This is a genomic window from Serratia sp. AS12, from assembly GCF_000214195.1.
Lineage (GTDB): Bacteria > Pseudomonadota > Gammaproteobacteria > Enterobacterales > Enterobacteriaceae > Serratia > Serratia plymuthica.
Genome location: NC_015566.1, coordinates 4283988 through 4341504, shown reverse-complemented (window position 1 = coordinate 4341504; position 57517 = coordinate 4283988). Strand labels below are relative to the sequence as shown.

The window sequence follows — 57517 nt, the reverse complement described above, 5'->3', positions numbered from 1 at the left end:
CGACAAAGCGGTTTTCCAGCCGCATTTCTACCTTCAGGTTTGGATGTTGCGCACAGAACTCCGCCACGCTTTCGCTGAGCAACAGTTCCCCGGAAATGGTTGGCACCGACATACGGACAGTGCCGGTCAGCTCTTCACTTTTTTCACTGACGGCGTATAGCGCATCCTGAACTTTCATGCCGATGTCTTTGGCCTGCTGGTAGAGCGCCAGGCCGCTTTCCGTGAGCGTCAGACTTCGGGTAGTACGGTACAGCAAGCGCGCGCCGAGGGACTTTTCCAAACGACCGATGCGTTTGCTGACCACTGAGCTGGTCACGCCGGCGGTTTCGGCGGCTTTGCTGAATGAGCCGCAGTCAACAATCAGGGTAAATAGAATCAGGTCATTGGCGTATTCGTGTGTGGCTAGCATTGGCATCCTGTCATCGCAGAGACCGATTTGATACACCAGTGTAAATCCGGCTCGTCAGGAAGCAATCTTTTCATCGCCGCTTACCGGCTCTATCATCTGGTCAGACCTGATTATTTCTTATTTAAATGGTTTTTTATTTGAGAATTATCCTTTCCGTTACCTTCCCATTTTTACTGGGATTTCTTTATTTTCTTATTTTTTATGTCATTTTTAATAGAGTTATCTTATCAATAATACTTAGCGGGTAAAGTAACGCTATGGCTGAATGTAAATAATTGTATTGATCTACCAGTTTGAGAAGGCTATTATTTTTGCGACTTGGTTTCATAGTTAGTCAATTGTCCCTGCAATAGTTTTTCAGAATTGTTTTTTGCCTGAAGTGAAAAGCAATAACGTAGTGTATTTCTAATTTTAATATAAATAAGGATATTGTAATGAAAAAGATCAATCTGTCTGAAGCGGAAAAAATCGTTGGTGGTACTTTCGTTTGCACCAAAAATTTCGAGTGGGTGGGAAGCGGCAATAACCGGACCTGCAACCTGGTAACAACCTGCGCAGATAAATTCGGCGGAGTGAAAAAAACCTACCGTCCGGCGCCTTCGGCCAGCTGTGGTACCAGCGTACCTAATTAATCCAAATGGGCTGAACGCCTGCATTTAGGTTAAGGGTTATCAAGCGGGGTGGTTTCTGTGCCACCCCGCCTTGGTCCTGCCGGCGTTTTATCGATAGCATAATATTACCGTTCCTCAGGGTGTTGAATTTCCATAATAAATGTTCACCTGGCAGGTTTGAATATTGGTTCGTTCGCAGGATGCGCCCCATGTATAAACGTCCGTTGTTATTTGTTAGCTATACATTTTTTATTATTGCCATCACAGCCATTATGACTTCGGCATATTTCCACGTTTACGTTATCAATCAACCCGAAGGTGAGGGCGTGAGGGCTATTGCGCCGGAGAAGGTGAATGGCAGCCCAATATCAGAGGTTAATGCTATTGTCGAAGTGTTTTCTTACGCCTGCCATTATTGCGAGATAAATGAAAGCAATATCGCCGAGTTGGAAAGAAATCTGCCCGCAGGGACCCGTTTGATACGGCTGCACCTCAATGACGACGATCAAAGCGGTATGGCGGCGTTTGCGCCACTGTTTGCCACGCTGACGGTCATGGGGATCGAAGCGCGGCATCGTCCGGCCGCCTATCAGGCAATCATAAAAGAAAAGATTAATTTGGCGGATAGGCAGCACCTTATCGGTTGGCTGAAGGCTAACGGCATTGATGAAGCGGCATACGATAGGGCCAGTGCTTCTGCACCGGTGAAAGAACTGCTGGCGTATATGTCGTCGGTAAGCCGCTATTACCAGGTCAATGCTACCCCGAGCTTTATCGTCAACAGGAAATGGCTGGTGGTGCAGGACCGCGACTTCCCAGCCTTCAGCGAGCAGTTACTGTCTCTCTTGCAGCATGATAAGCCGCTGGAGCCCTGATGCGTTTCTTTTCCGTATGGGTCTATCTGGCATGGAAAAATGGCCTCGACGGCATAGTTCGCTATACCACAAAGCTCGTCGGTCTCAGGGATCTGCTGGTGTGCGCCATGCTGCGGCGTATGGATTACCGCCTTTATTTGGGGCTCCGGCATCGGCTGCATTGCCGGTCACTGTTGCCGTCTGGGCAGCGCAACCGGAGCGCGGTGGCCATGGCGAATTATCGCAGTTTACTGGGGCGCATGGGTGAACTGGATTTTTCATGGCTGATGCAGCGGCGGCGGTTGTTGGATTTTGCCGCGGTTTACGCACATAACGCCGAGCTTTTGGGCCAATTAGCACAGTGTTCCGCCCAGCTTAACCGGGTGGTGGAACCTTTGCACCGGTCTGGAGTTCCGGTGATCCTGGCGCCGATGCATACGGTTTCCGACGTGTTGGCCACGCTGGTGGGGGCTGGGGTGTATCCGGGGCTGGCCACGGTGATTGTCTCGGGCGAGGCGCAGGAGTCTCTGCGACAGGCTCCAAAGTGGCAACAGAATGTTGACCTTTGTTCCATACACGACGATCAACGGCGGATTGCCGGCAAGTTGGCGCAGGCGATGCTGGAAGCCGCAGAACATCGCCGCAATATTATTTTGTTCCCGGATATCACACCGGATTACACGCTGAACAGCAATAAGGATCTCTCGGCCAAGCAGGCCTGCCGTTTGTTCAATCGCCCGGCGCATTTGCACAGCGGCATTGCCCGGTTGTCGCGCGCGTTACAGGCTCAGGTGGTGTTTTACTCACTCTCTTACGACGGAGGGATCCGCATTCATATCGATGAACCGGTTGCTGCAGAAAATATCGGTCATGTCCTGCCAGGGATAGTGGAAAGGACAATGGTTCGGCATGCGGATGAGTGGCTGTTATGGCATTCGCATTCATTGTTTTTTATTAATGAATAAGTCAGGGATGTAAAAAAGCATGGAACACATTATTCCAACGCCGGTCTTTCAAAGCGAAATCAATGAATGCGGATTGGCCTGTATCGCCATGCTGGCGGAAACTCAAGGGATCGACACGTCTTTGGCGGAGCTGCGGGATCGTTATCCGGCGTCGCAGCACGGCACTTCGCTGGCGACGCTGTGCGCCATACTGTCAGAATTGGCGCTGCCGGCTTATCCGGTGGCGTTTGAACATCAAGATCTCGCCGCTCTGCCTTTGCCGGCGATTTTGCACTACGGCGCGGGCCATTATGTTCTGTTGGCCTATCGTAAAGGGAACTACGTCTGTGTAATGAACCCGGCGTTCGGCCAACAGCTGTTGCCGTTTGGCGCGTTGAAAGCAGAAATTAGCGGCTATGCGTTGGTGTTGGATCGCGAAGGTTCCTCTACATCCCCTATGCCCGCAGGAAAGAAGCGCAACGGGCGTTGGCGCGCGTTCGCCAGCCTGAGCATGAAAGATACCGCCGCCCTTGCCGGTATTTATCGCCTGGCGGCCATGACATTTTTTATCTCGTTGACGTTATTCATTATGCCGGTGATGGTGGGCAGCGCGATTAACCAGGTATTCTCGACTGCGGGGGAGGCGGGTTTTCCTTACTTCTATTACCTGTTGGCATTTGTAGTCTCGACCGCCCTGGCGTTGGCCGTTCGCATGATTACCGAACGTTTTATCAAGAACTTTGTTTTGCTGCACAGTGCAGCCGGCTTTTCCCGTTTGCTTGATAATTCGCTGAATTTCTTCAATAAACGTGCGCCGGGTGAGATCTTCAGCCGTTTCACCAGTTGGCAAATGGCCGCCGGGCAAAAGATAGAGTTGGATAACAGCCTGCGCACCGACTGGATTATCGGTGCGATCGCGTTGGTGGCGATGTGTTATCTGAGCCCGATGCTGGCCCTGGTGCCGGTGAGCGGCATGCTCCTGATGGGGGCAGTCAGCGTATGGGCCATTTATCAGGACCGCTACTATACCCAGCAGTTGCAGGCGAAAGGCGCTGCGCAAAATGACTTTATTCTGGAGACCATCCAAGGGTTTTCAACCATCAAATCTGCCGGCCTTACCGGCCAGCGGCAGCAGGGCTTCGCCGCCCACGCTCTCTCATTGTTTAACTGCCTGCAACAACAAAAAATCTATGAGCAGGTGAAGGGCAGCGTTTACCAGTTGATCGCCAGCCTGGAGATGGTGTTTTTCATGCTGCTGGCGTTGCCATTATTGAAGAGCGGTGAGCTCAGTCTGGGCGCATTCTTCGCCTACAGTTTTATCCGTGAAATTTTCACTTCTTATACCAGCAAGATCTTTTTCTCCGTCCTGCATAAAAACCAACTGCATGTCATTGACGAACGCGCGCGGGACCTGTTCCCCGCGTTGTCTTCTGCTAGCGGGCAACGCGGCGGTCGGGTGTCTGGCTTCAATGCTCGCTTGTGCTACCGCTCGGTGACGTTTGCTTACGATGCCGGCCAGCCGATTTTGCGGGATCTGTCGCTGTCCCTGATACGCGGGCAGTGCATCGCTATTACCGGCGGTTCCGGCGCCGGCAAGAGTACCCTGCTGAAGGTAATGGCCTGTCTGCTGGTGCCTCAACACGGTGTGCTGGAACTCGACGGTCAAACGATCGACGGCAGTGCGGCCCAGGGGGTGTTTTTCCTGCAAAGCCAGGAGGATATTTTGTTCAATGCCTCGGTATTACAGAATATCACGCTGTTTGCGTCGCCGATGCCGGGGCAACAGGCGAGGGTAGAAAAGGCGCTGCGTGGACTGGGCCTGGCCGACGCGGTGGCGAAGTTGCCGGGAGGGGTGAATGCGCTGGTACGGGAAAGTCACGCCGGCTTGTCGTTGGGGCAGCGCCAGCGCCTGTTGCTAGCGCGCGCCATGTACAGCGATTGCCCGGTACTGGTGCTGGATGAGCCGACGGCGAATCTGGATGAAGACACTGCGGGTAAGGTAATAGCGACGTTATTGGCCCACTGTCGGGAACACCGTAAGACACTGATAACCGTTACCCATAACCAGAGGCTGCTGCCGCTGTTTGATCGGGTTTTACACATGGCGGAAGGTCGGTTGGAAACCGCAGCTTTTCCTCACACAACGGTGAGACGTCATACGGCGGTTGAGTGACATGATAAGGAAAAAAGTGCTTTTCGGCCTGGTGGTGCTGTTTGCCATTGTGTTGTCGATCGCCGGAAGTTTGGCGCTGCTGAACCGTCCGGGCGCAATGGAGCCGTCGAATTCGGTGCGCATCGGCCGCGGCGACATCGAGAAAAACGTTTTGGCCACAGGCATTCTTAAACCGGCTCTGCAGGTCAATGTGGGCGCGCAGGTCAACGGGCAGTTGAAAAAGCTGTATGTCAAACAGGGCGATCGAGTGAGCCAGGGGCAACTGTTGGCTGAAATAGATCCGACCTTGCAGAAAAACGAACTGCGCAAATCACAGGCTGAGTTGCAAAGCGCGCAGGCGCAGAAACTGATGAATGAGGCGTTGTTGACGCAATACCAACTGGAACTCACACGCCAGAGGGTACTGCGACGAGATAGTGCCGGCGTGCTCAGCGATTTGGAGAAGGCTCGGGCGCAGCGGGATGCCCAACTGGCGCAACTGAAGGTGAATGAGGCGCAAATCGTTCAGGCGGAAATGGCGTTGGAAACCGCCAGAGCTAACCTGGCCTTTACCCGTATTGTTGCACCCATTGGCGGTGAAGTGTTGGGCATTGTTACTCAGGAAGGGCAAACCATTGTCTCTTCGCAGAGTGCGCCGACCCTGCTGGTACTGGCCAACGTGGATACCATGATGGTGCATACCCGGATATCAGAAAACGACATCCTGAAAGTGCAGGTGGGGCAACCGCTGTGGTTCTACGCTGCCGCCGATCCCAAATGGCGCTATGACGGCGTGATGGGGACGATACAGCAAGCGCCGTCCGAGGCACTGGAGGCCGATCCGATGAGCAGAAATCTGAGCCAGCAGTCGTCGGCGGTGTACTACAACGGCGTTTTTGCCGTCGCTAACGGCGAGCGCCGGTTGCGTACCTCGATGACGGCGCAGGTGTTCATTGTTACCGACCGGGCGACGGACGTGCTGCGGGTACCGATGGCTGCGCTCGGTGCACCGCAGGGCGTGGGCCAATATCAGGTACGGGTGCGCCAGGGGGAACAGATTGTGTCGCGCCAGGTGCGGACAGGCATTAGCGATCGCCGCTACGCCGAGGTTCTGGCAGGGCTGGAGGAAGGTGAGTGGGTGCTAATGGCACCGCAGAATGACACAGAGGAAGATCATGACCGCTAAGGCCACGCCAGTGATCGTTTTGGAAAATGTTTCCCGAGACTTCAACGCCGGCGAGCAAAGGGTAAGGATATTGAAACACATCTCGCTGTGCATTCAGCGTGGTGAAATGGTGGCTATTGTCGGTGCCTCCGGATCCGGAAAATCGACACTGATGAACATCATCGGCTGTCTCGATAAACCCTCTCAAGGCGTAGTCCGCATCAACGATGTGGCGATTCAGCAGGCGGACGGTGAGCGGTTGGCGCAACTGCGCAGCCGCCATGTCGGTTTTATTTTTCAACGCTATCACCTGATGCCGTACCTGACGGCCAGTGAAAATGTGGCGATCCCGGCGTTGTATACCGCTATGCCTGCTGCTGAGCGCCGCCTGCGAGCGCAGTGTCTGCTGGCGCGTCTAGGGTTGTCCCAGCATGGCCGGCACCGCCCGGCCCAGCTGTCAGGCGGGCAGCAGCAGCGGGTAAGTATTGCTCGCGCCCTGATGAACGGTGCGGAAATCATCCTGGCCGATGAGCCTACCGGTGCGTTGGACAGTGTCAGCGGCCAGGAGTTAATGGGCATTCTGCATGCGTTGCACGCTGCCGGGCATACCATCGTCATCGTCACGCACGATCGTCGGATTGCGGAGCAGGCGGAGCGGATCATTGAGATCGGCGACGGAGAGATCGTTACCGATCGCCATAATGACACGCGCCGGGTATCGGCTAACGGCCATTTTCCAGCGCTTTCCGCCCCGATTCGTCGGGCGCACCTCTGGCCGGCTTTCAGGGAGGCCGTCAGCATGGCCTGGCGCGCTTTGCTTGGGCACCGGGTTCGGGCGTTATTGTCGATGCTCGGCATCATCATCGGCATCGCTGCGGTTGTTTCCTCGATCGCCATCGGTGAGGGTACTCGGAAAAATATCCTGACTGAAATCAGTCAGCTGGGTACCAGTTCGCTGGAGATCCGCCCGGGGTTGGGATGGGAAAAGAAACGCCCGGATTTTGAACGCTCGCTGAGCTTGCAGGATGTCGCGCTGCTGTCGACATTGGCGTATATCGACAGCGTTTCCCCGGTAGCCAGTGCTCAGGTGCTGGCCGTTCGGGATGGCAAGCAGGTGCAGCTTCCCGTAATGGGCATCGGTAACGGTTATTTTCGGACGCAGGGCACTCGTTTGATCTCCGGAAGCACTTTTACTCAACAGGACTTATACCAACGCGAACCGGTGGTGATTATCGATACGCAGCTTAGGCAGGTGCTGTTCTCCTCCTTGCGGGATCCGATCGGGGAAGTGCTACCGCTGGCGGGCGTTCCTTATCGGGTCATTGGCGTGGCGGAACGCAAGGGCGCTAAATACGCCGGTGCTCAGCCACTTGCCTGGTTGCCTTACACCTCTCTGACTGGCCGCATATCAGGCGATATGCCGCTGGAGTCGATCGTGATGCGTGTGCGGGAAGGGTTTTCTCTGACCCAGGCCCGAGATGATGTGGAGCGGCGCTTGATTTTGGAACATGGTCGGCGGGATTTTTTCACGGTGACCGATGACCAGATGACGCAAACCCTACAGAAAGCCTCCGCCTCCATGAGCTGGCTGATTACAGCCATCGCAGGCATTTCGTTGTTGGTTGGCGGCGTGGGCGTGATGAACATCATGCTGGTGTCGGTAACGGAACGCACCCATGAGATAGGGATTCGCTTGGCGGTTGGCGCCAGAGAAAGAGACATTATGCGCCAGTTTTTGATTGAGGCGGTGGTCATCTGCAGTTTGGGCGGCGCCATGGGCATTGCCTGTTCCGCCCTGGTTTGCCTGGCGCTGGCCTGGTTGACGCCGCAGGTCACCATGGTATTTACCTGGCCGCCATTGCTGTTGGCCTGTGGTTTTTCGGCGCTGATCGGCGTGGGGTTTGGCTTTTTTCCGGCGCGCACCGCCGCCCGGCTACAGCCCGTAGAGGCATTGGCGCGCGAATGAGCAAATTTTTAACATTGGTTTTTGTTTTGATGATCGGTGGTTGCGGGGGGAGCCCTGCCGGCGGGGAGGCGCAGCGGCAGCTATTGCTGCCGTCACAATGGCGCATTGCCGACGAGGATGTTGGGGCGCTACGTAGCGGTGGCGCTTGGTGGGACAATTTTAACGATCCGCTGCTATCGGCTGTGATCGACGCCGTGCTGGCAAGCAATCAAGATCTGGCACTGGCCGGCTTGCAATGGCGCGAGGCCCTTTTAGACGCTGGGCTGGTGAACGGCAACCTGACCCCGGATATGGCCGCCAACCTGAGTGGCCGTAATATCAGAGCGCTGCAGGGTGCAGCGCGGCCTCAGGAGAGCTACCAGATGGCCTTCTCCCTGAGCTATGAATTGGATCTGTGGGGCAAGCTGGCGCGGACCCGTGAACAGGCTGCATGGCTGGCCGACGCCTCTGAATTGGACCGGAAAAATACGGCGCTGGTACTGATTGGCACCGCTGCTCGCTTATATTGGCAAATCGCCAATTTGAACCAGCAAAATCGGCAGCAGCAGGTTGCGGTGGCGATTGCGCGAAATACCGTGCGACAGGTGAAGACGCGCCATGCCGTCGGTGACGTCGGAAAGTTTGAAGTGTTGCAGGCCGAGCAAAAGTTGCTTGAACGGGAAAACCAGCAGCATGACCTGCGCCGGCAACGGGAGAACTCGCGTAATTCCCTGGCGCTGCTGTTTGGCCAGTCACCGTTCGCACGGCGTTGGGAGCGTCAATCGCTGGCTATCGAGAGTGTCCCCATTGTTCAACGCCAGCCGGTAGCCGTGATTGCTCAACGGCCTGATGTCCAGGCTGCGGAACGGCGGCTGCGAGCTGCTCTGGCGGGAGCCGAGTTGGCTCGTTTGAATTTTTTTCCGACGCTGAGCCTGGATGCCTCGCTGGAGGCGGGTAGCCGGGTCTTTCGGCAATGGTTCAGCGATCCGACGCGCGCGCTGGGGATGTCTCTGACGCTGCCGTTTATTGAATGGCGCAAGATGCGATTATCCAGCGAGAAAGCGCTGTTGCGGGCGCAGCAGGCGGAAATCCAGTTTCGTGATGCTGTCTATCGCGCCTTGGCGGACGTGGATAATGCTATGGAGCAACGTTTGGAAGCGCAACGGCAAATCGACAACCAACGGCAGCATCTGACGATGAGTCGGCAAGGCGTTATTTTGGCGCAGAACCAATATCAGGCCGGTGCGGTGTCATTGCAGACGTTGCTGGATGCTCAGGATGCGCTGTTGTCCAGTGAGAATGCGCTGTCGGAGCAGCAGTACCGTTATCTGAATGCCACCATGCAACTGTGGTTGGCGCTGGGGGGAACAGCATCTCAGAATCAAGGGAAAGGAATTAAACATGGATAAGGGAAGATTGCAGAGGCGGGTTGTGGTAACCGGCTATGGTGCTGTAACGGCATTAGGCACCAATGCGCAACAAAATTGGCAGGCTATTATGGCGTACCGATTAGCCTATCGGTATCACGACAAATCGGCTGCGGGGATCCGTTCACGTTTTTTTGCGTTGATGGATGAAGAGCCGCCGCTTGAAGGCATGTCGCGGGCGACCCTGCGTCGATTACCGCGTTTTGCTCGGCTGGCCTTGGCGGCGGCGACGGAAGCGATAGACATGGCATTCTCTTCAACCTCGACTGGGCCGGCACATTTTTATCCTTCGCTGGATTGCGGTGCCATTATCGGCAGCGGGTGGGGCGGGCAGGATGAGATCCTGGTCAATAACGTCGATTATCAGCATTCAGGCCTGGGCCGATTGTTCGGCGGTTTTCATGCGATGCCCAATATCGCGACGGCGATCTGCAGCCAGCGTTGGTTGCTCAGGGGATATCAGAGTTCACCCTCCGCTGCCTGTGCAACCGGGAGCATCGCTATTGGCGAGGCGTTTGAGATTATTCGCAGTGGCCGCGCAACCATGATGTTGGCCGGTGCTGCCGAGTCGCTGAGGAACAATGGCGCTATATGGAATATGGATGTACTGCGTGTGTTGAGCAATGAGCAGCAGGATATCACCAAAGCCAGCTGCCCATTTAGCCGGGCGCGCAACGGCTTTGTGTTGGCTGAAGGGGCGGCGGTGCTGTGCCTGGAGGAACGTGATGCTGCTCTGGCGCGCGGTGCAACGATATTGGGAGAAATCAAAGGATACGGCAATTATTCGGACGCCTTCGATCTTACTGCTCCAGCGGATGACAAGCAGGCCAGAGTGAAAACCATGCAACAGGCTCTTGCGCAGGCGGGTCTTGGCAGCCACGAAATCGACTACATCAACGCGCATGGCACTTCAACGCCGCTCAACGATCTAAATGAAACCGAAGCCATCAAACTGGCGCTGGGAGCGGATGCATACCGCATTCCGCTTTCCAGTACCAAATCTTATACCGGCCATCTGATCGCCGCCTCCGGCAGCTATGAGTCCATCCTCTGTTTGCAGGCTCTTCAGCAACAGGTAATACCGGGCACTTGCCATTTGAACGAGGCCGATCCGGCCTGTGATCTTGACTATGTTAGCGAAGGGCATCGCTCCGGGGATTTGAGGCACGTAATGAACCTCAGCTTTGGTTTTGGGGGCGCTAATGCGGCATTGGTGTTTGGCAAGGCTGACATTAATAATCGGCAGGAGTGATGATGGAAAAGTACCCAATCTTGTATGAAGCTATTTGCACCCTGCTATACGAGGCCAGGGAGTTGGATCGGGCATCCCTGTCGGCAGATATACCTTTGCGGCAGATAGGCTTGGATAGCCTGGATTATGTGGAGCTGATGCTGCTGGCCAAGCGGGAGTTCGGGATATCACTCAGTGCGGAAATGTTTATTGACCAGCCGGATCTGACATTATCAGAGCTCTGTCATTATATGTCCGCGCAATAACTGTCTATCCGTCGTCTTTCAAGCGCAGCGTTGTTGCCTGCACGCATTTACGTGGCCCGTCCATGGGCCACTCTCCTCCGGGCCGCAGCAAGCAGCGTTCAAATCTGCTCCGGGCAGATTTGTCACCCCAGCGACTTACCTGAGCAAGCTCCTTGAGATGAGGTAGCTGGGTGCCTGGCTGTGCTGTACAGGGATGTACGAATGCCGCGAGCGCATGGATGCGGCTTGAGCGGCCAACGTGAAACCCATAGAGGATAATAAGATGCCTCAGGTTTCACATCGAGGTATGGCCGTTCTTTCTTAATACTTCTCTTCCGTCCCCGATTATCATTCCTCGATATCGATAAATAAGACGATGAAATTATCAATATGCACTGTATGAGTATTCTTAGTTCCTTTTGTTACCTATGAAAACAGGGCTTGGAACAGCCGCGAAACATTGTTAGGAATATTCTTTATTTATAGCGACGACTCGCCGGTTATTGTGATGAAAATCGCTTTCCTTGGCGTTCTAAGTGGTTTTTTTTTAATGAAATAGAGGTTGTACATGTTGAAATCATTAACCTTACTCAGGATCACATGCTCGGCATGCGGTTCATTTTTAGTATAAATCATGTCGGTAATTTTCAACTTCAACCAGAGCTGTTCAGTCAGATCAAATCCGCTATACTCCGCGCAGGATGCAGGAACCTATCCGTAAACCGGAGTACGCTCCGCGTATCCATTGTGGTGATGTAAAAGGAAAATGACAGCCACATTTTTCTGATCAAAGTAATAGAGGTACCATGTCCAATCGTAAACATCTAATGCCTTCCGAAGTTGAAAGGTTGCTTGAGGTTACGCTGCAGGGGAAGAATCCAGAACGTGATTACTGCCTGATATATATGTGCTTTATACATGGTTGCCGCGCCAGTGAAATTGGCGGCTGGCGACTCTCGGATATCGATCTGGAGGGCGGTAATATCTATGTCCATCGGTTGAAGAATGGTTTTTCCACCGTGCACCCATTATACCTGCGTGAAAGGCAATGCCTGCGGCGCTGGCTGGAAAAACGCAAAGAGCACCGTGGGGCCGATGGAGAATGGTTATTCCTTTCCAACCGGGGAGGACGCCTGTCACGTCAACGAATTTATTCTCTGATTCGGCATTACAGCAGAGCGGCTAAATTGGAAGTAAACGCTCACCCTCATATGCTGCGTCACGGCTGTGGATTTGCGTTGGCCGATCGTGGGATCGATACCCGGTTAATTCAGGACTACCTGGGGCATAAGAATATCCAGAATACTGTCATTTATACCGCCAGCAACGCGCAAAGATTCAAGGAAATTTGGTAAGCAGGATTTAAGTTAATATATTTAAGGAGTCACTTTGAACTAAACTGAAACATACTGTAAGGACGTGTAAAACCAATGTCAACACTCGCATCAGCTCTTTCCTAAATATTCGATTTTTTTATTTAAAAACAAAAGGATGAGCGGTATTCATTTAAATTATAGCCAGCCATGATCTAAGTATAATCCTGCTTAATTTCCAACCTCTCTAAATATCCCACCCAACCATCTGGTGTTTTTAACTGTTTACTCTTATTTAACCTAATTAATGGTTTATAAAAAACCAAAATAAATAAAATAATCAGCATAAAAAACCAAAGGAGTCACTTTAGTTCAAAATGAACCGTTTGGATGAATAGGCTCTCGGCAATAAATCACCCCTGTCGGAGAGTACATCTTGGTTTGCGAACTAAATAAAAAGGAGTGACATAGGGTTATGTCGGAAATAAACCAATGCGTTTTTTGCATTAATTAAAAGGAAATTAGTAGGATGAAAAAGAATCTGCTGGCTTTAGCCGTTGTTAGTGCGTCCGTATTTACCACTTCGGCATTCGCTGCCGATGGCGTAGTCAACTTCAAGGGCTCGATTACCGATCAGTCCTGTACCGTAGATACCACATCAAAAAACAAGGAAGTTGTCTTGGGTAAGGTTTCCAAAGATGCATTCACCGCGGGCAAGACCGCAGGGGCCAAACAGTTCAGCCTGGTGCTGAAAAACTGCCCGAAAACAGTTTCTGGTGCCACGGTGCGTTTTGACGGTACCAAAGTCGTGGGGCAGGCCGGTTTACTGACGCTGACGGAGGCCACTGATGCAGCGACCGGTGTGGGGGTGCAGCTGCTGGATGATCAGAACAGCGTGATTAATCTGGGCGTAGATTCACGCATTTACACTCTGGTTTCCACAGGGGATAACACGCTGGACTTTATGGCCCGTTATTACGCCTATGCAGCTGTTGGTACTGGTAGCGCCAACGCGACGGCAAACTTTACCGTCGTCTACCAATAAGGGTTTAGCTGACTTTCGGCAGTTAGTTAAATGGGCCAGGGGAAGCTATCTCTGGCTCTTTACTCATGGATGACCAGGACGCAAAGAGAATGAAAGCAGGATATTTCACGTTGGTTGCAGCGTTGCTGATGATGTTTTGGGTGCCGGCCCAGGCTGGGGTGGTGGTGGGCGGGACCCGTCTGATTTATGACGGCGCCAAAAAAGAGTCTGCATTGAATATCAGCAATCCGGACGCCGAGCCTTACCTGATCCAATCGTGGGTTGATGCGCAAGAGGGTGACAGTGCCAAAGCACCTTTTATCATTACTCCTCCACTTTTCCGGCTGGACGGCGGGCAAAATAACCTTTTACGGGTAGTGCGGGCGGGCGGCAATCTGCCGTCAGACAGAGAGTCGCTGTATTGGCTGAACGTAAAAGCCATTCCGTCGGTAGAAAAGAAAGACAACACGTTGCAAATTGCGATCAAGACTCGCATCAAGCTGATTTATCGCCCGCAAGGCTTGTCCGGCAATCTGGAAGAGGCGGTCGGCAAGCTGACATGGCAGCGCAGTGGCAACGCTTTACGGGTGACCAACCCGTCTCCTTATTACCTCACCTTTTTCAATTTGAAGCTCAACGGCAGTGCCGTTGCCGGTAGCACTATGGTTGCGCCGCAGACCACCGCCAGTTTCCCGCTGTCTGCGGGGGGGAGCGCAGGTGGAAATCTCAGTTGGCAAATAATCAATGACTACGGAGGTACAGGAAAGACGTTCGCCAGTACGTTATAACGGATTATTTTACAACGCTTTTATCCCCAGACAGACGATGGGGGAAGGATGCGGCTTGCCTGATTTTAGCGGCGGTCGGAAGGATCGGGACAGGGAGTTAAAACGATGAATAACCCGAATTGTATTGGTTTGCGAAGATCCAAAGCAATCTTGGCATGTCTGTTTTCCTGCCAGGCGATATTGCTGAATTCACCGAGTGTGGCGCAAGCGCGTGATTATTTTAACCCTGCGTTGCTGGAAATTGATAACCCGGCGCTGCGCGGAGCGGATCTTTCAGTTTTCGAGGAAAATATCACTCAGGCACCGGGAAGTTACCGGGTCGATCTTTATCTTAATGGCCAGCAGGTGGATTCCCTGGATGTCGAGTTCAGGCTCCAACAGGATGCAGCAGGGAAAAAAATGCTGCAGCCCTGCCTTAGCGCTGAAAAACTGACCGAGTTAGGTGTCAGGTTGAGTTCACTTCCCGCGATCGCCGGCTCGGATGATTGCGTCAACCTGCCTCAGGCCATTCCACAAGCAAAGGCCACTTTTTTATTCAACCAGTTGCGGCTGAATTTGAGCATTCCCCAGGCCGCGCTGAAGTTGAACGCGCGTGATTACGTATCCCCTGACAAGTGGGATGCCGGCGTACCGGCTCTGTTGGTCAACTATAGCTTCTCGGGTGCTAACAGCCAGGTGAGTGAAAGCAAAGGGCAGGGCAATGACAACTATTATCTCAACCTGCGCTCGGGAATTAACTGGGGTGCCTGGCGGCTGCGCAACTATTCGGTGTGGAACCAGCACAGCGGTAGCGCCTCTTCATGGCGTTCGATCAATACCTATTTGCAGCGCGACATCATTGCATTGCAGAGCCGTTTGACCTTGGGCGATAGCACCACTTCTAGCGATGTCTTCGACAGCGTGCAGTTTCGTGGCGGTCAGTTGGCCTCGGAAGATGAAATTCTGCCGGATAGCATGAAAGGTTATTCACCGATAGTGCGTGGGATTGCGCGCAGCAATGCCCAGATTGTGATTCGGCAGAATGGCTATGTGATCTACCAAAGCTATGTGGCGCCTGGTGCGTTCGAGATTACCGATCTTTACCCCACCGGGGGTAGCGGCGATCTGAATGTGAGCGTGCGTGAAGCCAATGGCCAGGAGCAAAACTTTGTGGTGCCTTATGCCGTAGTGCCGGTATTGCAGCGTGAGGGGCGGTTCAAATACAGCCTCACCAGTGGGACATATCGTTCTTATGGCAGTGAGGTCGATGAACGGCCTTTCAGTCAGGCTACCGGCATTTATGGGCTGCCCTGGGGCGCGACTTTATACGGCGGCGTGCAGGCCGCGAGCAAGTATCAAGCCTTGGCTTTGGGCTGGGGGCAAAACCTGGGAACTGTCGGGGCCTTGTCCGCCGACGTAACCCAAGCCTGGACCAAACAGGAAACCCAGCCCAAGGACCAAGGGCAATCATGGCGTTTACGCTACGGTAAAAACGTTATCGAAACCGGCACCAACTTCAGCCTGGCCAGTTATCGCTATTCCACCCGTGGCTTCTATACCCTGCAAGAAGCGTTGGAAAGTTATGGCGGTAACAGTGCCAAATATAACGACCACAAGAAAAGCCGTGCCGAATTGATATTGAGCCAGAACCTGTGGAAGGGGGGCGGAACGCTGTCACTCAGCCTGTTCAACGAGGATTACTGGAATGATAGCCGTCGTTCGCAATCGGCCAGCGTTGGCTACAACAACAACTGGCAAAGCATTAGCTACGGTTTCAATTACACCTTCAGCCAGAACGGTTTTGACAGTAACGGCAAACGCAACAACGTTCGCGATCACATCCTGGCCTTTAACGTCAGCATCCCGCTGAACAAATGGCTGCCGGGCAGTTACGCCACCTACAACATGAACAGCAGCCGCAATGGCCCCACCAGCCATAACCTTGGGTTGAGTGGCAGCGCACTGGAAGGCAATAACCTGAACTACAGCCTTAGTCAGGGATATACCGGAAAAGGGGGAGGCGCCAATGGCAGCATTCAAGCCGACTATAAAGGCTCCTTGGCTGAGCTGAACCTGGGCTATGGCTACGATCGCTATCGTCAGCAGGTGAACTACGGGATCCAGGGCGGTGTTTTGGTGCATCAAAACGGCATCACGTTGTCGCAGCCATTGGGCGATACGGTAGCGCTGGTACAGGCGCCCGGCGCTGCGGGTGTCAACGTGCTGAATCAGACCGGTGTGAATACCGATTGGCGCGGTTATGCGGTAGTGCCCTATCTGACGCCGTACCGCCGCAATATCGTTGGATTGGACGGCGATTCTTTTGCCGATGATGTGGATATGACTCTCAGCAGCCAAACGGTGATCCCGACTCGCGGTGCCGTAGTGCGTGCCAGTTTTAGCCCCAATGTCGGTTTGCGCGTACTGATGACGTTGTTAACCAGGGCCGGAAGCCCGGTCCCGTTTGGCGCGACCGTCAGCGCTCTTAATGGGGCGAATGGCAATGCCAGTATTGTCGGTGACGGCGGACAAGTTTATCTGGCTGGGTTGGCTGACAGCGGTCGGCTACAGGTCAAGTGGGGAAATGGCGCTGCGCAACAGTGTCAGGTCAGCTATCAATTGGCTAACCAGCCTGAAAGCGGTGGGATTCGCTTGGTCAAGGGGCTGTGTTTATAAGGTGCGTGTGATGACAACAGTAAAATTAAATCAACGAATAACGCTTGTATATAGTGTTCTATTTGCCTCTATGCTCAGCGTTCAGCCGGCTCTGGCCGCTATAGGTCAATGTAAACCGTCGGGGGGGCCCCATCCCTTTTCGTTTACTTTTACACCTACGCTGACTAATCCGGCGCAGAACGTTGCCGGCCTGGTGATTGAAAACGCCGCGGGCAATAACTGGAACCTGAGCGGGACTTATGATGTGCAGTGCGAATGTAAAAGCCGTACTGCTTCCTATATCACTGCCAAGTCTAGCTTGCCAACGCAGATTCATAGCGACGGACGTTTATCTTATTACGCGTTGAACGAGTATCTGGCTGTTGCCAGCGAAGTCTATGTAGGCGGTTATAGGAATGAGTACATCCCGACCCCCTTCAGCAATGTATCAAATTTAAAAAACGAAATGGGCCAGGATGAGAGTTGCGCCAGTGCGCACTATTCCAGCGGTGCCAGAGGGCGAATTCATTTGTACTTTCGGCGCCCGTTTGTCGGTCAGACCATCATTCCCAGCACCCAACTGGTCGAAACCTATGTTTCGGTATCCAACGGGGTGAGCAGCGTGATTCCGGTATCTACCGTATCAATGAGCGGGGTGGTGACGGTACCGCAAAACTGCGAGATTAGCCCACAGACGGTAGTGGTGGATTTTGGCGATATCCTGTCTACCAGCTTTCGGACTAAAGGGATGATGCCGCCGGGTTTTACCCCGCACCAGAAAGAGTTGACCCTGGCCTGCCGCAATATTTCCTCAGGGGTCAAAGTCAGCCTGTCATTCAGAGGAGAGGTTGATAGCAATATGCCCGCGGCGCTGAGAACCAGCAACAATAGCATAGGGGTGATGATAGAGGACCGATTTGGCGGCCCCATTTCGCCACAAAGCGGCCGTCTGCCGGTTGATTTTCTCTATCCCAGTCAGAGTGGGAGCACCAGGTTCAGCGTGTATCCGATAAACACCACCGGGCAGGCACCTGCAGCTGGTGTATTCACCGCCACTGCGACCATCCAGGCAGAAATGGAATAACTGAAGTTTTATGGGTAGCGGGTCATTTGATTCTTAAAGAAAAGGAAATTGCTATGTTTAATGGCTTTAGCGGAATAAGCCGGATAATGATTCTTGTCGGCATTTTTCAGTGGGTAATTCCGGCGGTCGCAGTGGCGGCGAAACTCCAAATAACCGGCAATATTAAGGCGGCTCCCTGCATCGTAGATGGGGCAAACAGTAATATCCAGGTTAACCTCGGCGACACTATTTCCGCCGCCACTTTGGCTGGTTCCGGCTCTGCCAGCGAATGGATCGAGTTTCCCATAACGCTGAAAAATTGTCCGGCCACCACAACCTCGGCGACTGCGACCTTTACCGGTTCGGTGGCAGAGGAGAGCGGTGCCTTATATAAGAACAACGGGACCTCAAGCCGAGTGCAGATTGAGTTGCAAAATCAGAGAGGTGTAAATTTGGGCAATAATAAGAGCATGGTTCAATTGGTCAATCAATTCACGCATGAGGCCAAATTTGATCTCCGTGCCCGAGCATACAGCACTTATGGCGGTGCAACGCCCGGCAGCATAGATGGCGTACTGCAAATTTCTTTTATTTATGAATAGATATTTATCCGGCGAACTCACGGCATCGGATTTTTGAGCAAACGGCCATTTACGTTGAAGTTTTATCACGACAAAAAACGCTAAATTTGGTGACACTGACCGGACAAGTAACCGTAATAACAAATCGGAGGCAGTGATATGAATACCTATTGTCAACCCAGTATTTCGCTAGCTTCAAATGATGCATACGATAAAAAGAATGGTGATGCAGTCATTATGGAACCTTGCCCGGTCACCGCGCTTGGAATACGTAATAAATTAATTGAATCATGCGGCTATCGCCAGGATAGGATCCAGCACGTCAGGTGTCTTGCCGATCTGCCGCCCGTATTGCTCAAACACAGGCCCCGTTTATTGATTATGGAGCTGTGTGGCAAGTCAGAGTCAGTGCTGGATGGCTTACGCCTGATTGCTGAGGTGCAAGCGGGCTCGCCCCAAACCGCATTACTGGTTTGCACGGCGTTGGATGAGTCCAGAATATTGAGGCAGTTAATTGCCTCTGGTATTCGCGGATTGATGCTAAAACAAGAGCCCGCTATCGCCTTGACGCACTGTGTACAGCAGGTATTGGCAGGAAAATGCAGCTTTAGCCACCGGATCCGCCAACGTCAGTTGCATGAAGCCACGCCGGGTCGGCCTCTGACGACTCGTGAACTGGATGTATTGGCAGAGTTGTTCTCCGGTAAGAGCGTGTCCAGCGTGGCCTTGACGATGCGTCGCGATATCCGCACCGTCAGTACACATAAACGTAATGCCATGCTGAAGCTGGGTTTTCACAATGATGGGGAGTTATATCTTCAGGGAAAATGGATGGCCATGAATGGCCCGTCCTTTGTCCGTTAACGGCGCCTGACAGCGCATTAACGCGGCAGGAGAGATAAGACAGGAGCAGAATATGTATTCTTCGCGTCATCAACCTCTACACATCGCATTAATGGATCGTTGTCCCTTAATGCTTGATGGGCTGGCCAGTTTTATTGGCTCACTCTCGAAATCGGGAAAGATTGTGCTGCAGGAAACCAGTATGAGGGAGGCCGCAGATAGTGTGGTCTATCAGCAGGCTAACGTCCTGATTGCGGAGTTATCCGGTGTGGATGAGACTGCCGTACAGGGGCGGGAGATTCTGCTTAACCTGTGCATGCAATTGCCGACACTCAGAGTGGTGGTTTACACCCGTAGCCAAAGTGCCGAAGAGCTGGGCCCGTTATTGAGTCAGCCTAATATCAGCATTGTCGCTCGAGATGACGCATTGCCACTGGTGGCTGAATTCTTCAACCGGGTACTGAGCGGTGAGCGAGTACTGAGTCCGCAGATTGGTGCCTGTTTGGCTCGTTCTGCCTGCCGCGAGACTTCCGTCGTGCACGAGCTGACTCGTTGCGAAAGTGATGTTATGGCTTCTTTGTTTAACGGTATGAGCCTGCGGCAAATAGCCGATCTGCAGTGTCGCAGCATCAAAACGATCAGTGCGCATAAATGCAGTGCGATGCGTAAACTTCAAGTGACGAATGATAGCGAATTGTTTTCTCTGCACACCAGGATTACCCGGAAATTTTCCGGGGAGTAGCTAAAGCACTCTCGCTGTCGGGAATAACGCATGAAATAGGGTACGCCTGAAGACGCTTAATGCGTCTTCAGAAATAGTGAGCCCCTGAATGACTATGCCGGCGTTATATATTGATGATGCGGAAGCGCTCCACGTTGGTGGCGGTATAAATGACCGTATTCTGGATGTTCTTATGACCCAGATAATCCTGAATCAAACGGGTATCGACACCTCTGTCGGCCAGGGCATAACCGCAGGAGTGGCGCAACATATGAGGATGGACCTGAACGCTGATGCCGGCCATCTCTCCGTACATCCTCATCAATCGATACAGCTGTTGCCGTGAAATTTGCCCGCCGTGGCGCGATAAAAACAGCCACTGGCTGTCCGCCTCAAGGTAACTGGAACGTTGGTCAAGCCACTTCAACAGGGCATGACGTTCCCGGGGTTGTATGGGGTGTTGGACTGAAAAGCCATTTTTCAATCGGAATATATGCACCCGATTGGTGGTCAGATCAATATCTTGTAAGCGTAATGAACGTAGTTCACTGACCCGTAAACCATGAATAAAACACATCAATAACAAGCAGCGGTCCCGAATACTGTTTTTACCTTCATGAACGGCTGAGATAAGCTGCTCAATTTCAACCTGACTGAGAAATTTCCTTTTCTTCATCTTAATTACCTGGGGGTTGACTGTTGGCTGATTTTCACCTGTGATTTTTTATTAAAGCATTGAATGATAAGTAACGGCAAAGAAAATAAAGTGACCGCGCTTTTACATGGAGAGGTTATTTATATGTTTCATATTATTTTATGTTCGCGGTGAATGCTTTTATTTTATATTTTTGTTTATACCCCTAACAATGCTGCTGTTTGTTTTTTTTTGTTAATTTGCAGGCTCTTCTTATTTGAAATAATTTAATGCTGCCGATAAAGCTTTCTTCTCAGATATGCCAGACTCCACCTTCCGTTTATCGTTGCCTGTGCGGATTACATTTCTGCAGATGAAGGGCCAGGGATGAGAATTATTATTGATATCATTCTCTCGCCGCTTACAATGCTTGCCATCTCAAGATGGCAGGGTAAGGGTTTCTCATGGAGTTGCTTCGGGTGGTTTACCACCAGTATCGTTGGCCGTTTCTGGCGGTAATGGCGTTGACCATGGCCAGCGCGGCGCTGGGCATTGGCATCATTGCTTTTATAAATTTGCGGCTGATGACGGTGACCGGCAACCCACTGACCGTGCTGCCGGAATTCCTCGGGATTCTGGCGCTGTTGATGGCGGTGACGCTAGGATCTCAGTTGGCGCTGACCACGCTCGGTCATCATTTCGTGTTCCGGCTGCGCGGCCAACTGGTGAAGCGGATCCTGGATACCGATATCGAACGGATTGAACAATTGGGCAGTGCCTCTCTGCTGGCGAGCCTGGCCAGCGACATCCGCACGATCACCCTTGCCTTTGTCCGCCTGCCAGAATTGGTGCAGGGGGTGATACTGACGCTGGGGTCTGCGGCCTATCTGGGTTGGCTTTCACCGCGGATGCTGGCGGTGACCGCAGTCTGGGTGGCGGTGACGGTGATTGGCAGTGGATATCTGGTCTCGCGGGTGTATCGCCACCTGAGCAGCGTGCGTGAGGCGGAAGAGCATCTTTACCAACACTACCAGTCAGCCATTGACGGGCGTAAAGAGCTGGCGCTGAATCGCGACCGCGCGAAAGCGCTCTACCAGCAGGCCTATCAGCCGGATGCTGAAGACTACCGTTACCATATTATCCGTGCCGATACCTTCCATCTCAGCGCGGTGAACTGGTCGAATATCATGATGCTGGGGGCTATTGGTCTCGTGTTTTATATGGCCAACAGTCTGGGCTGGGCAAATACCGCCGTTGCGGCGACCTATTCACTGACACTGTTGTTTCTGCGCACGCCATTGCTGCAGGCTGTGGGGGCTTTCCCGACGCTGATCGGTGCCGAAGTGGCTTTCAATAAGATCAAAGCCCTGCATCTTGCCGATTATCAGCCTGCATTTCCTGCGGTTGAAGCCAAAACCTGGGAAACGCTGGAACTGCGCGACATCGTATTTCATTACGGCGCTACGGAGCAGAAAACCGGGTTTGCCGTCGGGCCACTCTCTCTGACATTGCGCCGCGGCGAATTGGTGTTTCTGATTGGCGGCAACGGCAGCGGAAAATCCACGTTGGCGATGCTGCTGACCGGGTTATATCAACCGGTCAGTGGGCAGATCCTGTTGGATGGCGTCGAGCAGAACCTGGCGAGCATGCCCGACTATCGCCGTTTGTTTTCCGCTATCTTTACCGATTTTCACCCGTTCCACCATTTGCAGGGACCCGATGGTCAACAGCCTGACGCCGAACTGGTGGAACGTTGGCTTAACCGGTTGAACATGAAAGGAAAACTGGAATTTAATGGCCTGCGAGTGACCAATCCGCAGCTGTCGCAAGGGCAGCGCAAACGCCTGGCGTTGCTGCTGGCGGTGGCGGAACAGCGAGATATTCTGCTACTGGACGAATGGGCGGCGGATCAGGACCCGCAATTTAGGCGCATCTTTTATCGAGAGTTGTTACCGCAGCTGCGCGAGTTGGGTAAAACGGTATTTGCCATCAGCCATGACGACCACTATTTCGAACATGCCGATCGGCTGCTGCAAATGCGCGACGGGCATCTCAGTGAATTGTCCGGCAGTGAACGTGAGCGCGCCAGTAAGGACTCTGTTACGCAGATTAGCTGATTTATCTCACTCTGTTCAGGCCGTCTACGCGGCCTGAATTATGGATTCAGTTCTTCAAACCGCAGCGGAAGCCCTCTCCTTTATTTGTCTTTACCCTCAAACCTCCCGCCAATTTCGGTTAAATCCAGCCATTAGTTTTAATAATAATTCATTTACCAATGGTTTGATTTTGATCGTTTGTATCGTGGCACACTGCCTGAATACTGATTATTGGGTTGTTATTAGCCTGCGCGAAGCGTGGAACTGTTTTTTCCTGTCACTCTGGTCGTTCAGAGTAGGTTGCTAGCATGTTTTATTTAAATTTCCATAGTGTAAGGCTACTTTATTGATTGTTTGAATGTATCAATAATGCAGTGTCAATCAATTTAATCTATTGGTGAGGCGCAGAGTGATAAGCAAGGATGGAGTGAGCATCAAACGTAAGGCTTGGCTGTGCGTGTTTATCGGCTGTGGGGTATTTTGGTTGGGTGTTGCCGCCGCGATTTATGGGTTGCTGATGATTTAGGAAACATGTCGATGGACAAAAAACGCGTTAAAAACGGCAAGAGCGCCAAAGAGCGCAGTCTGGCCAGGATACCGCCTCGCTGGCAGTTGAACGCTGCACAGCGAGATTTTATTGACGATCTCTGGCAGGCGGACGCCCCGGATCCTGCACCGACGCTATCCACTCGTCACGACGTTAGCGGATGATGCGATTACGCCCGGCGAGAACGCCAAACAGCATTTGCAGCAGGGTCAGGCCCAGCAGGATACTCAGCGGCAATTGCCAACCCTGGGTCAGGTCGTGTAACAGGCCGAACAACGTTGGGCCCAGCGCCGCCAGTAAATAGCCTACCGATTGCGCCATGCCCGACAACTGTGTGGCCTGGTGCTGATGTTCGCTGCGCAAGCCAAAGAATGACAGCGCCAGCACCAAAGAACTTCCCGCCCCCAATCCGGCAAAAATCAGCCATATCAGCGAGTTTTCTGGCAGCAACAGCAGGCCGGTGACGCCAATAAAAATCAGCGACGAACTGCACAACGCGATAGCACGCTGATCGCGTGCGCGCGGCAGAATAAATACCATGGCAAAGTTAGCGGCGATCGCCACCACCTGGTAGATAAACAGTTCGAAACCTGCCTGTTGCGGCGAAGTGCCGTGGCTGGCGGCAAAGGCGCTGAACCAACCGATAATGGTGTAGAAGGTGATGGACTGTAAGCCCATAAACAGCGCTACCTGCCACCCGAGCGCACTGCCCCATGGCGAGCGGAACGGCATCAATGGGGCCTGTCGCGCATCACTGGCCGTTACAGCCGGTGGGCGGCGCAACTGCGGCAACCAGACAAGCAGCGCCAACAGGGCCGGCAAGCTCCAGCAAAGCAAAGAGAAACGCCAGCCGAGGTTCTTCAGTTCCGCCAACGGTACTGCCAGGCCGGAGGCGGTAGCGGCAGCCAGAGACATCACCGCCGCATAGCCGGCAATCATGGCGGCGGCTCGGCTGGGGAAGTCGCGTTTGACCAGCGTTGGCAACACCACGTTGGCAAACGCGATGGCGGCGCCGATCACTATGCTGCCTATCCACAGCATGCCCGCTTGCGGCAGAGAGCGCAGAACGATGCCTGTCGCAAGCAGCAGCAGTGCCATGCCCAGCGTGCGTTCGATGCCCATTCGTTTGGCCAGGCCCGGCGTCATCGGCGAGAGCACGGCAAACAGTATCAACGGCAGTGAGTTAAGCAAGCCGGCGGAAGTGGCGGACAACATTAGCTGTCGTTGGATCTGTTCCAGTAACGGGCCAACGCTGGTCAGCGCGGCGCGCAGATTGGCGGCGATCAGCATGATGCCGGCCACCAGCAATAAGGGATGGCGTAAACGGCTGCGTTTTATGGCGGCAGATTTTGGGGATAAAGCAGGGTATGACATGAATTCCTCGCACCAGCATGCAGCCAATCAATCCTGCAAGACATGATGCGTTGATTGACGTTAACGCTTACGTACCGACAGGGGGCCGATATCTGTGCGCAAGTTTAGGGAAGAACTCGGGGTCTGACAAGGGGGGCGTCTAACTGACGCTGATGGGATCTGGCGTCTATAACCGGGACTGCACCTAAGCGACTCAATGGCCCGATGAACGATAAGCTTGTTTATCGGGCCACTGTCGCTCCGTTAGCCGGCGACGGGCAGCGGGCCAAGCGCCATGCGCGCCGGTTCGTTTTGTTCCGGGCGGCTAAAGCGCCAGCAACTCTGGTGGTATTTGGCCACGCTGTTGCGGTGCGCCACGCTCACCAGCGTTACCTGCGGCAGCTCATCGATCAGCAGGCAATACATCAGTTGCTCGGTTTCGTCGTCCAGCGCGCTGGTGGCCTCGTCGAGGAACAGAATATCCGGACGGGTCAAAATGGCCCGGGCAAACGCCAACCGCTGCTGCTCACCCGGCGACAGACGTTGGCTCCAGTTGGCACTGGTGTCCAGCCAGCGCTGCAAATGTTTCAGACGGCAATTTTCCAGCACTTTCAGCAGTTGCTCATCGCTGTATTCGGCGGCGAGGTGGGGGTAACTGAGGGCTTCTCGCAACGTGCCTATCGGAATGTAACTGCGTTGCGGCAGGAATAATGCGCGGCTGGCGGCATCGAGCCCAAGGGTGCCGGAGCCGTACGGCCAGATACCGGCGATGGCGCGCAATAGCGTTGACTTGCCGCAGCCCGACGGGCCGACGATCAGCACGCGTTCGCCGCGCTTCAGCGTCATGGAGCTTGCATCCAGCAAGCTCTGGCCGTCCGGCAGTTGCAGGCTGAGACTATCAAGAACCAACGGCTGGGTACTCTCCGGCCGCAGTTGAATGCCGCGTTGCTGATTGTGAACCTGATCCACTGCGGCATTAAAGCCAGCCAGACGGTTCACGCAGGCTTTCCAGGTAGCCAGATCGCTGAAGGCGTCGATAAACCACGACAGCGCCCCTTGCACCTCGCCAAAAGCGGAGGCGATCTGCATCATGCCGCCCATCTGGATGGCGCCGGAAAAATAGCGCGGCGCCGCCACCAGCAGCGGGAAAACAATGGCGAACTGGCTGTAAAAGTTGGAGGCAATGTTGAGCCGCCGGGTGATGCGCATGATCGACCACCAGTTGGCGCGAATAGTATCAAAACGGTCGCCCAACTGTTGCGCCTCGCGGGGTTCGCCGTGATACAGCGCGATGGCATCGTTGTTTTCGCGGATGCGGATCAGGCCAAAACGGAAGTTCGCCTCATAGCGCTCCTGGTTAAAACCGAGCTGAACCAGCGGCTTGCCGACCCACCAGACCAGCAGGGAACCCAGTCCGGCGTACAACAGAGCGAACCACACCATATAACCGGGAACGGTGAGGGTGTGTTGGCTAATCATAAAGGTCATTGGCCCGCTGACGTGCCACAGAATGGCGACAAAGGAAAATAGCGTCACCAGACTGGAGAGCAGCCCAAGCGAAAGCGATAGCGTGTACTGGGTCAGGACGTTGAGATCCTCGGCGATACGCTGGTCCGGGTTATCGACGATCTGCTGTTGCTCGGTATGGTAATAGGCCTGATGTGCCAGCCATTTACCCATGAATTTTTCCGTCATCCAGCGCCGCCAGCGCATTTGCAGGCCCTGCGTCAGGTAGATTTTATACACCGCCAGCACGATGAAGATCAGCGCCAGATAGGTGAAACGCCACAGCTGCGCCTTGAACACCGGGTAATTTTTATTTTGCAGCGCGTCGTAGAACACCTGGTTCCACTGGTTGATCTGCACGCTGATATACACCAGACCGAGCGACAGGGAGACGATGGCGATCAGCATCGACCAGGCTTGCCATTTTTCTTCCGAAACCCAAAAAGGTTTAATCAACTGCCAGACGGCGTGTTTTTGCGTAGGGGGGCTGTTCATAGGGTTCTCGGGTTTTTTACGTTCCGATCAGCATGAGCCGCCGCCTGGTAACAAACAAACCGTGACATGTAAGCAGTTTTAACGCGGCTAACCGTTTGAAATATTGTGAGTGAATCCTTAGAGGTGAAGCCTGGGGGCATGAGGGTTATACTGGCGCCGAATTACCGGTTACTCACTCTGGAAAGGATAAGGCATGAAGGCGTTGGTTCCCCTGCTGTTGACCTATGGTGCGCTCGCCAGCGGCCAGGTGATGGCACATATTGATGAGCCGGATATTGATGCTGATTGCCAGAAAGTGGCGGGCTACGCCGCACTGGGGAAAAGCGCTTATCAGCGGGGCGATTATGGCCGGGCGGCCGATGTTTTTCGTGATCAGGCCGCCTGGAGCGAGTTTTGCGGCCTGAACGATCAGGCGATCGCCACTGCCTATAACAACGTGGCGCTGGCGCTGATGCATGCCGGTGAACTGCTCAAGGCGCGCGCTTATCTGGAGCTGGCGCCGAAGGATGCGAAATCCCTGCATAATCTGAAGTTGCTGCAGCAACGTCTGGCGAAGCAACCGCCGGCGAGCGGGCCGGGTGGCATCTATTGGCAGTACGCCGGGCGCGGCGTATGGAGCGAGGTAGAGGTCAAGCCTCAGGGCGAGCGCTGGCTGATTAATTATTCCGGCTATTATATGCCGCAAATGGGGCTGTATTACGGGCCGAATATGGGCGAGTTCGCCGAGGTGTTGCCGATTGAACGGGGCAAGGCGGTATACCGTCAGCGGGAGCCGGGGGACGGGATGGCCTGTGATGTGATGATGCAGTTTACTGCGGATGCGGTGGACATGCGCACCAAGGGCGACTGCGGATTTGGTTTTAACGTGCAGGCGCAGGGCACTTTCGTCCGGGTCGAATAATCGGCTGCGGATCTCGCAGCCGAAGCCGGTATTAAGCCCAGTTCACCGCGCCGCTCAACAACGCTTTCCAGGCATCAACGTTGCCCAAATAGTTGCCAGCCGGGATCTGGCGTAGCTGGCCTTCGCTGTCTTGCAGCGCAAAAGTCGGGAACCCCTGGCCCTGGACTTTGGCAAGAAACGCGCGGCTTTCCGCAATGTGCTGTGCGGTCGGCGCGCCAGCGTTAAAGCGCATCTCGGCAATGAACGGAGCCGAGGGCAGGCCCAGCTCTTTCGCCAGGGCTTCCAGCACCGGGGTATCGGCGATGCGTCGGCCTTCTTGATAATGCGCTGTCTGAATGCGGTGCAGCATATCCACCCCGCGTCCCCCCAGCGCTTCCGCCGCCAGAATCGCAGTAATCGGCGGCTCGGAGTCCATCACTGCCGTGGTATCACGCAGCAGCCCATTGAAATAAGCTTCACCGAAGGTCTGGCCGGTCAGCTCCGCAATGCGCTTGTCATGCGGAATCACATAGTTACGCCATTCGTCCGTGATCTGGCGGCGATTATTGCCGGTCATCATGCCGCCGGCGTGCAGGGCGACAGTCAACCCTGGAATGCTCTTGGCCGCCTTTACCAATGGCGCTGCGCCATAGCACCAGCCGCACAGCGGATCGAAAACGTAATGCAGAGTTGTACCGGTCATCTTTATTCCTCGTGATGTTCTGCGGCTTAACGCCGCAGAACATTGAGCCTGTCAAAGGCAATGTAGTTTGATTGGCGACGCGCTTATTGCGGCCACTTCATCTCGCCTTTCAGCACCTTGGCGCTCAGTTCCAGGCTAGATTCATCTTTCAGGTTCGGGTAATGCTTTTTCATTGCCGCAATCAGTGCCGCAGAATCTTTGGCTTTCGGCAGTTCAGCTTCCAGCGTAGTCAGGTAGTTCTGGGTGAAGGTCACGGATTCCAGCGTCTGTAGTGCGCCCGGCAGGAAGTGGCCAGGGACGACGACTTTCGGTTTCAGCGCCTTGATGCCTTCCAGCGTTTGCTGCCAGTGAGCGCGGGATTCCACGGTCTGGTTATCGGCGATCCACGGGTGGATATTGTCACCGGCTACCGGGACGCCGCCCACTACCGCTTTCAGTTCAGGGATCCACACGTAGGTGCGTTCCGGCGTTGGGCCGGTCAGGCCTTTCACTTCCACTTTCTGGCCGTCGATAGTGAAGCTATCACCCTGCAATGCCTGCGGAACCACTACCGCTTTAGGCGCGTTGTCTTTCAGGATTGGGCCCCAGTAAGCCATTTTGCCGTCTTTGGTGGCGTTGATTTCTTTGATCGTGTCCGGTGACGCGATGATTTTTGCCTGAGGGAACGCCGCTTTGATCACGTCCAAACCAAAGTAGAAATCCGGATCGGAATGGCTGATGTAGACGGTGGTCAGCTTCTTGCCGGTCGCTTTGATCTTTTTCACCAGTTCTTCGGCGTCGTTGCGTTGGAACTGGGCGTCGATCAGCGCCACTTCGTGTTTACCGCTGATGATTTCCGAAGAAACCGGGAACACGCTTTTCTCGCCCGGGTTGTACACTTCCATGGTCAGGGAGTCAGCCGCAGTGGCGAAGGTGCTTGCAGTGGCGATGCCGGCGAAAGCCAGGGTCAATAATGATTTCTTAAACATGGGCAGAGGTCCTTTTGGGTATCGGTTGTTGTTGTACAGATGTTAGGTTGCATAAAGCGTTAGAAAAACCGGATAATGAGCAATTATTCATTGCGTAAATCGGACGAATCATGGATCGCATTACCGCAGCAGAGGTTTTTATCACTATCGTTGATCGCGGCAGCATGATTGCCGCTGCGGAAACGCTGGAAATGTCGCGAGCGATGGTGACGCGCTATCTGGCGCAGATGGAGCAATGGGCCGGCGCGCGTTTATTGCACCGCACTACCCGTAAGCTTAGTCTGACTGACGCCGGAGAGCGCACTCTCGAACGTTGCCGACAGATGCTGGCGCTGGCGGGGGAGATAGATTTGGTCGAAGGCGAGCAAAGCGATGAATTGCGCGGTCTGCTGCGCATCACCTGTTCACAGTCGCTGGGCCAGACCGCGCTGGTGGGAGCGGTGGCCCAATACCTCAAACGTCATCCGCAGGTGGCGGTAGATTTGCAAATGAATAATCGGGCGGTGAATCTGGTGGAGGAGCGCATCGATCTGGCGCTGCGCATCACCAATGAGCTGGATCCCAATCTGATCGCCCGACCACTTTCTTCCTGCGCGTCGGTGGTGTGCGCTTCCCCGGCTTATCTGGCAGCGCACGGCACGCCGCGCCATCCGCAGGATTTGGCGCTGCACAACTGCCTGACTTATTCCTACTTCGGTAAAAGCCTGTGGCATTTTGATGCTCAGGGCGTGAAGTCGGCGGTGGCGGTCAGCGGCAACCTCAGCGCCAACGAATCGGTGGTGCTGATGGCGGGGACGGTGCAGGGTGCCGGCATTTCCATGCAGCCTTATTATTCGGCGGCGCCCTTGCTGGTAAGCGGTGAACTGATAGAACTGATGCCGGATTATCGGCCGCAGTCGATGGGGATTTACGGCATTTATACCTCGCGTCGCCAAATGCCTGCCACCTTGCGAACCATGCTGGATTTTCTGGTGGAGTGGTTTGCCAATGATCCCGCCTGGCGGGCGACGCTGCGCTGATATCGTTAACAGGGTAGCAACATTTTTACACATTTTTCATCGTCAGCGCATTCAAGCGTTTAGCGGGCGGATCGGGGCGTTTTGTGCTCAAAGGTAGCTTTGTCACTGGTTTTCTCGTCGGTCACCGTGCTATTTCTGTAGCGTGAAAAGAGCGAATAAGACTTAATAATTATAGGGTTAAGAAAATAACCCACAGATTGAGCAACATCTCTGACCCTTTTTCGCGGGCAGCCTGTCAGGCTGTCCGGCAATTCCGTGAGTTTTTACCGGCCCCGTGCGCCTGATGCCGGGGCTTTGTCGACTGGGAGCGTTACACATGCCTGTTTCTCTGCTTGCACTGGCGTTAAGTGCATTTGCCATTGGCACCACCGAGTTTGTGATTATGGGGCTGCTGCCTGAGGTGGCGGGGGATCTTCAGGTCTCAATCCCTTCAGCCGGCTGGCTGATCAGCGGCTATGCCCTCGGCGTGGCGATAGGTGCGCCGATCATGGCGCTGCTGACGGCGAAGCTGCCGCGCAAGAATACGCTGCTGTTGCTGATGGTGATTTTTATCTTCGGCAATATCATGTGCGCGCTGGGTTACAGCTACGATTTCCTGATGCTGGCTCGCATTGTCACCGCGTTGTGCCACGGCGCGTTCTTCGGCATCGGCGCGGTGGTGGCCGCCAATCTGGTACCGCCGAATCGCCGTGCTTCTGCGGTGGCGCTGATGTTCACCGGCCTGACGTTGGCCAACGTACTGGGGGTGCCGCTCGGCACCGCTCTGGGGCAGGCATTGGGCTGGCGCTCCACTTTCTGGGCGGTGGCGGTCATCGGCGTGCTGTCCTTGTTGGCGTTGTACAGCAAGCTGCCGGCGGGGGAGGATGAGGTGCCAACCGATCTGAAAAAAGAGCTGGCGGCCCTGCGCGGCGGCGGCATCTGGCTTTCGTTGCTGATGACGGTAGCTTTTGCCGCGTCGATGTTTGCGCTGTTTACCTATATCGCGCCGTTACTGACCGAGGTGACCGGCATTTCGTCGCACGGGGTGAGCTGGACGCTGTTGCTGATGGGGGTCGGTCTGACGCTGGGTAACATCGTCGGCGGCCGTTTGGCAGACTGGCGTTTGCCGGTTACGCTGACCTGCACGTTTCTGGTGATTGCCTTCTTTGCCGCGCTGTTCAGTTGGACCAGCCATTCCATGGTGCCGGCGGAAATGACCCTGTTCCTGTGGGCGGCTGCGGCGTTTGCCGCCGTGCCGGCGCTGCAGATCAACGTCGTGACCTACGGTAAAAAAGCACCGAACCTGGTTTCCACGCTGAACATCGCCGCGTTTAACGTGGGCAATGCCATTGGTGCCTGGGTAGGCGGCGTGGTGATTGCACAGGGCCTGGGGCTGACCAGCGTGCCGCTGGCCGCCGCGGCGATTGCTCTGCTGGGGTTGGTGCTGTGTCTGGTGACTTTCAGCCGAGCCAAACGGCCGGCTAGCGCTTAATCACTGCGGCCAGGCGGGCGGGGAGATTCTCGGCCTGCTGCTGCAAATGCTGAATGAAGGCCGTGACCAGCGCCGAGGAAGGGCGGTGCAGCGGCCGGATCAGGCTGACGGTAAAAGGCACTTCAACGCTGAACGGCCGTACGTGCACGCCGCTGTTGGCGTAATCGAGCGCCGTCAGCGGATTGACTATCGACAACCCCACGCCTTCTTTCACCATGGCGCACACCGATGCTGCGCTGTGGGTTTCCATGACCAGACGGCGCTTAACGCCCTCCTCATTGAACAGCGAGTCGAGCAACTGACGGTAGCTGTCGGTGCTCGACAGGCTGATAAAGTTTTGTCCGTCGAAGTCTTGTGGTGTCAGCACTGTTTTCGCCAGCAGCGGATGCCCGGCCGGCAATACGCACACCTCGTTCAGCGTCATCAACGTCATCCGCTCGGTGCCTGCCGGGGTCAGGGTGTTTTCCGTCAGGCCCAAATCGTGGCGCTGCGCCGACAGCCACTCTTCCAACAACGGCGACTCCTGCGGTATCACGCTGAAACTGACTTCCGGGTAGCGATCGATAAAGGGCTTGCACACCACCGGCAGCAGCGACTGCGAGAATACCGGCAGGCAGGCAATGGAAAGCTGCGCCTGCTGGAACTGGCGGATACCTGCAGCGGCGTTGACGATGCGTTCCAGGCCGTAATAGGAGCGCTGCACCTCTTCGAACAGCCGCAGGCCCTGCACCGTCGGGTATAAACGTCCGCGCAGCCGATCGAACAGCTGTAGCTGGATCAGCTTCTCGAAGCGGGCAAGTTCGCGGCTGACGGTGGGCTGCGAGGTTTGCAACAGCGCTGCCGCCTCGGTCAGATTGCCGGTGGTCATCACCGCATGGAAAATTTCAATCTGGCGCAGGGTAATCGCGTGCATCGGCACACTCCATGAACGGGCAAGTCCATATCATAAATGAATAGACTTCGGCTAAATAGATATTTTCCACACAAGAGAGAGTGCGGCACTATTGATGACATTACTTCAGCCACATTTTTGATCCGGGAACATCACCATGCCACGCGCTTTGCACGACACGACTACTGCCCTCAATGCCGCTAACCTGCTGGCCTTGCCTCAGCGTTTTGGTTGCCCGGTATGGGCCTATGATGCCGCTATCATCAGCGAGCGCATCAGCCAGTTGCGCCATTTTGACGTGATCCGTTTTGCCCAAAAGGCCTGCTCGAATATTCATATTCTGCGCCTGATGCGCGAACAGGGCGTCAAGGTGGATTCTGTCTCGCTGGGCGAGATTGAGCGTGCGTTGCAGGCCGGTTTTCAGCCGGGCGGTGAGCCAAGCGACATCGTGTTTACCGCCGATGTGCTGGACCACGCGACGCTGGCGCGCGTCAGCGAATTGAAAATCCCGGTGAACGTCGGCTCGATCGATATGCTGGATCAACTGGGCCAGGTTTCCGTTGGTCATCCGGTGTGGTTGCGTATCAACCCGGGCTTTGGCCACGGCCATAGCCAGAAAACCAATACCGGCGGCGAGAACAGCAAGCACGGGATTTGGTATGCCGATTTGCCGCAGGCGGTGGTAAAAATTCAGCAATACGGCCTCAAGCTGATCGGTGTGCATATGCATATCGGTTCGGGCGTGGATTACCAGCATCTGGAGCGCGTGTGTGACGCTATGGTGCAGCAGGTGATCGATCTGGGTCATGATATCAGCGCGATTTCTGCCGGCGGCGGGCTGTCGATCCCCTATCAATACGGCGAAGAGGCGATTGATACCGAACACTATTTTGGCCTGTGGAACAGTGCACGCGAGCGCATTGCCGCCCATTTGGGCCACCCGGTGAGCCTGGAGATCGAGCCTGGTCGCTTCCTGATGGCGGAAGCCGGGGTGTTGGTCGCCGAAGTGCGTGCGGTGAAAGACATGGGCAGCCGCCACTTTGTGCTGGTGGACGCCGGTTTTAACGATTTAATGCGTCCGGCGATGTATGGCAGCTATCACCATATTTCTCTGCTGCCGGCCGATGGCCGCAATACCGAGCATCAGCCGTTGCGCGACACCGTGATTGCCGGGCCGCTGTGCGAATCCGGCGACGTGTTCACCCAACAGGCCGGTGGCGGCATTGAAACCCGCGAGTTGCCGCCGGTGCAGGTCGGCGACTATCTGGTTTTCCATGATACCGGCGCCTATGGCGCTTCGATGTCTTCAAACTACAACAGCCGTCCGCTGCTGCCGGAAGTGTTGTTCGAGAAGGGTGAGCCACGGCTGATCCGCCGGCGGCAGACCATTGAAGAGTTGATTGCGCTGGAACTCATCTGATACCGACGGGCGCAGCGCTGCGCCCATCTCAGAGTGTCATCCGCCGATGCTGGCCGTTGGGCAGCTCAACCTCTAACGAAAGCCTGCCGCCCATGGCTTCAATGTAGCGTTTCAGTGAAGAGAGTTTGATTTCGCTACCGCGCTTTTCCAGATTAGCGACCGATGGCTGGCTGATGCCAAGCCGTTTCGCCAGTTCTACCTGAGACACCGCAAGTTCTTCCCGCAGCATCGCCAGTCGCAATTCAAAAATTTCTTTCTCCGCCTTTTGCCGGGCTGCCGCAACGACGGTGGGATCGAGTTTATCTATCAAATTTGATAAAGGCTTGGCCATATGCGTTACCTCTGGGTTGCCAGATGCTGTGAACAGCGTTTTGCGCCCAAGAATCTCAACCGGCGTAGGGGCCTGGAGCCACGGAGTCACGCAGCCGAAGTTCGCCGGTGAACGGGGAAAGCGAGGGGAGGTTTTCGCCATTGATCAGGCGGAAAGCCTGGCTGATAGCCGCTTCGATCATCACGTCTATCGGCAGGTAAACGGTGGATAGCGCGGGTTGCAAATAGGCGGCGCTGGGTTCGTCGTCAAAACCGAATAGCGAGACGTCCTGCGGCAGGCGCTTGCCCGCTTCATGCAACGCTTTCATCGCACCGACGGCCATATCGTCGTTGCAGGCGAAGAGTGCACTGAAGCCGGTATCGCCGGCCAGCAGGTTGCGGCTGCCCTGATAGCCGCTTTGCACGCTGCTGTCGCCATAGGCCACGCGGGCATCGTCGAAGGCAATCTTGTGATGCTCAAGCGCTTGTTGATAACCCGCCAGCCGCGCCTGGGCAGTGGGGGTGGCGATAGGGCCGGTGATGCAGGCGATCTCGCGGTGCCCTTGCCGAATCAGATAATCCACCGCATGGAAGGCGGCCTGCTGCTGTTCGAAGAAAACACAGCGCGTACGCGCCTGCGGCAAATCGCGATTGATCACCATGATCGGTACCGGCAGGCTGTCCAGCAGGGCCATTAACGCCGATTCGGACATGAAACGGGTATAGAGAATGATCGCGTCGCAGCGGCGATCGGCCAACAACTGCACTGCCTGCAGTTCATCTTCCGGCGTATCGTGACCATCGGTGACTATCAGGTGCTTGCCGCTGGCCTCGATAAGCTTGGCGGCCTGGCGCAGCAAACGCCCGAAATAAGGGCCGTCGAAGTTGGATACCACCAGCCCAATGCTGTTGGAGCTTTTGTTCGCCAGCGACTGGGCGAGGAAGTTCGGGCGGTAACCCAGTTCGTCCATCGCTTTGAATACCGCGTCGCGGGTGCTTTTTTTCACCTGGCCGGTGCCATTTAACACGCGTGAAACCGTGGCTTTAGATACCCCAGCGCGAAGGGAAACATCCAACATGGTGATCATCAGTGGCTAACCCCTTTTCAACATCCGCTGCGGCAAATAACGCTCAGTTTAGCATAGGGTTAGCCCTTGGCCGCGGGGCTTTTTGCCATCGGGTTTACGCGGTGACGGAACGGCACTAGACTGCTCTCGGGCAACGAGAGGAAGCGGAATATGATTAACATTGTGCCTTTGGCGGATTACCCGCAGCATCTGCAACAGGTGGTCGACTGGCAATGGCGGGCGTTCGGCAACGAAAACAGCCGGGCATTTTTCGCCAGCGTGGTAGAAAGCGGCCTGCGGGGAGCGGATTTACCGATCACCTTTATCGCGTTGCAGGGGGAGAAGCTGGTGGGCACCGTCGGTCTGTGGCGCTGTGATCTGATCAGTCGCCAGGATCTGACCCCCTGGCTGGCGGCGCTGTACGTGGATGAAAGCCAGCGCGGCAGCGGTCTTGGCCTGAGGTTGCAACGACACGTGCAGGACTACAGCCGGCGCGCCGGCTTCAGTGAACTCTATCTGTACAGCGATTTCAACGGCTATTACGAACGCCACGGCTGGCATTATATTGGCGACGCGCTGGATTACCCTGACCGCCCGGTGCGATTGTACCACCGGGCACTGGTTTAATTCTGCTCGTAAACGTTATTGATGCTGGCGACCGAATGGCGCCGTACCAGCGTCGGGCTGAACATGTTGGTGATCTCCGGCAGAGGCTGGTTGTTGGCCAGCGCCAGCGCCAGTTCGGCAGCCTGGGTCGCCATGGCGACCACCGGATAGCGGATGGTCGTCAGGCGTGGCCGCAGGTAGCGTGAAATCAGCACGTCATCAAAACCGATCAATGACATTTGGGCCGGTACGTCCACACTGTTGTCGCTCAACACCGAGAGCGCGCCGGCGGCCATTGAGTCGTTATAACAGGTCACTGCGGTGAAGTGCTTGCCGCGCCCGAGCAACTCGGTCATCGCCTGTTCACCGCCAATTTCGTCCGGCTCACCGTAGGCTATCAGTTTTTCATCCACCGCAATGCCATGCTCCTGCAACGCGTCGAGATAGCCTTGCAACCGGTCCGCTGCGTCGGAAATCTGGTGGGTGGAGCAGACGATGGCAATGCGCTGATGCCCCTGCTGGATCAAATGGCGGGTGGCCAACCAGGCACCATAACGGTCGTCCAGCGCCACGCAGCGTGCCTCGAAGCCCGGCAGCGTGCGGTTTATCAGCACCATGCCCGGTATCTGCTGCATCCAGCCGCTCAGTTCGTTATCGGTCAGTTTTTTGGCGTGAACCACCAGCGCGGCACAGCGGTGCCGTACCAGCTGTTCAATCGCCTGACGCTCTTTTTCAGCCTCGTGGTAACCGTTGCCAATCAGCAGGAAGTTGTGGGTGGCGTAGGCCACCTGTTCCACTGCCTTGACCATGGCACCAAAGAAGGGGTCGGAAACGTCGGACACGATAAGCCCAAGCGTTTCGGTCGATTGCTGCGCCAGCGCGCGGGCGTTGGCGTTAGGGTGGTACTGCAGTTGTTCCATCGCCGCCAGCACCGCAGTGCGCGAAGTTCCGCTGGCTTTCGGGGAATTGTTTATCACGCGAGACACCGTGGCCACGGAAACACCCGCCAGCCTGGCAACATCCTTTATCGTAGCCATATCTGTAATACATCCTGGGTAATCGCTTACATTCCCCAGTTTTGCGGAAAAAGCCCGGGGCTGCAAGCGGTGGTGATCGCAACTTGTGGCGGCCGTTGCAGATATGAGCGATTTAATGTGCGCTTAGGGCCGCAGGGTACAGTGATAGAGCAATTTGTGCTTTGAAACCGCGCGTCGGCTGATGTTACTTTTGTGCATCTATTGATTGCCCGAGAACCTCATGTCCATTAAACGTTACCCGCAACTCGCACACTGGGGGGCGTATACCGCCGTGGTTGAAGACGGCAGGCTTATCCGCTGTGAGCCTTTCGCCGACGATCCGGATCCTTCCCCACTGCTCGATTCCATCGCGCCAATGGTCTATTCCGACAAGCGTATCCGCAAGCCGGCGGTGCGCCGTTCCTGGTTGCAGAAACGCGAAGGTAGCGACCGTACGCTGCGTGGCCGGGAAGATTTTGTGGAAGTGGACTGGGATCTCGCCCTTGATCTGGTTGCGGAAGAAAACCGCCGCGTGCGCGATCGTTACGGCCCTTCAGGCCTGTTTACCGGCTCTTATGGCTGGTCATCCGCCGGGCGCCTGCATCACGCGCGCTCGCTGGTGCGGCGTTTTTATTTCAGCGGCGGCGGTGGCGTTGACCAACTGGGCAATTACAGCTGGGGCGCGGCGCAGTTTTTCCTGCCGTACGTGATCGGCACCTTTACCCCGCTGACCGGGCGCGTGACCAGTTGGCCGAGCGTGGTCGAACACTGCGAACTGTTTGTCGCCTTCGGTGGGCTGGCGTTGAAAAATGCCCAGGTATCCTCCGGCGGCGCAGCGGAGCATACGCTCAAACCCTGGCTGCAGAAGCTGGCGCAGAAAGGCACCCCGGTGATCAACATCAGCCCGATGCGCGATGACTGCCCGGCGTTTGTGAATGCCGAATGGATCCCGATCCGCCCCAACACCGACGTGGCGTTGATGCTGGCGCTGGCGTATGAAATTCAGCGCCGGGGCGCGCAGGATGAGGCTTTCCTCTATAGCCATTGTGTGGGTTACGACCAGTTGGCGGATTATCTGCGCGGCACGGACGACGGCGTGGCGAAAACGCCGGAATGGGCCAGTGCTATCACCGGTATTCCGGCGGCGCGCATCAGCCTGCTGGCGCAGCAATTGATCGGCGTACGCAGCTTTATTACCTGTTCCTACTCGGTTCAGCGCGCCCATCGCGGCGAACAGCCGTATTGGATGATGATCGCCCTGTCGGCGATGCTCGGCCAGGTCGGCCTGCCGGGCGGCGGATTCTCGTTTGGGCACGGCTCAATGAACGGCGTCGGCAACCCGCGGGTGGATACGCCGGGGCCAATGATGCCGGTGGGTAACAATCCTTGCGGGCTGGCGATCCCGGTAGCGCGCATCTGCGACATGTTGCTGCAACCCGGCGAACCTTACTCGTTCCGTGGGGAAACGCTGCATTATCCGGATATTCATCTGGTTCACTGGGCTGGCGGCAACCCGTTCCATCACCATCAACAGCTGAACCGGTTGGTGGAAGGGTGGCAAAAACCGGATACGGTGATTGTGCAGGATATCTGGTGGACGCCGGCGGCGAAGATGGCGGACATCGTGCTGCCAGTCACTACCTCGCTGGAGCGCAACGATATCGGTGGCTCATCGCGCGATCGCTATGTGCTGGCGATGCATCAGGCGATAGCGCCGCAGCATCAGGCGCGCAATGACTTTGATATTTTCGCCGATCTGGCGGAGCGGCTCGGTTACCGTGAACAATTCACCGAAAACCGTGGCGAACGGGCATGGATCGAATCCATCTATCAGCAGTGCGGGCAGGCGCAGGCGGGTACTGGCGTCGAGTGGCCGGAGTTCGCGGATTTCTGGCGTAAAGGCCACGTAGAGCTGCCGGCACCGGCGAAGGAGTTTGTGTTCTTCGACGGTTTCCGTGCCGATCCGCAGGCCAATCCATTGCAAACCCCAAGCGGCAAAATTGAGTTGTTCAGCGAGAAAATCGCCGGTTACCGTTATGCGGATTTTGCTCCGCATCCGCAGTGGCAACCGCCGGTTGAATGGTTGGGCGCGCCGCAGGCCAAAGAGTGGCCGCTACACCTGATTTCCATCCAGCCGGGTGACCGTCTGCACAGCCAGATGGATCCGGCGCCGTTGGCGCAGGGCAATAAAACGGCGGGCCGAGAGACGCTGTATATGCACCCGGAGGATGCGGCAACGCGTGGTATTGCCGAGGGGGCCGAGGTGCAGGTCAGCAATGCGCGCGGCAGTTGCCTGGCGGGCGTTGCCATCACTGATGGCGTCACTCGCGGCGTGGTGCTGATGGCCACCGGAGCCTGGTTCGACCCAGGTTTTGGCGCGCAGCGCCTGGCGGTGGAGCAGTCCGGCAACCCGAACGTTTTAACGCTGGATATCGGCACCTCGCCGTTGACTCAGGGGCCGAATGCCATGAGCTGCCTGGTTGAGGTAAGCGCACGGTAAACATCTACGTCTTATGGATCCCGAATTGCCGCCAGGCGACGGGGCTGTTCATCTCCAGCCAGGGGAGGGCGCGCGGCATGCTGCGCCCACGTTAATCGGGCGCGTATATCTGCCCGTGACCCTAACAAGAGTGCAGCCAACAACGCTGAAGCTTGAAAGGCGATGGGTATACACCGCTGGTTACACTTTGCGCCCTAATGTTGCGATTGCCCGCTGGCTGGTTTTCGACGCAACGGGGTAAATTGAATGTCCCAGAGGTATTGATTGGTGAGTTTCAACAACTCGTGTGTTGAACCCATATTAATTGCACCAACCTACGCAGATGCGTAGGTTTTTTTTTGCCTGACGCCCTCCCAGCCCGCCTGCGCAGGATTCGATTTTGTCTCCTTCCTACCCCAGGATTATTTAAGTTTCATTGAGTTATTTCCATAAAATGCGGGAAATTTACAGCTGGTTGCATTTAGAGCAGAACTCTTGCGATTCGTCGGTAGTTTCTTGATCGGCATCTCTCTAGAGTAGGTGATCCCAGAGGTATTGATTGGTGAGAAATCAGCATACTCTGTATGTTGAAGCCATTTTCAATTGCACCAACCTACGCGGATGCGTAGGTTTTTTTTTGCCTGCCGTATAGTATTCTTTTCCCTACAACTGTTTACGCTCATTTTGGCTAAAGGGAGAAGGGCATGATCCTTTCCGTGCTGCGCACGCTGTTCCGCCTGCTGTATCGAATTCGCGTTGAGGGTGATGCCCGGCACTTCGAACAGACTAAGCTATTGATTACGCCCAATCATATCTCCTTCCTCGACGGCATTTTGCTGGCGCTGTTTTTACCGATTAAACCGGTGTTTGCGGTCTATGCCAGCATCGGCGATCGCTGGTTTATGCGTTGGTTGAAACCCTATATCGATCTGGTCTATCTCGACCCGACCAAACCGATGGCGATCAAACAGCTGGTGCGGATGGTCGAACAGGGCCGGCCGATCGTGGTGTTCCCTGAAGGGCGTATCACCGTTACCGGTTCGCTGATGAAAGTCTATGACGGCGCCGCGTTTATCGCCGCTAAATCGGGTGCGACCCTGGTGCCGGTGCGACTGGACGGCGCCGAGTTCAGCCCCTTTGGCCGCATGGCCGGCGTGTTCAAGATCCGCTGGTTCCCGCAGATCAGCATCCGTATTTTACCGCCGACGTCGCTGCCGATGCCGGAAGCGCCGCGCGCCCGCGATCGTCGTGCATTGGCCGGTGACCGGCTGATGCAGATTATGATGAAGGCGCGGATGGACACTCGCGAGCCGCAAACCCTGTTCCGCGCCCTGCTGGCGGCTCAGCACCGCTATGGTCGCAACAAACCCTGCATCGAAGACATCGCCTTCAAGGAAGACAGCTACCAGCAGCTTATCAAAAAAGCGCTGGGCGTCAGCCGTATCCTGCAGCGCTTTACTGCCGAGGGTGAACATGTCGGCATGTTGTTGCCGAACGCCACCATCACCGTGGCGGCGATTTTCGGCGCCTCTCTGCGTAATCGTATTCCGGCGATGCTCAACTACACCGCCGGTTCCAACGGTTTGAAAAGCGCGATGACCGCAGCGACCATCAAAACCATCGTCACTTCGCGCCAGTTCCTGGAAAAGGGCAAGCTGACCCACTTGCCGGAGCAGGTACCGGAGGCCAACTGGGTGTATCTGGAGGATCTGAAAGATACCCTGGCCCTGGCGGACAAGCTGTGGATCCTGCGTCACCTGTTCCAGCCGGCGCACGCCATGCTGCCGCAACAGCCGGATGATGCCGCGTTGATTCTGTTTACCTCGGGTTCGGAAGGTAACCCAAAAGGCGTGGTGCACTCCCACGCCAGCCTGTTGGCCAACGTTGAACAGATCCGCACCATCGCCGATTTCACCCCGTGTGACCGTTTTATGTCATCGCTGCCTCTGTTCCATTCGTTCGGCCTGACGGTTGGGCTGCTGACCCCGCTGATGACCGGCAGCCGCATTTTTCTTTATCCCAGCCCGTTGCATTACCGCGTGGTACCCGAACTGGTGTATGACCGCAACTGTACCGTGTTGTTTGGCACCGCCACCTTCCTCAATAACTACGCGCGCTTCGCCCATCCGTATGATTTTGCCCGCTTGCGTTACGTGGTGGCCGGCGCGGAAAAACTGGCGGACAGCACCAAACAGATTTATCAGGACAAATACGGCATCCGCATTCTGGAAGGCTATGGCGTAACCGAATGTGCGCCGGTGGTGTCGATCAACGTTCCGCTGGCGACGAAGGTCGGCACCGTGGGCCGCATTATGCCGAAGATGGAGGCGCGTCTGATGAAGGTGCCGGGCATTGATAACGGTGGCCGCCTGCAGTTGAGAGGCCCGAATATCATGAAAGGTTATCTGCGGGTGGAACGCCCGGGAGAACTGGAACCGCCGGCGGCGGAAGATGAAAATGGCAATCTGCAACCGGGTTGGTACGACACCGGCGATATCGTCACGTTGGACGAGCAGGGTTATTGCGTCATTCGCGGCCGGGTGAAACGCTTTGCCAAACTGGCCGGTGAAATGGTCTCGCTGGAGAGCGTGGAGCTGCTGGCGCAGCGCGTGGCACCGGAAGGGCAGCATGCCGCCACGGTGAAAAGCGACAGCAGCAAGGGGGAAGCGCTGGTGATGTTTACCACCGACGCCGGCATCACCCGCGAAGCCTTGCTGCGTGCTGCGCGTGAGTTGGGAAGCCCCGAACTGGCGGTGCCGCGTGATATTCGTCTGCTTAAAACCTTGCCGGTGCTCGGCAGTGGTAAACCGGACTTTGTAACCTTGCGTAAAATGGCCGAACAGCCGGAGAATGCCCGATGAACCCGTCGTTGAATACCGACTCACCTTTGCTCTCGCGCAGCATGATTGCCGTGATTTGCGCGCAGTTTTTGTCCGCCTTCGGCGACAATGCTTTGCTGTTTGCCACGCTGGCGCTGATCAAGCAGCAGCTATATCCCGACTGGAGCCAACCGATTTTGCAGATGGCGTTTGTCGCCACCTATATCATTCTGGCGCCCTTTGTCGGCCAGGTCGCCGACAGTTTCGCCAAGGGACGGGTGATGATGGTGGCGAATGGTCTGAAGCTGGCCGGTGCGCTGGTCATCTGTTTTGGGCTTAATCCCTTCCTCGGTTATACCTTGGTGGGCGTGGGTGCCGCCGCTTATTCCCCGGCCAAGTACGGCATTTTGGGTGAAATCACGCACGGCGAAAAGCTGGTCAAGGCCAATGGCCTGATGGAGGCCTCCACCATTGCCGCGATCCTGATTGGCTCGGTTGCCGGTGGCGTGCTGGCCGACTGGCACATTGTGGCGGCGTTGGCGGTCTGCGCGCTGGTATATGCGGCGGCGGTGGTCGCCAACCTGTACATTCCACGCCTGCCGGCGGCGCACCCGGCGGCTTCCTGGACGCCGCGCGCGATGACCCGCGCCTTCTTCAACGCATGTGTTGTGCTGTGGCGTGACGGTCAGACACGCTTTTCATTGATTGGCACCAGCCTGTTCTGGGGCGCCGGTGTGACGCTGCGTTTTCTGTTGGTGCTGTGGGTGCCGGTGGCGCTTGGCATCGCCGATAACGCCACGCCGACGCTGCTGAATGCCATGGTGGCGGTAGGGATTGTGATTGGTGCCGGGGCGGCTGCGCGCTTTGTTACGCTGGAAACGGTGAAACGTTGTATGCCGGCCGGGATCCTGATTGGTGTGGCGGTCGCAATCTTTGCGCTGCAAACCACCCTGTTTAATGCTTATGCGTTGCTGCTGACGATAGGCGTGCTGGGGGGCTTCTTTGTGGTGCCGTTGAACGCGTTGTTGCAGGAACGAGGAAAACGTTCGGTAGGTGCCGGCAATGCGATTGCGGTACAAAACCTGGGGGAGAATACCGCCATGTTGCTCATGCTGGGTCTGTACTCTCTGGCGGTGAAAGTGAGCGTGCCGGTGGTCGGTGTGGGGATTGGTTTTGGCGTGGTGTTTGCGCTGGCGATTACCGCGCTGTGGTTTTCACAGCGCGGCGCGAAATAACCGCAACGGACAGAGATCGGGGCGCAACAAACTGCGCCCCGAGTTATTCATGGCGCGGGAATGGTAAAGCGGGTATGGATCTCTTCCAACCCCTGCAACACGTCTTCATCCAACACCAGATCAAAGCTGTCGATGTTGGTTTTCAACTGTTCCAGCGTGGTGGCGCCCAGCAGGGTGCTGGCCACGAACGGCTGCTGCCGCACGAACGCCAATGCCATCTGCGAAGGATCCAGACCGTGTTTTTTGGCTAATGCTACATATTCGGCAATCGCCAGTTGCGTTTGCGGCGCAGAATAGCGATTAAAGCGGGTGAACAGCGTATTGCGCGCTCCGGCCGGCTTGGCGCCGTTAAGATACTTGCCGCTCAGGGTACCGAACGCCAGGCTGGAATAGGCCAGCAGTTCAACGCCCTCGTGCTGGCTGATCTCTGCCAGAGCGATCTCAAAGCTGCGGTTTAGCAGGCTGTAGGGGTTTTGAATCGAGACAATGCGCGGCAGTTCGTGTTTTTCGGCCAATTGCAGATAGCGCATTACGCCCCACGGCGTTTCATTGGATACCCCGATATAACGGATTTTACCGGCGCGTACCTGCTCGGTCAGCGCTTCCAGCGTTTCCAACAGGGTAACCGTGGCTTTATCGTCGGTGTATTGATAATTGAGTTTGCCGAAGTAGTTGGTTTGGCGCTGTGGCCAGTGCAACTGATAAAGATCGAGATAATCGGTATTCAGCCGTTTCAGGCTTGCGTCCAGCGCGGCGCGGATATTTTTTCGGTCCAGCGCCTGTTGCGGGCGGATACTGCTGTCGGTACCGCGTACCGGCCCGGCGATCTTGCTGGCCAGCACTATTTTCTCACGGTTGCCACGCGCCTTGATCCAACTGCCAATGTACTGTTCGGTCAGCCCCTGGTTTTCAGGGCGGGGCGGTACCGGATACATTTCTGCGGTATCGATCAGGTTGACGCCAGCGGCTAATGCATAGTCGAGTTGCGCATGGGCATCGGCTTCACTGTTCTGTTCGCCAAAGGTCATGGTGCCCAGTCCCAGCACGCTCACTTCTAAAGAACTGTGGGGAATACGGTGGTATTGCATTAACGGTCTTCCTTTCAAGTTAGCGCTTACGGGCTTTACACCCGATGAAACAGGAGTCTCATCACCTGCGAGACGGTGATATCGCCTTTCTCGACTATAACCAAGCCGTGAAGATGGGGGAAGTGGATTCCGTGCGGAGAAGGCTATCGCGCAAGAGAGGAGGCGATATACCCGTCGTCTTTCAAGCTACATCTAAATAGCTGAGCCTGATAGTGCTACAGGTGAGGAGCATGCAGAGCGCCGACAGGCCGTGAATCCATCCATGGAGGCTCGTATCGCGCGTCCATGCGCTCAACGGTCGGCTAAACTGCATGCTCCCCACCCGTCTCAGGCTTGGGGTGTAGCGGTATTAAACGCAGTTATTAGACGCCTGGCTGTAACTTGAAAGCCATAGGCTATTACAGCAGAGGGATTAACGTTCGATGACCTGTGAAACCTGATCGCCGTTGATTTGGCGGTTATTGCCTTTTTCATCTTTATAGCTGATCAGGCCGGTATCCTGGTCGATCTCGGGTTTGCCCTGAGTCAGGATCATATTGCCGTCTTTGGTCGCCATCACGTAATCGCTGGAGCAGCCCGTCAGCCCGGCGGCGATCACCAACGCAGAAACTGCCATTACCCACTTTTTCATCCTGCCGATCCTCAATTATGTATGCAGAAAAGAGCCTTCTTCCAAGATTAGCAAACTCTGGATACCTCGTGTTTCGGATAAGTCCTTATCTTGGTAAGAGAAAGTATGCGTAAGAGTTGAAGAAAGGATAAAAATACGAACGGGAGCGGCTTTCGCACGCTCCCGTAGAGGTTACTCTGGGGCCTGGTTTTTCTTGCCGCGCATCAGGTTGAGCGCTTCGACGGACATCGAGAAGAACATCGCAAAATAGATGTAACCTTTCGGAATATGTACCTGGAAGCTTTCCAGCATCAGGGTGAAGCCCACCAGGATCAGGAACGCCAGCGCCAGCATTTTCACCGAAGGATGGCGGTTAACGAACTCGCCGATCGGCCGGGCGGCAAACATCATGACCCCAACCGCAATCACCACCGCCGCCATCATAATAAACAGGTGATCGGACAGGCCTACCGCCGTAATCACCGAGTCCAGGCTGAAGATGATATCCAGTAACATAATCTGCACGATGGCGCCGAAGAAGCCGTTCACTTTGGTGTGGTGCTCTTCATCGGACCCTTCGATAGTTTCGTGGATCTCTTTACTGGCTTTCCAGATCAGGAACAGTCCGCCGAGCAGCAGGATCAGATCGCGCGCCGAGATGCTGTGGTCCATCACCGTAAACAGCGGGTGGGTCAGGCGAATCACCCAGGCGATAGACGCCAGTAGCCCCAGACGCATCAGCATAGCGCCGGCCAGACCGATACGGCGAGCCTTGTTCTGCTGCGCCTTCGGCAGTTTGGCCACCACCAGAGACAGGAAAATAATATTATCAATACCCAGAATGATCTCAAGAATGGTCAGCGTACCTAACGCTAACCAGGCATTGGGATCCATAATCCAATCGAACATTGCCAAGCCACACCTTAATAAAAAGCAAAGGCTGAATTATACGCGTTTATTGGTACGGCGACACTGTTAGCTAAACATGGCTTAAACAAAGAGGATCATATTAAGAAATGTCTTGCCAATAACGCGCCGGTGAAGCTTTTTTTCAGATAAAAACCGCGCGGCAGCGTGAGGATAGGCTGGCCCTGTTCGCCGATGGCCTCGGTCAGCGCCTTGCTGTTGGCCGCCTTGGGCCGCAGTTGCAGTACCTCTCCGTGACGAGCGGTGATCCGCTCCACGTGGCCGAGCACGATCAGGTCCATCAGTTCCTCCCAATCTCGGCGCAGCATCTCTTCTTCAGCGGCGCTCGGGCTCCACAGCAGCGGTGATCCTATGTGCCGCTGCGCCAGCGGGATTTGTCGCTCGCCTTCTACCGGTATCCACAATACCCGCGCCAGCTTATGGCGCACATGGCTGCTGGCCCAGGTAACGCCGCTGTTGCCGGTAAGCGGTGCTACGCAGACGAAGGTGGTCTCCAGCGGCTTGCCGGCAGCGTCAATCGGGATGGTTTTCAACTCAATGCCCAGTTCGGGAAAATCCTGCTCCGGTTTGCTGCCCGCCATGGCGCCGAGGTACAGCTCCAGCAGCATGCCCACCCAGCCTTTATCGCGTTTCAGATCCTTGGGGATCGGCAACTGCGCGCGCGCGGCCAGTTCACCCAGGGTAAAGCCGGCAAGCTGCTGTGCTCGTTCAAACAGCTGCTGTTCGTTTTCCGGCGGAAGGGGAAGAGGGGATAAAAACGCCATAATACAAGCCCGTCAGATTTGGTTGAAAAATGTACTGCATTTGTGCACAGCGAACATCGGCTGGGCAAGACGCGGGAATAGACTAATAGAAGCATGATTTTTCATGACTTTTTTTCTTCCGTCGCGCAGGAAACAAATTTCGTCCGGCGCTTGTGCACCTGAAGCCACCGACAATAAACAGGATCTTACACCTATTTATCCACAGATTTATGGGATAACCCAAATTTTTCCCGATCACTGGTTCGATTTACAGCCTTGACTCGGGCATTTTTTTGCGAAATTGTCCGTTTTGTGCGTAACTCATACGGATAATCTGTGGATAAAAACGACGTTGGTGGATCTTTCGCCAGGGTAAGATCCTAACCGTGCACAGATCACATTTCTGTCCTGTTTATACCTGTTGATAATAATTTATCATGTTGTTTTTATTGAATTAATATTGAACTGGTTTTAATGGTGTTTTTAGGCTCGTCAGAGTTGTACCAGCTTATCCCTTGAGTTCTTCACACACCTATCCACAGAAAAAGTGAATAAAACCGCCGTAAAATCGCCTCACATGTTTATAACTTTGCCATTATCTGTGAGTTATCCCAATGTTATCCGGTTTACGGCGCTGCAAAGCAGTGGTTTACCGCCTGTAGCTTGTGTGAAACAATCAGTACATCTATGCGAAATTAAGCTTATCGAGGTAGTCCGGTGATCGATGATGATGGCTACCGCCCGAATGTTGGTATCGTAATCTGTAATCGTCAGGGGCAGGTCCTTTGGGCTCGCCGTTACGGTCAACACTCCTGGCAGTTTCCCCAAGGTGGGATTAACCCTGGCGAAACCGCAGAACAGGCAATGTACCGTGAGCTGTTCGAAGAAGTGGGGCTGAGCAAAAAGGATGTGCGCATCCTGGCCTCAACCCGCAACTGGTTGCGCTATAAATTGCCAAAACGTTTGGTGCGTTGGGACACAAAGCCGGTATGTATCGGCCAAAAGCAGAAATGGTTTTTGTTGCAGCTAATGTGCAATGACGCGGATATCAATATGCAACGCAGCAGCACGCCGGAGTTTGACGGCTGGCGCTGGGTGAGTTTTTGGTATCCGGTACGCCAGGTGGTGTCGTTCAAACGCGACGTTTACCGCCGGGTGATGAAAGAATTCGCCGTCACCGTGATGCCGATGCAGGAGCAGGCAACACAGCGGCAGCCCCCCGCCTATCGCCGGAAGAGAGGTTAAGTTAAGCCGACTATGCTCACGCGCTTGCGAGAAATTGTTGAGAAGGTGGCCGCGGCGGCCAGTCTGACAGATGCGCTGGATCTTTTGGTCAATGAAACCTGTCTGGCGATGGATACGGAAGTCTGCTCCATATATTTGGCAGACAACGATCGCCGCTGCTACTACCTGATGGCGACGCGCGGGTTGAAAAAACCGCGCGGGCGCGCTATCGCGCTGGCATTTGATGAAGGCATCGTCGGGTTGGTCGGGCGCCGTGCAGAGCCGATAAACCTGGCTGACGCGCAGAGCCACCCCAGCTTCAAATACATACCTCAGGTGAAGGAGGATCGTTTCCGATCCTTCCTGGGCGTGCCGATTATTCATCGTCGCCAACTGCTGGGAGTGCTGGTGGTGCAGCAGCGTGAGCTGCGCCAGTTCGACGAAAGCGAAGAATCCTTCATGGTGACTCTGGCTACGCAAATGGCCGGGATCCTCTCGCAATCGCAGCTTAACGCCATTTTTGGCCAATATCGCCAGACCCGCATCCGAGCATTGGCGGCATCCCCCGGCGTAGCGGTGGCGGAAGGTTGGCAGGACAGCAGCCAGCCGTCGCTCGATCAGGTTTACAAGGCCTCGACACTCGATACCGTGAGCGAGCGGGAACGCCTGACGCAGGCGCTGGAAGAAGCCGGCGCGGAATTCCGCCGTTTCAGCAAGCGCTTTGCCGCCAGCTCGCAAAAAGAGAGCGCGGCGATTTTCGATCTGTACTCTCACCTGTTGAACGACGCCCGCCTCAAGCGCGAGCTATTTGCCGAAATTGACGCCGGTTCCGTAGCGGAATGGGCGGTGAAACAGGTGATCGAAGTCTTTGCCGCCCAATTCGCCAGCCTGCAAGACACCTATATGCGTGAGCGCGCCAGCGATTTGCGCGCGCTCGGCCAGCGCCTGCTATTCCACCTCGACGACACCACCCAGGGCGCGACTCAGTGGCCGGCGCGTTTCGTGCTGGTGGCGGACGAACTGACTGCCACCCTGTTGGCTGAAATGCCGCAGGACAGGCTGGTTGGCGTGGTCGTACGCGATGGCGCCGCCAACTCCCATGCGGCGATTCTGGTGCGGGCGATGGGCGTGCCGACGGTGATGGGCGCGGATATCCAGCCTGCGCTGCTCAGCCAGCGGCTGCTGATTGTCGACGGTTATCGCGGCGAGCTGCTGGTCGACCCTGAACCGGTGCTGGTGCAGGAATACCAGCGGCTGATCAGCGAAGAACTTGAGTTAAGCAAACTGGCGGAAGACGACGTCGAGCAGCCGGCCCAGCTCAAAAGCGGTGAGCGAGTTCAGGTGATGCTTAACGCCGGCCTCAGCCCGGAACACGAGCAGCTCTTGGGCGGGCGAGTCGATGGCGTCGGTTTGTACCGAACCGAAATCCCTTTCATGTTGCAAAGCGGCTTCCCTTCGGAAGAAGAGCAGGTTGCGCAGTATCAGGGCATGTTGCAGCTTTACCCGAACAAACCGGTCACGCTGCGGACGCTGGATATCGGCGCCGATAAGCAGCTGCCTTATATGCCGATCAGCGAGGAAAATCCCTGCCTGGGCTGGCGCGGTATCCGCATCACCCTTGATCAGCCGGAAATATTCCTTATTCAGGTGCGTGCGATGCTGCGCGCCAATGCCGGGACCGGCAATCTGGGCATCCTGCTGCCGATGATCACCAGCCTGGAAGAGATCGACGAGGCCCGGCGGTTGATCGATCGCGCAGGGCGCGAAGTGGAAGAGGTGCTCGGATATGAAATCCCGAAACCCAAGCTTGGCGTAATGCTGGAAGTGCCGTCGATGATTTTCCTGATCCCCCATCTGGCCGGGCGGGTTGAGTTCATTTCGGTTGGCACCAATGACCTGACCCAATACCTGCTGGCGGTAGACCGCAACAATACCCGCGTTGCGGCGCTGTACGACAGTTTGCATCCTTCAATGTTGCAGGTGCTTAAGCTGATCGTGGTTCAGGCCAACGCGGTTGGGCTGCAGGTGAGCCTGTGCGGTGAACTGGCCGGGGATCCGATGGGCGCGTTGCTGTTGGTGGGCATGGGTTATCGTAACTTAAGCATGAACGGGCGCAGTGTGGCGCGCATCAAATATCTGCTGCGGCATATTGAGCTGTCTGACGCCGAAGTGCTGGCGCAGCGGGTGCTGGGCGCCCAGATGACGACCGAAGTGCGCCACCAGGTCGCGGCGTTTATGGAACGGCGCGGCATGGGCGGATTGATCCGTGGCGGCAAGTAAAGGCTTGCTGCTGACTGATTTTTTTACAGAACTTTTCCCTGTTGGCCAGTCCGGAGGCGGTTAAGCTTATGCTATTATCCGCCTCCTCGACTGCGTTGAAAGCAACGAAAAAGAGTGTTTTAGCGCGTTTGGCACCTGCCGCCCCCGGTTGGGGAAGAATAATAGACATGTTGTGGTGATAGATGACCAATAGCTATCTGGCGTTTCCTAAATTTGATCCGGTGATTTTCTCTATCGGCCCGGTTTCTCTGCACTGGTATGGCCTGATGTACCTGGTTGGCTTTGTTTTTGCCATGTGGTTGGCGGTGCGCCGTGCCAACAAACCGGGCAGCGGCTGGACCAAGGATGAAGTGGAGAACCTGCTGTATGCTGGTTTCCTCGGTGTGTTCGTCGGTGGCCGCGTTGGTTATGTGCTGTTCTACAACCTGCCGCTGTTCCTGGATAATCCGCTCTACCTGTTTAAAGTCTGGGACGGTGGCATGTCGTTCCACGGCGGCTTGCTGGGGGTGATCCTGGTGATGTTCTGGTTCGCCCGCCGTACCAAGCGCACCTTCTTCCAGGTTTCCGATTTTATTGCTCCGCTGATCCCGTTTGGCCTGGGTGCCGGCCGTTTGGGTAACTTTATCAATGGTGAGTTGTGGGGCCGCGTGACCACTGATACGCCTTGGGCAATGCTGTTCCCCGGCTCGCGCGGCGAAGACGTCGCCATTGCCGCGGCCGATCCGCAGCTGTTGCCACTGCTGAACCAGTACGGCGTGCTGCCGCGGCACCCGTCCCAGCTGTATGAACTGCTGCTGGAAGGCGTAGTGCTGTTTATCATTCTGAACCTGTTTATCCGCAAACCGCGGCCGATGGGGGCCGTATCCGGCCTGTTCCTGATTGGCTACGGCGCATTCCGCATTATCGTCGAGGCCTTCCGTCAGCCGGATGCTCAGCTTGGCCTGTTCGACGGCGTTGTCAGCATGGGGCAGATCCTGTCCGTCCCGATGGTGGTGGCCGGTATTATTATGATGATTTGGGCGTATCGTCGTCGCCCGCAGCAACAACTATCGTGAGGAACAAATGAAACAGTATCTGGATTTGATGAACAAAGTGCTCGCCGAGGGCACCCCTAAAGCCGACCGTACCGGCACTGGCACGCTGTCGATTTTCGGCCACCAGATGCGTTTCAATTTGCAGGAAGGTTTCCCGTTGGTGACCACCAAGAAGTGCCACCTGCGTTCCATCATCCATGAGTTGTTGTGGTTCCTGAACGGCGACACCAACGTGGCTTATCTGCGTGAAAACAACGTCAGCATCTGGGACGAGTGGGCAGATGAGCATGGCGATCTTGGCCCGGTGTACGGCAAGCAGTGGCGCGCATGGGGCGCTGCGGACGGCCGTCAGATAGACCAGTTGAGCAACGTGCTGAAACAACTGAAACAGGATCCGGATTCACGCCGCATCATAGTTTCAGCCTGGAACGTGGGCGAGCTGGATCAGATGGCGCTGGCACCGTGCCATGCGTTCTTCCAGTTCTACGTGGCGGACGGCAAGCTCTCTTGCCAGCTGTATCAGCGCTCCTGCGACGTGTTCCTCGGCCTGCCGTTCAACATCGCCAGCTATGCGCTGCTGGTGCATATGATGGCGCAGCAATGCGATCTCGAGGTCGGTGATTTTGTCTGGACCGGTGGCGATACCCATTTGTACAGCAATCATATGGAGCAGACCCGGTTGCAGCTAACCCGCGAACCGCGTGCATTACCGAAACTGGTGATCAAGCGCAAACCGGCTTCGTTGTTCGATTATCGCTTTGAAGACTTTGAAATCGAAGGTTATGATCCGCATCCCGCCATCAAGGCGCCGGTTGCCATCTGAGTTTGGCCGCATAAGTTATCCCCAAGGGCGCACGGGTTGCGCCCTTACTTTTTTCTCCCTCTGTCTTGGCTCTGTTTGCGTTCCGCTTCGCATTTTATTTTGACTTGCTGCCCGTTACATCGAAAGGTTGCGCAGAGCGCTTCAGCCTGAGTAAACCGCGCTTCCCCGTTTTGCCGCCTTGATTACACTGACTGCCATGAACGACAACCTGATTTTCAATACCGAAGACCAGCGAGGCATGACGCTGATTGAACTGCTGGTGGTGATCACCCTGGCGGGCATGCTCACCGGCTGGGGCGTCAGCCATTGGCGCCATTATCAGCAGAGCCTGCGGCTGGAACATACCGCTCAGCAACTGCTGGCGTTTCTCACCCGGATGCAGGCGGACGCCAACTGGCGTAACCGCACGGCGCTGCTGTGGTTTAAAACCGGCGATCCCTGGTGCATCGGCAGTAATCAGCCACTTTCGGGGTGCGAGGGCCACGGCGATGACCTGTTCAGCCCGCATTACTGGGATGTAAGGCTGGCAGCGCACACCCAAAAGGAGATGGGATTTTATGGATTACGCAATAACGCGCAGGCTGGGCATATCGTGCTCAGCAACGGTGCCGGCAGCCTTCGATTGGTGCTGTCCGCCAAAGGGCGGCTACGCCTGTGCAGCGAGGACGTAAGCATCCGGGGGATTACGGCATGCCAGCCCTAGAGCGAGGTTTCACGCTGCCGGAGGTGATGCTGGCGCTGACGTTCGGCAGCCTGATTATGCTGGCAGCGGCTAAAACCTACCCGGTGTTACGGCAGCACAGTGTCGATGTCGGTCGGCACTATCGGCTGGAATCGGTACTCCGGCAGTTGGCGTTCGGCATTGAGAAAGATCTGCGCCGCGCCGGTTTCTGCGCCGGTAACTGCCGCGGGCGGGCATTACTGATTGGCCATGCGCCCGGGGAGGCGACGGGCAGTTGTGTGATCGTCGCTTACGACATCACCCGTAACGGCCGCTGGGAGACGCTTGGCGCAGATGTCGGGTATTTTGGTTACCGGTTGCGGCAGGGGGCGCTGGAAGGGCAACGTGGCATAACCCACTGTCACGGTGCGGGTTGGGAGCGGTTACTGGATAACGACGAAGTACGCATTGAAACTTTCAGCGTCAAATCGGTCGCGGGCAACAGTGGCAAAACATGGGTCATGCTGTCGCTGGCCGGGCGTTCGAAGGCGGATGACGCTATACGCCGCAGCCTGCACTGGGCGATTAACATGGCTTCGCTACCATGAGTGCGGCGGGGCAGCGTGGCGGCAGTACGCTGGCGGCAGTGATGCTGCTGTTGGTGATGGGGCTGATGTTATTGAATGCCCAGCACCGCCAACTGGATAGCGCTTTGCTGCTGGCTGCCGATCAACAGCGCTATCTGAAGGCATACAACCAGGCTGCTTCGGCGCTCAGCTGGGGCGTGGCGCAGTCCTGGCCCCGTAACCGGTTAGGTGCCAACGGCTGGTGGTGCCAGCAAACCGCAGAGCTGCGCGCCTGCGCCAAATTGTCCGCCCAGGCGGGGATTGTGCTGGTGCGGGGTGACGGGGTGATGAGTGAAGGGGATCCGTTGCGATTATATCAATTGACCAAACCGGATGGCACGGGCGGGACCTTCGAGCTAAGGGCGGAAATCGGCGGTTGGCTGGATTTTTGCCCCGAAAAACGGGAAACGGACTGTGCGGATTAACGCGCGGGTGGCTCCCGTAGCAGGGCTATGGCGTCAACAGGGGTTCAGCCTGCCGGAAGTGCTGATTGCCGCATTGCTGTTCGCGGTGTCGCTGCTGGGATTGTTACAGTATCATCAGGTGCTGTTGCACTCTTTTCAGCGCCAGTGGCAGTATCGGCAAGCCTGGTCGTTGGCGCATCAACAACTGGAAGTCTTTGCAGCCACCGGTCGCACGGATGCCGAACTGCTGCCCTTACCGCCCGGGTGGCAGCGCGAGATGCGGCAAAACTCCCCGCATGCCGCTTGCCAACGGCTGACGGTAAGAATACAAACGCCTCAGCGGCAGTGGGCTGAATTGAACCGCTGGTACTGCACCGCCGGTACTCCGGCAGATATTATGTTTTAAGGGAGCACCCATGTTTAGGGTTTATCATTCCAATCAGTTGGATTTGCTGAAAACGCTGACCAGCACGTTGATAGCCAGAGAGCCATTGGCCGATCCTTTTCAGCAGGAAGTGGTGCTGGTGCAAAGCCCCGGTATGGCGCAGTGGTTGCAGATGCAGCTCGCGGAACAGTTTGGCATTGCCGCCAATATCGCCTTCCCACTGCCCGCAACCTTCATCTGGGACATGTTCACCCGGGTTTTGCCCGGCATCCCGAAAGAGAGCGCCTTCAGTAAAGACGCCATGACCTGGAAACTGATGTGGCTCCTGCCGGATCTTCTCACGCGGCCGGAATTTGCCCCGCTGCAACATTACCTCACCGACGACGGCGACAAGCGTAAAATTCATCAGCTTGCCGGTCGGGTGGCAGACCTGTTTGACCAATATCTGGTATATCGCCCGCAATGGCTGGAAAGTTGGCAAAACGGCGAAAGCATTGATGGGCTGGCGGAGGCCCAGCAATGGCAGGCACCGCTGTGGGCGCGGCTGGTCGAATATACCCATGAGCTGGGGCAACAGGAATGGCATCGTGCAAACCTGTATCGTCGCTTTATCAGCGTGCTGGAAAAGGCGGAACGCTGCCCGGAAGGGTTACCGCCGCGGGTGTTTATCTGCGGTATCTCGGCGCTGCCGCCGGTGTATCTGGAGGCCTTGCAGGCGCTGGGTCGCCATATTGATATTCACCTGATGTTCACCAATCCGTGCCGCTACTATTGGGGGGATATTCAGAGCCAATCATTCCTGGCGAAATTGCAGAGCCGCAAGCGGCGCCATTATCAGGATAAAACGGAATATGCGTTATTCAGAGATCCCGATAACGCCGCCGCGCTGTTTAATGCGGAAGGCGAGCAAGACCTGCCCAATCCGCTGTTGGCCTCATGGGGCAAGTTGGGGCGTGACCACCACTTTTTGCTCTCGCAGATAGAATCCGCGCAGGAGATTTTTGCGTTTGTAGATATCCCTGCGGATAACTTATTGCACGCCATTCAGCACGATATGCTGGAGTTGAAAAATAGCGCCGTCATCGGCACCACGCTGGAAACGCTGGAGAGCAGCGCGACCAAACGCCGGCTCGATCCCGAGGATCGTTCTATCAGCCTGCACGCTTGCCACAGCCCGCAGCGTGAGGTGGAGGTTTTACACGACCAGCTGTTGACCATGCTGGCGGCAGATCCTGCGCTGACGCCGCGCGATATCATCGTGATGGTGGCAGATATCGACAGCTACACGCCTTATATTCAGGCGGTGTTCGGCAACGCTTCCCCGGAACGCTATCTGCCGTTTGCGATTTCTGACCGCAAGGCGAGTCAGGCGCACCCGGCGCTGCAGGCGTTTATCTCGCTGCTGGATCTGCCGCAGAGCCGTTTTACTTCTGAACAGGTGTTGGCGCTGCTGGAAGTGCCGGCGCTGGCGGCGCGTTTCTCGATCCAGGAGGAAGGGTTGCGCCTGTTACGCCACTGGGTTGGGGAGTCCGGCGTCCGCTGGGGGCTGGATGACGACAACGTACGTGAACTGGATCTGCCGGCCACCGGCCAGCATACCTGGCAGTTCGGCATTACCCGAATGCTGTTGGGCTACGCCATGGACAGCAATGCCGGCGATTGGCAGGGCGTGTTGCCTTATGACGAATCGAGCGGGCTGGTCGCGGAGCTGGCCGGGCAGTTGGCCGAACTGTTGGCCTCCCTCAGCCGCTGGCGGCAACGATTGACCGAGGCGCGCGCTCTGCCGGAGTGGCTGCCGCTTTGCCGCCAACTGCTTGATACCTTCTTTGAGCCGGACGGCGAAACCGAGGCGGCACTGGCGCTGATTGAGCAACAGTGGAGCAAAGTGTTTGAACACGGGCTGGCGGCGCGTTACCCCGATGAGGTGCCGTTGACTATTCTGCGTGACGAACTGGCTGCGCGTCTTGATCAGGAACGTATCAGTCAACGCTTCCTCGCCGGGCAAATCAACTTCTGCACGCTGATGCCGATGCGTTCCATTCCGTTCAAAGTGGTTTGCCTGCTGGGCATGAACGATGGGGTTTATCCGCGCACTTTGCCGCCTCTGGGCTTTGATCTGATGGCACAGCAGGTAAAACGCGGCGATCGCAGCCGCCGCGACGACGATCGCTATCTGTTCCTGGAGGCGATTCTGTCGGCACAGCAGCGGCTGTATATCAGTTTTATTGGCCGTTCCATTCAGGATAACAGCCTGCGTTACCCTTCGGTGCTGGTAACCGAACTGCTGGAGTATTTGGAGCAAAGTTATTGCCTGCCGGGTGATGAGGCACTGGATGCCGATGCCAGCGCACAGAAGGTCGGTAAACACTTGCTTAGCTGGCACGCGCGCATGCCGTTCGCCGCCGAGAATTTTTTGCCCGGCGCGGAAGCGCAAAGCTATGCCGCCGAATGGCTGCCCGCAGCTGATAAACGCGGTGCGGCGCATCCACCGTTTAACCAACCGCTATTGCCTGATGAGCAGACCCAGATCTCGCTGGATGATTTGCTGCGGTTCTATCGCCACCCCATCCGCGCGTTCTTCCAACTGCGGCTGGGGGTCAGTTTTATCCTTGAAGAAACCGAATTGCCGGATGAAGAGCCCTTCATCCTGGATAATCTCAGCCGCTATCAGTTCAACAGCCAATTGTTGAATACCTTGATTGACGGAGAGGATCCCGCCCGTTTGTTCCAGCGGGTGCGTGCCGCCGGCGGCTTGCCTTTTGGCCCCTTCGGCGAGATTTACTGGCAGAAACAGCAAGAGGAGATGAGCGAACTGGCCGAGCAGGTGCGCGCCGAACGCAGCGAAGGGCACAGTCTGGAGCTGGATATCGACATCGCCGGTGTGCATATCAGCGGGTGGTTGCATCAGGTACAGGAGGACGGTCTGCTACGCTGGCGACCGGCCACCCTGTCGGCGGTTGATGGAATACTGTTGTGGCTGGAACATCTGGCGTACTGCTGCGCCGGTGGCACGGGGGAAAGCCGTATTTATGGCCGCAAAGGCGCCGCGTGGCGTTTTGCCGCGTTAACCGCCGAGGATGCCCGCGAGCAGTTGGCTGAGCTGGTGGAGGGTTATCAGCGCGGTTTATGCCAGCCGTTGCTCTTGCTCAATAAAAGCGGTTGGGCGTGGCTGAGCCAGTGCTATCAACCGGAAACTCAGAGCATTGACTGGGATGAAGAGGTGCAAATCAAGGCGCGGGCCAAGTTA

General features: G+C 55.7%; 51 protein-coding genes (2 of these 51 only partly in view). 37 read left to right on the top strand and 14 right to left on the bottom strand.

Going from position 1 to position 57517, the window contains the following annotated elements:
- Positions 1–409, bottom strand: the beginning of a protein-coding gene (locus SERAS12_RS20265) for a LysR family transcriptional regulator (protein ID WP_013814334.1). 512 nt of this gene lie to the left of the window's left edge; only the first 409 of its 921 coding nucleotides appear in the window; its start codon is at positions 407–409; the stop codon falls past the left edge of the window.
- A gap of 434 nt (positions 410–843) precedes the next feature.
- Here SERAS12_RS20265 and SERAS12_RS20260 point away from each other — a divergent pair, with 434 nt between their 5' ends.
- The 17 genes from SERAS12_RS20260 (at position 844) to SERAS12_RS20180 (ending at position 19971) form a co-directional block, all read left to right on the top strand.
- On the top strand, positions 844–1041 hold the full coding sequence (locus SERAS12_RS20260) for a DUF4762 family protein (protein WP_013814333.1): 198 nt from the start codon (positions 844–846) through the stop codon (positions 1039–1041).
- Positions 1042–1229: 188 nt separating this feature from the next.
- Positions 1230–1895: a DsbA family protein gene (locus tag SERAS12_RS20255; RefSeq protein WP_013814332.1), complete on the top strand. Its 666-nt coding sequence runs from the start codon at positions 1230–1232 to the stop codon at positions 1893–1895.
- A complete protein-coding gene (locus SERAS12_RS20250; protein ID WP_013814331.1) occupies positions 1895–2839 on the top strand; it encodes a hypothetical protein in 945 nt (314 codons plus the stop codon). The genes SERAS12_RS20255 and SERAS12_RS20250 overlap by 1 nt, the downstream gene beginning before the upstream one ends.
- A gap of 19 nt (positions 2840–2858) precedes the next feature.
- On the top strand, positions 2859–4991 hold the full coding sequence (locus SERAS12_RS20245) for a peptidase domain-containing ABC transporter (protein ID WP_013814330.1): 2133 nt from the start codon (positions 2859–2861) through the stop codon (positions 4989–4991).
- Between the two features lies 1 nt (position 4992).
- The gene (locus SERAS12_RS20240) at positions 4993–6156 is read left to right on the top strand and encodes an efflux RND transporter periplasmic adaptor subunit (RefSeq protein WP_041416338.1); all 1164 of its coding nucleotides are present in this window, start codon (positions 4993–4995) and stop codon (positions 6154–6156) included.
- On the top strand, positions 6146–8101 hold the full coding sequence (locus SERAS12_RS20235; protein WP_013814328.1) for an ABC transporter permease: 1956 nt from the start codon (positions 6146–6148) through the stop codon (positions 8099–8101). Before SERAS12_RS20240 ends, SERAS12_RS20235 begins: the two co-directional genes overlap by 11 nt.
- On the top strand, positions 8098–9489 hold the full coding sequence (locus SERAS12_RS20230; protein WP_013814327.1) for an efflux transporter outer membrane subunit: 1392 nt from the start codon (positions 8098–8100) through the stop codon (positions 9487–9489). Before SERAS12_RS20235 ends, SERAS12_RS20230 begins: the two co-directional genes overlap by 4 nt.
- A complete protein-coding gene (locus tag SERAS12_RS20225) occupies positions 9482–10759 on the top strand; it encodes a beta-ketoacyl-[acyl-carrier-protein] synthase family protein (RefSeq protein ID WP_013814326.1) in 1278 nt (425 codons plus the stop codon). The genes SERAS12_RS20230 and SERAS12_RS20225 overlap by 8 nt, the downstream gene beginning before the upstream one ends.
- Positions 10760–10761: 2 nt before the next feature.
- The gene (locus tag SERAS12_RS20220; RefSeq protein WP_013814325.1) at positions 10762–11004 is read left to right on the top strand and encodes an acyl carrier protein; all 243 of its coding nucleotides are present in this window, start codon (positions 10762–10764) and stop codon (positions 11002–11004) included.
- Between the two features lie 785 nt (positions 11005–11789).
- On the top strand, positions 11790–12338 hold the full coding sequence (locus tag SERAS12_RS20215; RefSeq protein ID WP_013814324.1) for a tyrosine-type DNA invertase: 549 nt from the start codon (positions 11790–11792) through the stop codon (positions 12336–12338).
- 487 nt (positions 12339–12825) lie between these two features.
- Positions 12826–13341, top strand: coding sequence for a fimbrial protein (locus SERAS12_RS20210; protein WP_013814323.1), 516 nt, complete (start codon positions 12826–12828; stop codon positions 13339–13341).
- 89 nt (positions 13342–13430) lie between these two features.
- Positions 13431–14108 (top strand): molecular chaperone, encoded by a 678-nt coding sequence (locus tag SERAS12_RS20205; protein ID WP_013814322.1) that lies wholly within the window; start codon positions 13431–13433, stop codon positions 14106–14108.
- Between the two features lie 105 nt (positions 14109–14213).
- Positions 14214–16763, top strand: coding sequence for a fimbria/pilus outer membrane usher protein (locus SERAS12_RS20200; protein ID WP_013814321.1), 2550 nt, complete (start codon positions 14214–14216; stop codon positions 16761–16763).
- Positions 16764–16773: 10 nt separating this feature from the next.
- Positions 16774–17826, top strand: coding sequence for a fimbrial protein (locus SERAS12_RS20195; RefSeq protein WP_239440957.1), 1053 nt, complete (start codon positions 16774–16776; stop codon positions 17824–17826).
- Positions 17827–17879: 53 nt separating this feature from the next.
- Positions 17880–18407 carry a fimbrial protein gene (locus SERAS12_RS20190; RefSeq protein WP_013814319.1) on the top strand — a complete coding sequence of 176 codons (528 nt, stop codon included), beginning with the start codon at positions 17880–17882 and terminating at the stop codon, positions 18405–18407.
- A 138-nt stretch (positions 18408–18545) separates the two neighbouring features.
- Positions 18546–19250 (top strand): response regulator transcription factor, encoded by a 705-nt coding sequence (locus SERAS12_RS20185; RefSeq protein ID WP_013814318.1) that lies wholly within the window; start codon positions 18546–18548, stop codon positions 19248–19250.
- A gap of 52 nt (positions 19251–19302) precedes the next feature.
- The gene (locus SERAS12_RS20180; RefSeq protein WP_013814317.1) at positions 19303–19971 is read left to right on the top strand and encodes a response regulator transcription factor; all 669 of its coding nucleotides are present in this window, start codon (positions 19303–19305) and stop codon (positions 19969–19971) included.
- A gap of 103 nt (positions 19972–20074) precedes the next feature.
- On the opposite strand, the gene SERAS12_RS20175 is transcribed toward SERAS12_RS20180, so the two are convergent.
- Positions 20075–20626: a tyrosine-type DNA invertase gene (locus SERAS12_RS20175; RefSeq protein WP_013814316.1), complete on the bottom strand. Its 552-nt coding sequence runs from the start codon at positions 20624–20626 to the stop codon at positions 20075–20077.
- A 422-nt stretch (positions 20627–21048) separates the two neighbouring features.
- Between SERAS12_RS20175 and SERAS12_RS20170 the strand changes: the two genes are divergently transcribed.
- From SERAS12_RS20170 to SERAS12_RS26500, 3 genes are all read left to right on the top strand, one after another.
- The gene (locus SERAS12_RS20170) at positions 21049–22701 is read left to right on the top strand and encodes a multidrug ABC transporter permease/ATP-binding protein (protein WP_013814315.1); all 1653 of its coding nucleotides are present in this window, start codon (positions 21049–21051) and stop codon (positions 22699–22701) included.
- 388 nt (positions 22702–23089) lie between these two features.
- Positions 23090–23206, top strand: a complete 117-nt coding sequence (locus SERAS12_RS25835) for a YmiA family putative membrane protein (protein ID WP_041416335.1) — start codon at positions 23090–23092, stop codon at positions 23204–23206.
- Between the two features lie 11 nt (positions 23207–23217).
- Positions 23218–23391 carry a hypothetical protein gene (locus SERAS12_RS26500; protein WP_013814314.1) on the top strand — a complete coding sequence of 58 codons (174 nt, stop codon included), beginning with the start codon at positions 23218–23220 and terminating at the stop codon, positions 23389–23391.
- Here the strand turns inward: SERAS12_RS26500 and SERAS12_RS20160 are convergent.
- Together SERAS12_RS20160 and SERAS12_RS20155 are read right to left on the bottom strand one after the other, a co-directional pair.
- A complete protein-coding gene (locus SERAS12_RS20160) occupies positions 23381–24601 on the bottom strand; it encodes an MFS transporter (protein ID WP_013814313.1) in 1221 nt (406 codons plus the stop codon). The two genes, SERAS12_RS26500 and SERAS12_RS20160, sit on opposite strands and share 11 nt — an antisense overlap.
- A gap of 243 nt (positions 24602–24844) precedes the next feature.
- Positions 24845–26581, bottom strand: coding sequence for an ABC transporter ATP-binding protein/permease (locus tag SERAS12_RS20155; RefSeq protein WP_013814312.1), 1737 nt, complete (start codon positions 26579–26581; stop codon positions 24845–24847).
- 193 nt (positions 26582–26774) lie between these two features.
- On the opposite strand from SERAS12_RS20155, the gene SERAS12_RS20150 reads away from it, so the two are divergent.
- Entirely contained in the window at positions 26775–27482 is a 708-nt protein-coding gene (locus tag SERAS12_RS20150; RefSeq protein WP_013814311.1) for a tetratricopeptide repeat protein, read from the top strand.
- A gap of 31 nt (positions 27483–27513) precedes the next feature.
- Here SERAS12_RS20150 and SERAS12_RS20145 read toward each other — a convergent pair whose 3' ends face one another.
- Both SERAS12_RS20145 and SERAS12_RS20140 read right to left on the bottom strand, forming a co-directional pair.
- Complete coding sequence (locus SERAS12_RS20145) at positions 27514–28164, bottom strand: DsbA family protein (protein ID WP_013814310.1); 651 nt, start codon at positions 28162–28164, stop codon at positions 27514–27516.
- A gap of 83 nt (positions 28165–28247) precedes the next feature.
- Entirely contained in the window at positions 28248–29132 is an 885-nt protein-coding gene (locus tag SERAS12_RS20140; RefSeq protein ID WP_013814309.1) for an MBL fold metallo-hydrolase, read from the bottom strand.
- A gap of 110 nt (positions 29133–29242) precedes the next feature.
- On the opposite strand from SERAS12_RS20140, the gene SERAS12_RS20135 reads away from it, so the two are divergent.
- Both SERAS12_RS20135 and SERAS12_RS20130 read left to right on the top strand, forming a co-directional pair.
- Complete coding sequence (locus SERAS12_RS20135) at positions 29243–30151, top strand: LysR family transcriptional regulator (RefSeq protein ID WP_013814308.1); 909 nt, start codon at positions 29243–29245, stop codon at positions 30149–30151.
- A 316-nt stretch (positions 30152–30467) separates the two neighbouring features.
- Positions 30468–31622: an MFS transporter gene (locus SERAS12_RS20130; protein ID WP_013814307.1), complete on the top strand. Its 1155-nt coding sequence runs from the start codon at positions 30468–30470 to the stop codon at positions 31620–31622.
- Here SERAS12_RS20130 and SERAS12_RS20125 read toward each other — a convergent pair.
- Entirely contained in the window at positions 31612–32535 is a 924-nt protein-coding gene (locus SERAS12_RS20125; RefSeq protein ID WP_013814306.1) for a LysR family transcriptional regulator, read from the bottom strand. The genes SERAS12_RS20130 and SERAS12_RS20125 overlap by 11 nt on opposite strands.
- 136 nt (positions 32536–32671) lie before the next feature.
- Between SERAS12_RS20125 and lysA the strand changes: the two genes are divergently transcribed.
- Positions 32672–33934 (top strand): diaminopimelate decarboxylase, encoded by a 1263-nt coding sequence (gene lysA / locus SERAS12_RS20120; protein ID WP_013814305.1) that lies wholly within the window; start codon positions 32672–32674, stop codon positions 33932–33934.
- Positions 33935–33962: 28 nt separating this feature from the next.
- Here the strand turns inward: lysA and SERAS12_RS20115 are convergent, their stop codons facing one another.
- On the bottom strand, positions 33963–34265 hold the full coding sequence (locus SERAS12_RS20115) for a helix-turn-helix domain-containing protein (protein WP_013814304.1): 303 nt from the start codon (positions 34263–34265) through the stop codon (positions 33963–33965).
- Between the two features lie 55 nt (positions 34266–34320).
- Positions 34321–35331: a LacI family DNA-binding transcriptional regulator gene (locus tag SERAS12_RS20110; protein WP_013814303.1), complete on the bottom strand. Its 1011-nt coding sequence runs from the start codon at positions 35329–35331 to the stop codon at positions 34321–34323.
- Between the two features lie 150 nt (positions 35332–35481).
- Between SERAS12_RS20110 and SERAS12_RS20105 the strand changes: the two genes are divergently transcribed.
- Complete coding sequence (locus SERAS12_RS20105) at positions 35482–35937, top strand: GNAT family N-acetyltransferase (protein ID WP_013814302.1); 456 nt, start codon at positions 35482–35484, stop codon at positions 35935–35937.
- Here SERAS12_RS20105 and galR read toward each other — a convergent pair.
- A complete protein-coding gene (gene galR / locus SERAS12_RS20100; RefSeq protein ID WP_013814301.1) occupies positions 35934–36953 on the bottom strand; it encodes an HTH-type transcriptional regulator GalR in 1020 nt (339 codons plus the stop codon). The two genes, SERAS12_RS20105 and galR, sit on opposite strands and share 4 nt — an antisense overlap.
- Positions 36954–37173: 220 nt before the next feature.
- Between galR and SERAS12_RS20095 the strand changes: the two genes are divergently transcribed.
- The 3 genes from SERAS12_RS20095 to lplT all read left to right on the top strand — a co-directional run bounded on the left by SERAS12_RS20095 (position 37174) and on the right by lplT (position 43465).
- On the top strand, positions 37174–39432 hold the full coding sequence (locus SERAS12_RS20095) for a molybdopterin guanine dinucleotide-containing S/N-oxide reductase (RefSeq protein ID WP_013814300.1): 2259 nt from the start codon (positions 37174–37176) through the stop codon (positions 39430–39432).
- Positions 39433–40115: 683 nt separating this feature from the next.
- Positions 40116–42272: a bifunctional acyl-ACP--phospholipid O-acyltransferase/long-chain-fatty-acid--ACP ligase gene (gene aas / locus SERAS12_RS20090; RefSeq protein WP_013814299.1), complete on the top strand. Its 2157-nt coding sequence runs from the start codon at positions 40116–40118 to the stop codon at positions 42270–42272.
- Complete coding sequence (gene lplT, locus SERAS12_RS20085; RefSeq protein ID WP_013814298.1) at positions 42269–43465, top strand: lysophospholipid transporter LplT; 1197 nt, start codon at positions 42269–42271, stop codon at positions 43463–43465. The genes aas and lplT overlap by 4 nt, the downstream gene beginning before the upstream one ends.
- A 47-nt stretch (positions 43466–43512) precedes the next feature.
- On the opposite strand, the gene SERAS12_RS20080 is transcribed toward lplT, so the two are convergent.
- From SERAS12_RS20080 to mutH, 4 genes are all read right to left on the bottom strand, one after another.
- Positions 43513–44553: an NADP(H)-dependent aldo-keto reductase gene (locus tag SERAS12_RS20080; RefSeq protein WP_013814297.1), complete on the bottom strand. Its 1041-nt coding sequence runs from the start codon at positions 44551–44553 to the stop codon at positions 43513–43515.
- A gap of 412 nt (positions 44554–44965) precedes the next feature.
- The gene (locus SERAS12_RS20075) at positions 44966–45184 is read right to left on the bottom strand and encodes a YgdI/YgdR family lipoprotein (protein ID WP_004952287.1); all 219 of its coding nucleotides are present in this window, start codon (positions 45182–45184) and stop codon (positions 44966–44968) included.
- A 171-nt stretch (positions 45185–45355) separates the two neighbouring features.
- A complete protein-coding gene (locus SERAS12_RS20070; RefSeq protein ID WP_013814296.1) occupies positions 45356–46072 on the bottom strand; it encodes a TerC family protein in 717 nt (238 codons plus the stop codon).
- Positions 46073–46167: 95 nt separating this feature from the next.
- Positions 46168–46854, bottom strand: a complete 687-nt coding sequence (gene mutH / locus SERAS12_RS20065) for a DNA mismatch repair endonuclease MutH (protein WP_013814295.1) — start codon at positions 46852–46854, stop codon at positions 46168–46170.
- A 696-nt stretch (positions 46855–47550) separates the two neighbouring features.
- Between mutH and rppH the strand changes: the two genes are divergently transcribed.
- The 9 genes from rppH to recC form a co-directional block, all read left to right on the top strand.
- The gene (gene rppH, locus SERAS12_RS20060) at positions 47551–48078 is read left to right on the top strand and encodes an RNA pyrophosphohydrolase (protein ID WP_004952284.1); all 528 of its coding nucleotides are present in this window, start codon (positions 47551–47553) and stop codon (positions 48076–48078) included.
- Positions 48079–48090: 12 nt separating this feature from the next.
- The gene (gene ptsP / locus SERAS12_RS20055) at positions 48091–50337 is read left to right on the top strand and encodes a phosphoenolpyruvate--protein phosphotransferase (RefSeq protein ID WP_013814294.1); all 2247 of its coding nucleotides are present in this window, start codon (positions 48091–48093) and stop codon (positions 50335–50337) included.
- 182 nt (positions 50338–50519) lie between these two features.
- Positions 50520–51392: a prolipoprotein diacylglyceryl transferase gene (gene lgt / locus SERAS12_RS20050; RefSeq protein WP_004952282.1), complete on the top strand. Its 873-nt coding sequence runs from the start codon at positions 50520–50522 to the stop codon at positions 51390–51392.
- Between the two features lie 7 nt (positions 51393–51399).
- Positions 51400–52194: a thymidylate synthase gene (gene thyA, locus SERAS12_RS20045; RefSeq protein WP_004952281.1), complete on the top strand. Its 795-nt coding sequence runs from the start codon at positions 51400–51402 to the stop codon at positions 52192–52194.
- A gap of 196 nt (positions 52195–52390) precedes the next feature.
- Positions 52391–52897, top strand: a complete 507-nt coding sequence (locus SERAS12_RS20040; protein ID WP_013814293.1) for a prepilin peptidase-dependent protein — start codon at positions 52391–52393, stop codon at positions 52895–52897.
- A complete protein-coding gene (locus SERAS12_RS20035; protein ID WP_013814292.1) occupies positions 52885–53463 on the top strand; it encodes a prepilin peptidase-dependent protein in 579 nt (192 codons plus the stop codon). The genes SERAS12_RS20040 and SERAS12_RS20035 overlap by 13 nt, the downstream gene beginning before the upstream one ends.
- Complete coding sequence (locus SERAS12_RS20030) at positions 53460–53906, top strand: YgdB family protein (protein WP_013814291.1); 447 nt, start codon at positions 53460–53462, stop codon at positions 53904–53906. Before SERAS12_RS20035 ends, SERAS12_RS20030 begins: the two co-directional genes overlap by 4 nt.
- Complete coding sequence (locus SERAS12_RS20025) at positions 53896–54291, top strand: prepilin-type N-terminal cleavage/methylation domain-containing protein (RefSeq protein ID WP_013814290.1); 396 nt, start codon at positions 53896–53898, stop codon at positions 54289–54291. The genes SERAS12_RS20030 and SERAS12_RS20025 overlap by 11 nt, the downstream gene beginning before the upstream one ends.
- A gap of 10 nt (positions 54292–54301) precedes the next feature.
- Positions 54302–57517, top strand: partial view of an exodeoxyribonuclease V subunit gamma gene (gene recC / locus SERAS12_RS20020; protein WP_013814289.1) — the 5' portion only. 156 nt of this gene lie beyond the right edge of the window; 3216 of the gene's 3372 nt are visible here — the first part of the coding sequence; it begins with the start codon at positions 54302–54304; the stop codon falls past the right edge of the window.

What these genes read in the sequence shown, in the direction of transcription:
- lysA (WP_013814305.1), top strand. Translation starts at nt 32,672, where the DNA reads ATGCCACGCGCTTTGCACGACACGACTACTGCCCTCAATGCCGCTAAC.
- SERAS12_RS20130 (WP_013814307.1), top strand. Translation starts at nt 30,468, where the DNA reads ATGCCTGTTTCTCTGCTTGCACTGGCGTTAAGTGCATTTGCCATTGGC.
- SERAS12_RS20105 (WP_013814302.1), top strand. Translation starts at nt 35,482, where the DNA reads ATGATTAACATTGTGCCTTTGGCGGATTACCCGCAGCATCTGCAACAG.
- SERAS12_RS20260 (WP_013814333.1), top strand. Translation starts at nt 844, where the DNA reads ATGAAAAAGATCAATCTGTCTGAAGCGGAAAAAATCGTTGGTGGTACT.
- SERAS12_RS20230 (WP_013814327.1), top strand. Translation starts at nt 8,098, where the DNA reads ATGAGCAAATTTTTAACATTGGTTTTTGTTTTGATGATCGGTGGTTGC.
- SERAS12_RS20190 (WP_013814319.1), top strand. Translation starts at nt 17,880, where the DNA reads ATGTTTAATGGCTTTAGCGGAATAAGCCGGATAATGATTCTTGTCGGC.
- SERAS12_RS20220 (WP_013814325.1), top strand. Translation starts at nt 10,762, where the DNA reads ATGGAAAAGTACCCAATCTTGTATGAAGCTATTTGCACCCTGCTATAC.
- SERAS12_RS20035 (WP_013814292.1), top strand. Translation starts at nt 52,885, where the DNA reads ATGCCAGCCCTAGAGCGAGGTTTCACGCTGCCGGAGGTGATGCTGGCG.
- lplT (WP_013814298.1), top strand. Translation starts at nt 42,269, where the DNA reads ATGAACCCGTCGTTGAATACCGACTCACCTTTGCTCTCGCGCAGCATG.
- SERAS12_RS20185 (WP_013814318.1), top strand. Translation starts at nt 18,546, where the DNA reads ATGAATACCTATTGTCAACCCAGTATTTCGCTAGCTTCAAATGATGCA.
- SERAS12_RS20235 (WP_013814328.1), top strand. Translation starts at nt 6,146, where the DNA reads ATGACCGCTAAGGCCACGCCAGTGATCGTTTTGGAAAATGTTTCCCGA.
- SERAS12_RS20030 (WP_013814291.1), top strand. Translation starts at nt 53,460, where the DNA reads ATGAGTGCGGCGGGGCAGCGTGGCGGCAGTACGCTGGCGGCAGTGATG.
- thyA (WP_004952281.1), top strand. Translation starts at nt 51,400, where the DNA reads ATGAAACAGTATCTGGATTTGATGAACAAAGTGCTCGCCGAGGGCACC.
- SERAS12_RS20215 (WP_013814324.1), top strand. Translation starts at nt 11,790, where the DNA reads ATGTCCAATCGTAAACATCTAATGCCTTCCGAAGTTGAAAGGTTGCTT.
- SERAS12_RS20255 (WP_013814332.1), top strand. Translation starts at nt 1,230, where the DNA reads ATGTATAAACGTCCGTTGTTATTTGTTAGCTATACATTTTTTATTATT.
- SERAS12_RS20075 (WP_004952287.1), bottom strand. Translation starts at nt 45,184, where the DNA reads ATGAAAAAGTGGGTAATGGCAGTTTCTGCGTTGGTGATCGCCGCCGGG.
- aas (WP_013814299.1), top strand. Translation starts at nt 40,116, where the DNA reads ATGATCCTTTCCGTGCTGCGCACGCTGTTCCGCCTGCTGTATCGAATT.
- SERAS12_RS20160 (WP_013814313.1), bottom strand. Translation starts at nt 24,601, where the DNA reads ATGTCATACCCTGCTTTATCCCCAAAATCTGCCGCCATAAAACGCAGC.
- SERAS12_RS20200 (WP_013814321.1), top strand. Translation starts at nt 14,214, where the DNA reads ATGAATAACCCGAATTGTATTGGTTTGCGAAGATCCAAAGCAATCTTG.
- SERAS12_RS20180 (WP_013814317.1), top strand. Translation starts at nt 19,303, where the DNA reads ATGTATTCTTCGCGTCATCAACCTCTACACATCGCATTAATGGATCGT.
- SERAS12_RS20040 (WP_013814293.1), top strand. Translation starts at nt 52,391, where the DNA reads ATGAACGACAACCTGATTTTCAATACCGAAGACCAGCGAGGCATGACG.
- SERAS12_RS20095 (WP_013814300.1), top strand. Translation starts at nt 37,174, where the DNA reads ATGTCCATTAAACGTTACCCGCAACTCGCACACTGGGGGGCGTATACC.
- mutH (WP_013814295.1), bottom strand. Translation starts at nt 46,854, where the DNA reads ATGGCGTTTTTATCCCCTCTTCCCCTTCCGCCGGAAAACGAACAGCAG.
- SERAS12_RS20245 (WP_013814330.1), top strand. Translation starts at nt 2,859, where the DNA reads ATGGAACACATTATTCCAACGCCGGTCTTTCAAAGCGAAATCAATGAA.
- SERAS12_RS20210 (WP_013814323.1), top strand. Translation starts at nt 12,826, where the DNA reads ATGAAAAAGAATCTGCTGGCTTTAGCCGTTGTTAGTGCGTCCGTATTT.
- SERAS12_RS20110 (WP_013814303.1), bottom strand. Translation starts at nt 35,331, where the DNA reads ATGATCACCATGTTGGATGTTTCCCTTCGCGCTGGGGTATCTAAAGCC.
- SERAS12_RS20070 (WP_013814296.1), bottom strand. Translation starts at nt 46,072, where the DNA reads ATGTTCGATTGGATTATGGATCCCAATGCCTGGTTAGCGTTAGGTACG.
- SERAS12_RS20175 (WP_013814316.1), bottom strand. Translation starts at nt 20,626, where the DNA reads ATGAAGAAAAGGAAATTTCTCAGTCAGGTTGAAATTGAGCAGCTTATC.
- SERAS12_RS20135 (WP_013814308.1), top strand. Translation starts at nt 29,243, where the DNA reads ATGGATCGCATTACCGCAGCAGAGGTTTTTATCACTATCGTTGATCGC.
- SERAS12_RS20195 (WP_239440957.1), top strand. Translation starts at nt 16,774, where the DNA reads ATGACAACAGTAAAATTAAATCAACGAATAACGCTTGTATATAGTGTT.
- SERAS12_RS20115 (WP_013814304.1), bottom strand. Translation starts at nt 34,265, where the DNA reads ATGGCCAAGCCTTTATCAAATTTGATAGATAAACTCGATCCCACCGTC.
- SERAS12_RS26500 (WP_013814314.1), top strand. Translation starts at nt 23,218, where the DNA reads ATGGACAAAAAACGCGTTAAAAACGGCAAGAGCGCCAAAGAGCGCAGT.
- SERAS12_RS20250 (WP_013814331.1), top strand. Translation starts at nt 1,895, where the DNA reads ATGCGTTTCTTTTCCGTATGGGTCTATCTGGCATGGAAAAATGGCCTC.
- SERAS12_RS20170 (WP_013814315.1), top strand. Translation starts at nt 21,049, where the DNA reads ATGGAGTTGCTTCGGGTGGTTTACCACCAGTATCGTTGGCCGTTTCTG.
- galR (WP_013814301.1), bottom strand. Translation starts at nt 36,953, where the DNA reads ATGGCTACGATAAAGGATGTTGCCAGGCTGGCGGGTGTTTCCGTGGCC.
- SERAS12_RS20155 (WP_013814312.1), bottom strand. Translation starts at nt 26,581, where the DNA reads ATGAACAGCCCCCCTACGCAAAAACACGCCGTCTGGCAGTTGATTAAA.
- SERAS12_RS20080 (WP_013814297.1), bottom strand. Translation starts at nt 44,553, where the DNA reads ATGCAATACCACCGTATTCCCCACAGTTCTTTAGAAGTGAGCGTGCTG.
- ptsP (WP_013814294.1), top strand. Translation starts at nt 48,091, where the DNA reads ATGCTCACGCGCTTGCGAGAAATTGTTGAGAAGGTGGCCGCGGCGGCC.
- SERAS12_RS20140 (WP_013814309.1), bottom strand. Translation starts at nt 29,132, where the DNA reads ATGTTTAAGAAATCATTATTGACCCTGGCTTTCGCCGGCATCGCCACT.
- SERAS12_RS20205 (WP_013814322.1), top strand. Translation starts at nt 13,431, where the DNA reads ATGAAAGCAGGATATTTCACGTTGGTTGCAGCGTTGCTGATGATGTTT.
- SERAS12_RS20225 (WP_013814326.1), top strand. Translation starts at nt 9,482, where the DNA reads ATGGATAAGGGAAGATTGCAGAGGCGGGTTGTGGTAACCGGCTATGGT.
- SERAS12_RS20150 (WP_013814311.1), top strand. Translation starts at nt 26,775, where the DNA reads ATGAAGGCGTTGGTTCCCCTGCTGTTGACCTATGGTGCGCTCGCCAGC.
- SERAS12_RS20125 (WP_013814306.1), bottom strand. Translation starts at nt 32,535, where the DNA reads ATGCACGCGATTACCCTGCGCCAGATTGAAATTTTCCATGCGGTGATG.
- lgt (WP_004952282.1), top strand. Translation starts at nt 50,520, where the DNA reads ATGACCAATAGCTATCTGGCGTTTCCTAAATTTGATCCGGTGATTTTC.
- SERAS12_RS20240 (WP_041416338.1), top strand. Translation starts at nt 4,993, where the DNA reads ATGATAAGGAAAAAAGTGCTTTTCGGCCTGGTGGTGCTGTTTGCCATT.
- SERAS12_RS20145 (WP_013814310.1), bottom strand. Translation starts at nt 28,164, where the DNA reads ATGACCGGTACAACTCTGCATTACGTTTTCGATCCGCTGTGCGGCTGG.